This is a genomic window from uncultured Dubosiella sp., assembly GCF_964018005.1.
In the GTDB taxonomy this organism is placed as follows: Bacteria; Bacillota_I; Bacilli_A; order Erysipelotrichales; family Erysipelotrichaceae; genus Dubosiella; species Dubosiella muris.
In genome coordinates this window covers 6,626-64,296 of sequence record NZ_CAXHOA010000010.1, presented here as the reverse complement: position 1 = coordinate 64,296, position 57,671 = coordinate 6,626, and the positions used below count along the sequence as shown (strand labels likewise).

General features: G+C 51.4%; 56 protein-coding genes and 1 rRNA gene (1 of these 57 cut by a window edge). 19 read left to right on the top strand and 38 right to left on the bottom strand.

Annotation, left to right across the window (positions count from 1 at the left end; genetic code table 11):
- Window positions 1-1,693 carry the 5' portion of a PTS transporter subunit IIBC gene (locus ABNS49_RS08210; RefSeq protein ID WP_135979467.1) on the bottom strand. The gene continues 419 nt to the left of window position 1, outside the view, so 1,693 of the gene's 2,112 nt are visible here — the first part of the coding sequence; it begins with the start codon at window positions 1,691-1,693; the stop codon falls past the left edge of the window.
- Between the two features lie 242 nt (window positions 1,694-1,935).
- Here ABNS49_RS08210 and ABNS49_RS08205 point away from each other — a divergent pair, with 242 nt between their 5' ends.
- From ABNS49_RS08205 to ABNS49_RS08185, 5 genes are all read left to right on the top strand, one after another.
- Complete coding sequence (locus tag ABNS49_RS08205) at window positions 1,936-2,958, top strand: LacI family DNA-binding transcriptional regulator (protein WP_348688167.1); 1,023 nt, start codon at window positions 1,936-1,938, stop codon at window positions 2,956-2,958.
- 84 nt (window positions 2,959-3,042) lie between these two features.
- Window positions 3,043-3,714, top strand: a complete 672-nt coding sequence (locus tag ABNS49_RS08200; RefSeq protein ID WP_135979469.1) for a response regulator transcription factor — start codon at window positions 3,043-3,045, stop codon at window positions 3,712-3,714.
- Window positions 3,711-4,658 carry a sensor histidine kinase gene (locus ABNS49_RS08195; protein WP_348688166.1) on the top strand — a complete coding sequence of 316 codons (948 nt, stop codon included), beginning with the start codon at window positions 3,711-3,713 and terminating at the stop codon, window positions 4,656-4,658. Before ABNS49_RS08200 ends, ABNS49_RS08195 begins: the two co-directional genes overlap by 4 nt.
- A gap of 70 nt (window positions 4,659-4,728) precedes the next feature.
- On the top strand, window positions 4,729-5,487 hold the full coding sequence (locus ABNS49_RS08190) for an ABC transporter ATP-binding protein (protein ID WP_135979471.1): 759 nt from the start codon (window positions 4,729-4,731) through the stop codon (window positions 5,485-5,487).
- Window positions 5,484-7,304 (top strand): ABC transporter permease, encoded by a 1,821-nt coding sequence (locus ABNS49_RS08185; RefSeq protein WP_348688165.1) that lies wholly within the window; start codon window positions 5,484-5,486, stop codon window positions 7,302-7,304. The genes ABNS49_RS08190 and ABNS49_RS08185 overlap by 4 nt, the downstream gene beginning before the upstream one ends.
- 48 nt (window positions 7,305-7,352) lie before the next feature.
- On the opposite strand, the gene ABNS49_RS08180 is transcribed toward ABNS49_RS08185, so the two are convergent.
- From ABNS49_RS08180 to rdgB, 6 genes are all read right to left on the bottom strand, one after another.
- The gene (locus ABNS49_RS08180; RefSeq protein ID WP_289642034.1) at window positions 7,353-8,609 is read right to left on the bottom strand and encodes a pitrilysin family protein; all 1,257 of its coding nucleotides are present in this window, start codon (window positions 8,607-8,609) and stop codon (window positions 7,353-7,355) included.
- Window positions 8,590-9,693: an insulinase family protein gene (locus ABNS49_RS08175; RefSeq protein ID WP_289647324.1), complete on the bottom strand. Its 1,104-nt coding sequence runs from the start codon at window positions 9,691-9,693 to the stop codon at window positions 8,590-8,592. Before ABNS49_RS08175 ends, ABNS49_RS08180 begins: the two co-directional genes overlap by 20 nt.
- A 219-nt stretch (window positions 9,694-9,912) precedes the next feature.
- Window positions 9,913-11,121, bottom strand: a complete 1,209-nt coding sequence (locus ABNS49_RS08170; protein ID WP_288343288.1) for an NlpC/P60 family protein — start codon at window positions 11,119-11,121, stop codon at window positions 9,913-9,915.
- Between the two features lie 339 nt (window positions 11,122-11,460).
- The gene (locus tag ABNS49_RS08165; RefSeq protein WP_289197309.1) at window positions 11,461-12,006 is read right to left on the bottom strand and encodes a hypothetical protein; all 546 of its coding nucleotides are present in this window, start codon (window positions 12,004-12,006) and stop codon (window positions 11,461-11,463) included.
- Window positions 11,984-12,505, bottom strand: coding sequence for a tRNA (cytidine(34)-2'-O)-methyltransferase (locus ABNS49_RS08160; protein WP_288343285.1), 522 nt, complete (start codon window positions 12,503-12,505; stop codon window positions 11,984-11,986). The genes ABNS49_RS08165 and ABNS49_RS08160 overlap by 23 nt, the downstream gene beginning before the upstream one ends.
- The gene (gene rdgB / locus ABNS49_RS08155; RefSeq protein ID WP_135979478.1) at window positions 12,502-13,077 is read right to left on the bottom strand and encodes an RdgB/HAM1 family non-canonical purine NTP pyrophosphatase; all 576 of its coding nucleotides are present in this window, start codon (window positions 13,075-13,077) and stop codon (window positions 12,502-12,504) included. Before rdgB ends, ABNS49_RS08160 begins: the two co-directional genes overlap by 4 nt.
- Window positions 13,078-13,345: 268 nt before the next feature.
- Here rdgB and ilvB point away from each other — a divergent pair, with 268 nt between their 5' ends.
- Genes ilvB through ilvD form a run of 3 tightly spaced genes read left to right on the top strand, consistent with a single transcriptional unit; the run spans window position 13,346 to window position 17,213 of the window.
- Entirely contained in the window at window positions 13,346-15,010 is a 1,665-nt protein-coding gene (gene ilvB, locus ABNS49_RS08150) for a biosynthetic-type acetolactate synthase large subunit (protein WP_288343284.1), read from the top strand.
- A 17-nt stretch (window positions 15,011-15,027) separates the two neighbouring features.
- Complete coding sequence (gene ilvN / locus ABNS49_RS08145) at window positions 15,028-15,531, top strand: acetolactate synthase small subunit (RefSeq protein ID WP_135979480.1); 504 nt, start codon at window positions 15,028-15,030, stop codon at window positions 15,529-15,531.
- A 14-nt stretch (window positions 15,532-15,545) separates the two neighbouring features.
- Window positions 15,546-17,213: a dihydroxy-acid dehydratase gene (gene ilvD / locus ABNS49_RS08140; protein ID WP_290092510.1), complete on the top strand. Its 1,668-nt coding sequence runs from the start codon at window positions 15,546-15,548 to the stop codon at window positions 17,211-17,213.
- An 88-nt stretch (window positions 17,214-17,301) separates the two neighbouring features.
- On the opposite strand, the gene ABNS49_RS08135 is transcribed toward ilvD, so the two are convergent.
- The 4 genes from ABNS49_RS08135 to ABNS49_RS08120 all read right to left on the bottom strand — a co-directional run bounded on the left by ABNS49_RS08135 (window position 17,302) and on the right by ABNS49_RS08120 (window position 22,776).
- Window positions 17,302-18,759 carry a glycoside hydrolase family 1 protein gene (locus tag ABNS49_RS08135; RefSeq protein WP_288342963.1) on the bottom strand — a complete coding sequence of 486 codons (1,458 nt, stop codon included), beginning with the start codon at window positions 18,757-18,759 and terminating at the stop codon, window positions 17,302-17,304.
- Between the two features lie 2 nt (window positions 18,760-18,761).
- A complete protein-coding gene (locus ABNS49_RS08130; protein WP_290092507.1) occupies window positions 18,762-20,081 on the bottom strand; it encodes a PTS transporter subunit EIIC in 1,320 nt (439 codons plus the stop codon).
- A 109-nt stretch (window positions 20,082-20,190) separates the two neighbouring features.
- Window positions 20,191-21,306: a hypothetical protein gene (locus tag ABNS49_RS08125; protein ID WP_288342967.1), complete on the bottom strand. Its 1,116-nt coding sequence runs from the start codon at window positions 21,304-21,306 to the stop codon at window positions 20,191-20,193.
- Between the two features lie 282 nt (window positions 21,307-21,588).
- Entirely contained in the window at window positions 21,589-22,776 is a 1,188-nt protein-coding gene (locus ABNS49_RS08120; RefSeq protein WP_348688164.1) for an ATP-binding protein, read from the bottom strand.
- A gap of 78 nt (window positions 22,777-22,854) precedes the next feature.
- On the opposite strand from ABNS49_RS08120, the gene ilvA reads away from it, so the two are divergent.
- Window positions 22,855-24,060 carry a threonine ammonia-lyase gene (ilvA, locus tag ABNS49_RS08115; RefSeq protein ID WP_135979483.1) on the top strand — a complete coding sequence of 402 codons (1,206 nt, stop codon included), beginning with the start codon at window positions 22,855-22,857 and terminating at the stop codon, window positions 24,058-24,060.
- On the opposite strand, the gene ABNS49_RS08110 is transcribed toward ilvA, so the two are convergent.
- From ABNS49_RS08110 to ABNS49_RS08040, 15 genes are all read right to left on the bottom strand, one after another.
- Entirely contained in the window at window positions 24,061-25,362 is a 1,302-nt protein-coding gene (locus ABNS49_RS08110; protein ID WP_135979484.1) for a hypothetical protein, read from the bottom strand.
- Window positions 25,359-26,396 carry an ABC transporter permease subunit gene (locus ABNS49_RS08105; protein ID WP_135979485.1) on the bottom strand — a complete coding sequence of 346 codons (1,038 nt, stop codon included), beginning with the start codon at window positions 26,394-26,396 and terminating at the stop codon, window positions 25,359-25,361. The genes ABNS49_RS08110 and ABNS49_RS08105 overlap by 4 nt, the downstream gene beginning before the upstream one ends.
- A complete protein-coding gene (locus ABNS49_RS08100) occupies window positions 26,386-27,264 on the bottom strand; it encodes an ABC transporter ATP-binding protein (protein WP_168353519.1) in 879 nt (292 codons plus the stop codon). The genes ABNS49_RS08105 and ABNS49_RS08100 overlap by 11 nt, the downstream gene beginning before the upstream one ends.
- Before the next feature lie 197 nt (window positions 27,265-27,461).
- Window positions 27,462-27,737 carry a transposase gene (locus ABNS49_RS08095; RefSeq protein ID WP_348688163.1) on the bottom strand — a complete coding sequence of 92 codons (276 nt, stop codon included), beginning with the start codon at window positions 27,735-27,737 and terminating at the stop codon, window positions 27,462-27,464.
- A gap of 20 nt (window positions 27,738-27,757) precedes the next feature.
- The gene (locus tag ABNS49_RS08090) at window positions 27,758-27,931 is read right to left on the bottom strand and encodes a hypothetical protein (protein ID WP_348688162.1); all 174 of its coding nucleotides are present in this window, start codon (window positions 27,929-27,931) and stop codon (window positions 27,758-27,760) included.
- A 77-nt stretch (window positions 27,932-28,008) separates the two neighbouring features.
- Window positions 28,009-28,869, bottom strand: coding sequence for an IS3 family transposase (locus ABNS49_RS08085; RefSeq protein WP_168353674.1), 861 nt, complete (start codon window positions 28,867-28,869; stop codon window positions 28,009-28,011).
- Window positions 28,870-28,895: 26 nt separating this feature from the next.
- Entirely contained in the window at window positions 28,896-29,195 is a 300-nt protein-coding gene (locus tag ABNS49_RS08080; RefSeq protein WP_277820874.1) for a transposase, read from the bottom strand.
- Window positions 29,196-29,289: 94 nt separating this feature from the next.
- Window positions 29,290-30,159: a transposase gene (locus ABNS49_RS08075; protein ID WP_348688161.1), complete on the bottom strand. Its 870-nt coding sequence runs from the start codon at window positions 30,157-30,159 to the stop codon at window positions 29,290-29,292.
- Window positions 30,122-30,745: an IS607 family transposase gene (locus tag ABNS49_RS08070; protein WP_168353521.1), complete on the bottom strand. Its 624-nt coding sequence runs from the start codon at window positions 30,743-30,745 to the stop codon at window positions 30,122-30,124. Before ABNS49_RS08070 ends, ABNS49_RS08075 begins: the two co-directional genes overlap by 38 nt.
- A gap of 158 nt (window positions 30,746-30,903) precedes the next feature.
- Complete coding sequence (locus ABNS49_RS08065) at window positions 30,904-31,335, bottom strand: hypothetical protein (RefSeq protein WP_135979489.1); 432 nt, start codon at window positions 31,333-31,335, stop codon at window positions 30,904-30,906.
- A 120-nt stretch (window positions 31,336-31,455) separates the two neighbouring features.
- The gene (locus ABNS49_RS08060) at window positions 31,456-32,373 is read right to left on the bottom strand and encodes a hypothetical protein (protein ID WP_135979490.1); all 918 of its coding nucleotides are present in this window, start codon (window positions 32,371-32,373) and stop codon (window positions 31,456-31,458) included.
- A complete protein-coding gene (gene thrS / locus ABNS49_RS08055; RefSeq protein ID WP_135979491.1) occupies window positions 32,355-34,103 on the bottom strand; it encodes a threonine--tRNA ligase in 1,749 nt (582 codons plus the stop codon). The genes ABNS49_RS08060 and thrS overlap by 19 nt, the downstream gene beginning before the upstream one ends.
- 358 nt (window positions 34,104-34,461) lie before the next feature.
- The gene (locus tag ABNS49_RS08050; protein WP_135979492.1) at window positions 34,462-36,327 is read right to left on the bottom strand and encodes a heavy metal translocating P-type ATPase; all 1,866 of its coding nucleotides are present in this window, start codon (window positions 36,325-36,327) and stop codon (window positions 34,462-34,464) included.
- Window positions 36,328-36,336: 9 nt separating this feature from the next.
- Window positions 36,337-36,555, bottom strand: a complete 219-nt coding sequence (locus ABNS49_RS08045) for a cation transporter (protein WP_135979493.1) — start codon at window positions 36,553-36,555, stop codon at window positions 36,337-36,339.
- 52 nt (window positions 36,556-36,607) lie between these two features.
- Window positions 36,608-36,820, bottom strand: coding sequence for a hypothetical protein (locus ABNS49_RS08040; protein ID WP_348688160.1), 213 nt, complete (start codon window positions 36,818-36,820; stop codon window positions 36,608-36,610).
- A 44-nt stretch (window positions 36,821-36,864) separates the two neighbouring features.
- On the opposite strand from ABNS49_RS08040, the gene ABNS49_RS08035 reads away from it, so the two are divergent.
- Window positions 36,865-38,343, top strand: a complete 1,479-nt coding sequence (locus ABNS49_RS08035; protein ID WP_290148464.1) for a transposase — start codon at window positions 36,865-36,867, stop codon at window positions 38,341-38,343.
- Between the two features lie 173 nt (window positions 38,344-38,516).
- Here the strand turns inward: ABNS49_RS08035 and feoB are convergent, their stop codons facing one another.
- Window positions 38,517-40,538, bottom strand: coding sequence for a ferrous iron transport protein B (gene feoB, locus ABNS49_RS08030; RefSeq protein ID WP_135979494.1), 2,022 nt, complete (start codon window positions 40,536-40,538; stop codon window positions 38,517-38,519).
- The gene (locus ABNS49_RS08025) at window positions 40,535-40,756 is read right to left on the bottom strand and encodes a FeoA family protein (RefSeq protein ID WP_135979495.1); all 222 of its coding nucleotides are present in this window, start codon (window positions 40,754-40,756) and stop codon (window positions 40,535-40,537) included. Before ABNS49_RS08025 ends, feoB begins: the two co-directional genes overlap by 4 nt.
- A 121-nt stretch (window positions 40,757-40,877) precedes the next feature.
- On the opposite strand from ABNS49_RS08025, the gene ABNS49_RS08020 reads away from it, so the two are divergent.
- Window positions 40,878-41,249: a metalloregulator ArsR/SmtB family transcription factor gene (locus tag ABNS49_RS08020; RefSeq protein ID WP_135979496.1), complete on the top strand. Its 372-nt coding sequence runs from the start codon at window positions 40,878-40,880 to the stop codon at window positions 41,247-41,249.
- Between the two features lie 78 nt (window positions 41,250-41,327).
- Window positions 41,328-41,441 (top strand): 5S ribosomal RNA (rrf, locus tag ABNS49_RS08015).
- 97 nt (window positions 41,442-41,538) lie between these two features.
- Here the strand turns inward: rrf and ABNS49_RS08010 are convergent.
- From ABNS49_RS08010 to ABNS49_RS07995, 4 genes are all read right to left on the bottom strand, one after another.
- Window positions 41,539-42,597 (bottom strand): aromatic acid exporter family protein, encoded by a 1,059-nt coding sequence (locus ABNS49_RS08010; protein ID WP_168353520.1) that lies wholly within the window; start codon window positions 42,595-42,597, stop codon window positions 41,539-41,541.
- A 65-nt stretch (window positions 42,598-42,662) separates the two neighbouring features.
- Window positions 42,663-43,712 carry a M42 family metallopeptidase gene (locus tag ABNS49_RS08005; RefSeq protein ID WP_277820745.1) on the bottom strand — a complete coding sequence of 350 codons (1,050 nt, stop codon included), beginning with the start codon at window positions 43,710-43,712 and terminating at the stop codon, window positions 42,663-42,665.
- A 52-nt stretch (window positions 43,713-43,764) separates the two neighbouring features.
- Entirely contained in the window at window positions 43,765-44,238 is a 474-nt protein-coding gene (locus ABNS49_RS08000) for a YbaK/EbsC family protein (protein WP_135979498.1), read from the bottom strand.
- 14 nt (window positions 44,239-44,252) lie between these two features.
- Entirely contained in the window at window positions 44,253-44,651 is a 399-nt protein-coding gene (locus ABNS49_RS07995; protein WP_277820746.1) for a DUF5655 domain-containing protein, read from the bottom strand.
- Between the two features lie 269 nt (window positions 44,652-44,920).
- Here ABNS49_RS07995 and ABNS49_RS07990 point away from each other — a divergent pair, with 269 nt between their 5' ends.
- From ABNS49_RS07990 to ABNS49_RS07960, 7 genes are all read left to right on the top strand, one after another.
- Window positions 44,921-46,573, top strand: a complete 1,653-nt coding sequence (locus ABNS49_RS07990; RefSeq protein WP_135979499.1) for an ABC transporter ATP-binding protein — start codon at window positions 44,921-44,923, stop codon at window positions 46,571-46,573.
- Entirely contained in the window at window positions 46,566-48,212 is a 1,647-nt protein-coding gene (locus tag ABNS49_RS07985; protein ID WP_135979500.1) for an ABC transporter ATP-binding protein, read from the top strand. Before ABNS49_RS07990 ends, ABNS49_RS07985 begins: the two co-directional genes overlap by 8 nt.
- Window positions 48,213-48,285: 73 nt before the next feature.
- Window positions 48,286-49,128, top strand: coding sequence for a hypothetical protein (locus ABNS49_RS07980; protein WP_289116529.1), 843 nt, complete (start codon window positions 48,286-48,288; stop codon window positions 49,126-49,128).
- 70 nt (window positions 49,129-49,198) lie between these two features.
- On the top strand, window positions 49,199-49,483 hold the full coding sequence (locus ABNS49_RS07975; RefSeq protein WP_277820747.1) for a hypothetical protein: 285 nt from the start codon (window positions 49,199-49,201) through the stop codon (window positions 49,481-49,483).
- Window positions 49,484-49,596: 113 nt separating this feature from the next.
- Entirely contained in the window at window positions 49,597-50,307 is a 711-nt protein-coding gene (locus tag ABNS49_RS07970; RefSeq protein ID WP_135979502.1) for a YaaA family protein, read from the top strand.
- 97 nt (window positions 50,308-50,404) lie between these two features.
- Window positions 50,405-51,247 carry a helix-turn-helix domain-containing protein gene (locus tag ABNS49_RS07965; RefSeq protein WP_135979503.1) on the top strand — a complete coding sequence of 281 codons (843 nt, stop codon included), beginning with the start codon at window positions 50,405-50,407 and terminating at the stop codon, window positions 51,245-51,247.
- Window positions 51,240-52,571: an MATE family efflux transporter gene (locus ABNS49_RS07960; protein ID WP_135979504.1), complete on the top strand. Its 1,332-nt coding sequence runs from the start codon at window positions 51,240-51,242 to the stop codon at window positions 52,569-52,571. The genes ABNS49_RS07965 and ABNS49_RS07960 overlap by 8 nt, the downstream gene beginning before the upstream one ends.
- 156 nt (window positions 52,572-52,727) lie before the next feature.
- Here ABNS49_RS07960 and ABNS49_RS07955 read toward each other — a convergent pair whose 3' ends face one another.
- Genes ABNS49_RS07955 through ABNS49_RS07930 form a run of 6 tightly spaced genes read right to left on the bottom strand, consistent with a single transcriptional unit; the run spans window position 52,728 to window position 57,532 of the window.
- Window positions 52,728-53,681, bottom strand: coding sequence for a hypothetical protein (locus tag ABNS49_RS07955; protein ID WP_135979505.1), 954 nt, complete (start codon window positions 53,679-53,681; stop codon window positions 52,728-52,730).
- A 1-nt stretch (window position 53,682) separates the two neighbouring features.
- The gene (locus ABNS49_RS07950; protein WP_135979506.1) at window positions 53,683-54,414 is read right to left on the bottom strand and encodes a hypothetical protein; all 732 of its coding nucleotides are present in this window, start codon (window positions 54,412-54,414) and stop codon (window positions 53,683-53,685) included.
- A gap of 13 nt (window positions 54,415-54,427) precedes the next feature.
- Entirely contained in the window at window positions 54,428-55,132 is a 705-nt protein-coding gene (locus tag ABNS49_RS07945; RefSeq protein WP_135979507.1) for a hypothetical protein, read from the bottom strand.
- Window positions 55,133-55,146: 14 nt separating this feature from the next.
- A complete protein-coding gene (locus ABNS49_RS07940; protein ID WP_135979508.1) occupies window positions 55,147-55,638 on the bottom strand; it encodes a hypothetical protein in 492 nt (163 codons plus the stop codon).
- A 2-nt stretch (window positions 55,639-55,640) separates the two neighbouring features.
- Window positions 55,641-56,681: a DUF5979 domain-containing protein gene (locus ABNS49_RS07935; RefSeq protein ID WP_135979509.1), complete on the bottom strand. Its 1,041-nt coding sequence runs from the start codon at window positions 56,679-56,681 to the stop codon at window positions 55,641-55,643.
- Window positions 56,678-57,532 (bottom strand): class C sortase, encoded by an 855-nt coding sequence (locus ABNS49_RS07930; RefSeq protein WP_290092487.1) that lies wholly within the window; start codon window positions 57,530-57,532, stop codon window positions 56,678-56,680. Before ABNS49_RS07930 ends, ABNS49_RS07935 begins: the two co-directional genes overlap by 4 nt.
- Window positions 57,533-57,671: the final 139 nt, after the last annotated feature.

The window sequence follows — 57,671 nt, the reverse complement described above, 5'->3', positions numbered from 1 at the left end:
CGCCCAGACCGGCTTGCATCGACATCGGCACCCGTGTCAAAAACTCAAGATTTCCAAACGAGTGCAAACGCAGATCGACGACACCTGCCAGCGCGAACGCCAATCCTTGCAGCACCGCGTACACGATATACATCGGAATCGCGCAGAACATGAACATGAACTCCAGCGGTTCAGTCACGCCGGTCAGGAACACGGCGAGCACGATCGAAATGAACATCGAACGATATTGTTTTCTCTTGTCCGCGTCCACGTTGCGGTACATCGCCAGCGCGAAGCCCATCAGCAGACCTGTCGCGCCAATCATCTGTCCCACCTTGAAGCGGGCCGGCGTCACGTTGGCAAGCAAGTCGTTGTACGCCGCGAAATTGCCGGCATCTTTAAAGTTGATCAAATCCGTCACCCAGGCCAGCCATAGCGGATCCTGGCCGAAAACCTGTGTCCCCGCGGCCGCGCCGGTCATGATCGTGTACGTGCCGCCAAACGACGTGTAGTTCATCGGGATCGTGAGCATGTGGTGCAAGCCAAACGGCAATAGCAGACGCTCGAGCGTTCCGTAAATGAATGGAGCCAAAATCGGCGACGTCGTCGAAGAACCGGCGATCCACACGCCAAACGAGTTGATTCCCAGCTGCACAAACGGCCATACGACCGCCAGCACGAGGCTGACCACGATCGACCACGCGATCACGACAAGCGGAACGAACCGTTTTCCGTTAAAGAACGAGAGGGCTTCCGGAAGTTTACGGAAATTATAGTACTTGTTGTAAATGATGCCACCCATGAAACCGGCGATCATGCCGACAAACACACCCATGTTCAACGCCGGCGCGCCAAGCACCGACACGAAGTAGCCATCGACCGGCATCGGCTGTCCAAACAGCGTGTGCGTCATCGCTGCCGGATCGGCCAGCATCGCGTTGGTCACCCCGAAAATCTGTCCGGTGATGTTGTTGACAAGCACAAACGCGATCGCCGCCGCGAACGCGCCACCCGCGCGCTCCTTCGCCCACGATCCACCAATCGCGATCGCGAACAGCAGGTTCAAGTTGTTGATGACAGCCCAGCCGATGTTTTCCACGACGCTGCCAATCGTCGACAGCATCGCGATATCGCCCGCGCTCATGCCAATGAGCTTTCCAAGCGAGATCATCAAGCCGGCTGCCGGCATAACGGCGATCACAACCATGAGCACTTTTCCAAATTTTTGCAGGAAGTCGAAGTTGATTCCCATTTTCTTCTTTTCCGTCATGAGCTTCTTGCCGGCTTTCACTTTGCCTTTGGCAAACGACAGCGTCTTATCCTGCGCCCCTTTGCACACGATGACCGGCGTGATCGGATTGATGTTTTTCTTCTTCAGCAAATCCAAATCCACGACCGCTACCAGCTCGCCTTTTTTCACTTTTTGTCCGGCTTTCACTTTCACATCGAAGCCTTCCCCGTTCAAGCCAACCGTTTCCAGACCGACATGCACGAGGATTTCCTCGCCGTTTTTCCCTTTGAATCCAAAGGCGTGCTTTGTCGGCGCGACCATCGTGATCTCTCCATCCACCGGGCTGACGATTTCTCCGTTTTCCGGTACGATGGCGATGCCTTCTCCCATCATCTTTTGAGAGAAGATTGGATCCGGGACTTGCTCAAGCGCAACCGTCTGTCCGGATACCGGCGCGTAAATAATGAGTTTTTGTGCTTTCATTTTTTCTCCCTTTCTTGCAATTTTTATGCACTAATTTCACTTTCATTGTATATAAATTGCATAAAATTGCAAGATGTAATTCATAAAAATTTCAAAGAAATCCGAATGTAAGCGGATTCCGCAACAAAGATGCGTTCTTTTTGCATAGAAATTCGTTAAAATGCAAAAAATCAGGCATTTTCCGCTTTTCATTCATGCAAATTTCGGCTATTCTTAAAAGCAGAAAGAAAGGAAGGCTTTATATGGCAGTAACGATTAAAGAAGTGGCCGCGCTGGCTGGTGTGTCCCCGTCCACCGTCTCAAGAACATGCAACAACTCACCTCTGATTTCAAAAAAGACGCAGGAACGGGTACGCAAAGCGATGGAGGAGCTCGGCTACGAGCCTGTGGGTGGCGAAAATCCCGCCGAAAGCGGAAAATCCCTGGGAGCCATTGGCATTGTGTTGCCTTCCTATCAACAGGAAAACTTTGAAAACCCGTTTTATCTCGACGTCATCCGGGACATTTCCAAAACATGCAACCATTTGCAGTACGCGACTTGCGTGCTCAGCGGAAAAAACGAAAGCGAGCTGCTGGAATCCATCGATCTGTTACGCAAGTCTTCCAGCAAGATCACGTTCATTTTGCTGTATTCCCAGGAAAACGATCCCATCGCCGAGTATTTGTACGACGAAGGCTTGCGCTATGTTATGATTGGCGCTCCTTTGCAGCACGACACCGAAACCATCAGCGTCGACAACGACAACTTCTCGGCCGCCTACGACGCGTGCAAGTACTTGATCGAGCACGGGCACAAGCAAATCGGCTACATCGGTCTGGATTCCAGCCTCGCCTTTTCCGCCCGCCGCAAACAAGGCTATCAAATGGCGCTCCTTGAGCACGACCTCGCGCTGACGGCCGGACACTGCATGGAGTTCGATCCCACCGACGAGCAAAAAGTGCAAGCCCTTCAAGATATGCTCACGCAAAAAAACCGGCCCACCGCTCTGCTTGTCGTCGACGATTTGCTGGCGCTAGCCATCAACCAGCTCTGCCGCCAATTCGGACTCCATGTGCCGGAAGACATTTCTATCGTCTCCTTCAACAATTCCGTTTTCGCGAAGCTGTCGATTCCCAGCCTCACCTCGGTCGACATCCACGCGCGCCAGCTTGGTATCGAAGCCGCGCTGCAAGCGATCAATCATTTGGAAACGCCCGATTTGACACCTTCCAAAGTCATCGTACCGTACTCGCTCGTGGAACGAGACAGTGTAAAAACGCTTTAATCCAAAGCCGGCGCCGGTTCTCCCGGCGTTTTTTTCTGTCCATATTGTCAGGAAAAACCCGACGGAATCTGCTACGATAAAGACATGAAATGGAAAATTTTGATTATCGAGGACGATTTTTTGCTTTCCGGGCAAATCGCCGCCTCGTTGCAGCAAACGTACGAAGTTCGCTGCCTCCATCGTTTTGATCACGTCTTATCCGAGGTGGGTACCTACGAACCCGATCTCGTCCTGCTGGATATCAACCTTCCCGTCCACGACGGGTTTTACTGGTGCGAGCGGATCCGCTCAGTTTCCCACCTTCCGATCGTATTCATTACCTCGCGGGCGGAAACGGCTGACACCGTCAAAGCCATCCGGCTTGGCGGCGACGACTACATCGTCAAACCGTTTCGCCTCGAGCTGCTGGAAGCCAAGATCCAGGCCGCCCTTCGCCGCAACGAGGAATACCAAAAGCCGAAAATCGTCGAGCTCGCGCCCGGACTGACGTACAACATGGATTTGCAAAGCTTGCGCCTGCATGGAACCGCCATCGAGCTGACGCCAACCGAAAAAAAGCTGTTCCACGCGCTCGTTCGCAAAAAAGGCGCGCTTGTCAGCCGCACGGAATTGATGCTCGCTTTATGGGATACCGACCAATTCATCGAGGAAGGGACGCTAACGACTTCCGTTTCCCGGCTGCGCCACAAACTCAGCGCCCTGACCGGGCATTCCGTCATCGTGACTTCAAAAGGGAAAGGATACTATATCGAATGATTTTCGCTTTGCTTCTTCTGATCGCCTTCAATTTGTATTCAATCTTCCTGCTGCCGCAAATTGACTGGTTCGACTTGTTTTATTTCGACCTTCTCGTCATCGTGGTATGGCTTGCCTGCGTGCTGTCTGCCCGGTTTCGCCGGCACCGGCGTGAACAGGAAATTAAAAAGCGGCTTGGCGACAAAGATCTTGCCGCGCCCGCTTTTTTTCCTTTTGTCAACGAGGAACTGTACCGCCACGACGTCGGGATTTTGGAAGCGGAACGAAAGCAGGCGCTTTCCGACAACGACGAGCTAAAAGACATGGTCGACCGCATCGTCCACGAGTTGAAAGCCAATATCAACACGATTTCTCTTTGCAACGAGACGCTGCAAAACGAAGTCATCCAACTCGCCGCGGAAAGGATGAACCGCCAGCTCAGCCAGCTGCTTTTGCTTGCGAAGCTCGAAACGAACACGATGTCCCTCCACTATGAAAAGGCCGATGTGCGCGACTTGCTTTGCCGTTCCATCAAAAACAACAAGTACTTTCTCATTCACGAGCGCTTCTCGATCCATCTCGATTGCGAGTCGGCCATCGTCTATACCGACGCCGACTGGCTCGTGTACGTTTTCGACCAGCTTCTTGTCAACGCCATCAAATACAAGCGGGATCCAAAAATCGAAATCGCGGTTCGCCAAAACGAGTCGGTGACGACGATTCAAATGACCGATTACGGCATTGGCATTCCCGCCTTTGACTTGCCCAGCGTTTTTGAAAAAGGAGCAGTTGGCAGCCACGTGCATGCCGGCGCCTACAAATCGACCGGGATGGGGTTGTATTTCGCGAAAAAGGCGCTGGACCACCTTTCCGGAACGATCGAAGTGCAATCCGAGTCCGGGCAGTCCACCACGTTCACGATTCGCCTCTACAACAATGAAAAAATCGACTTGCTTCGATCTTGACGAGCTTTGTAATCTAGATGTAAGGATGGATCCAAGTCGATTTTTTACAATAGAGTCGGAGGTACAACCAATGAAAAAAGAAATTTTAAAAGTGGAACATTTACAAAAGATATACGGAAACCGCGGCTATGGCCAGCCGGTGCTGGACGATATCAGCTTTACCGTTTACCAAAAAGACTTTGTCGCCATCATGGGGCCGAGCGGATCCGGCAAGACCACGCTGCTGAACTTGATTTCCTCGATCGACCGGCCGACACGCGGCCATGTGGTTTTGAACGGAAGCGACCTCACAAGCCTTTCGTCCAAACAACTCGCTAAACTGCGAAAAGATTCCATTGGCTTCATCTTCCAGGACTACTCCCTTTTGGACTCGATGCCGCTGCTCGACAACATCGTGCTGCCGCTTTCGCTCAATGGCGAAAAAGCGGCTGTCGCGCTCCAAAAAGGAAAAAAGCTCGCCCGGCTTTTCGGGCTGGCGAACCATCTCGACAAATATCCATATCAGCTTTCGGGCGGTCAGAAACAACGGGGCGCGACTTGCCGGGCGCTGATCATGAATCCGTCGATCGTTTTCGCCGACGAGCCAACCGGCGCGCTCGACTCCAAATCGTCGAAAGATTTGCTGGAGTGCTTCGCCCAAATCAACAGCCAGGACCAGACGACGATCGTCATGGTCACGCATGACGCCTTCGCGGCCTCGTACGCCAAGGAAGTGTACGTGCTCAAAGACGGACGAATCGAAATGCACATCCATCGGGGCGAAAGCCAAAAGGAGTTTTTCAACCGGATCCTTGACATTCAAGCGACGATGGGAAGTGATCTGCAATGAGTTTGTTTCAACTCGCCTGGCAAAACTTCGTCCAGCACGCCCGCCGGTACAGCGCCTTGATTTTCTCGCTGTCCTTTACCGTTTTTGTGTATTTCAACTTTGAAAACATCCGGTATTCCAGCGCCCTGGGCGGACTGGATGCAGTCAATCTGGAACGCATCGCCACACTGCTTAACGTCGTCAAAGTCGTTCTCGTGTGCTTCATGATCTCGTTTAGTTGGTACGCGTCCAACGTCTTTTTGAAAAACCAGAAAAAAGAAATCGGCATCTACGTGTTTCTTGGCTTGACCAACACCCGGATCGGCATGCTGTATGCCATAGAGAACTTGCTCGTCGGCCTCGTTTCCATTGTGGCAGGCATCGTGCTCGGCACCTTGTTCTCGTATTTGTTCACGATGGTTTTCGTGCGGATGTCCGCTCTGGGCGTCGCGCCCCAGTTCTCGATTTCCGTCCAGGCCATCGCGCAAACGGCTTTGCTTTTTTCGCTCATTTATGGACTCGTCACACTCAAAGGGATGTGGGAGATCCGACGCAGCACGGTTCTCCATTTGATTTCCGCGGCGCGCCAAAACGAAAAGGTGGCGCGTCGCAGCGGATTTCTGCTCGCCAAGGCCTTACTTGGCTGCGCCACGCTTGGCATAGGCTACGCGTTCGCCATCAAAGACGGCGGCATGGATGTGCTGGCCAACGCGATGATCGCGACGGTTTGCGTCATTGTGGGGACATATTGGCTCTTTGGCGGCTTTCTCCCCTTTCTCTTTCAGTCCCTGCAAAAAAACAAGCGGTTTCTTTATGGCGGCCGGCGCGTCTTGTGGATCAACAACCTCGTCTTCCGCATGAAACAAAACTACCGCTCGTACGCGATGGTATGCATTTTGCTCATTTGCGCCGTGACCGCTCTTGGATGCGGATTCACGTTAAACAATCGAATCCAGGCGATGCGTGAGTACTCGATGCAGTACGACTACCAGCTAATCAGCGCTTCTCCAAACCAGCAGGAACATTTCGACGCGCTCTTTCAAGACGTCGTCGACCGTTCGACACTCCAAATCGGACAAAGCGAAGAGCAGCTGTTCATCCCGTACTCGAATCTGGCGGACTTTGACATTCCCAAGCCGGAGCCGGATCAATGCGTCAAGCTCGCCAAGAAAATGATGCTTTCGCTTTATACCGATCCCTCCCGCTTTTCAACGACGCTCGACGGGAAACCACTGGAATGCGTCGGGGAGGTGCGGCGGGCCGTTGCCGGATTCATGCAGGATAAAATGGAAGTGCCGATTTATGTCATTGACGACGCGTTGTTCAACGCGACCTTTCCTGAAGAACAACGGCTTTCCCTGTACAATTATAAGCTGGCGGATTCCCATCCCGACTACGCGCAGACGCTGCAAGACGATCCATGGGTCGAAGGAGTGTATATCGCGGATAAAAACGCGCAAAGCGACGAGTGGCTTTCCACGATTTTCACCTTTTGCGTTTTCTTGTTTCTCGTGTTCCTCATCGCGGCGTGCTCGATTTTATTTATCAAGCAGTACAACGACTCGTTCGAGGACATCGCACCATACGCCATTTTGCAAAAACTCGGCGTGGACAGAAACGTTCTGAAACGCTCCATCGCGAAAGAATGCTCGCTCCAGTTTGGCTTGGATTTTGTGATCATGAGCCTTTCCTCCTTCTTTTCGCTTTTGGCGCTTTCCAAAATCGCAGGCGATCCGATGGAAGTGGTTTTCTTTGTCAGCAACGCGATCATTCTCGTATTCATCGTGTTGTGCGACCTGCTTTGCATTCGTTTTGTCCAGCAAAACGTGCTCTCCTGATCTCGTAAAAAAAGACGGTTCACCGTCTTTTTTCGTCTTCATTTGTTTTTAATCCCGCAACGGGTCGATGCGCACTTCGCAAACATTGGAAAAATCCAGGGACTTCACGATGTCCAGCACCTCGTCCAGCGTCAACTCTTCCACTAGATCCAGCCATTCCAAATAGTCGTAGCCATCCAGTTCGGCCCGCATCATTTCGATCGCGAGGCTCTCAAAATGGTCCAGCGAGCGTATGTTGCGCGCCAAAGCCTGGATTTTCAAGCTTTCAAAGCCTTCCGGGTCGATTTCCTGTTCTCCGCGTGCGATCGACTCCACCACCTGGCGGAACGCGTCGACTTTTTCGGTTTGCGCGTAAAACAAAATATAGCCATGGTCTTTGTGGAAATCCGCCTCGGCTCCCCACATTTGCGAAATGACCTGATGGTCGAGCCACGTCTGGTATTGCGGATTGACCGGTCCGAGAACGCAGTCGAGCCACAGCGAAACCGCCGTGTCGACCTTCAAGGATTGCTCCAGCGTTTCATAGCCGTGAAGCTTGTACGCGAAGCCGACAAAGGGCGCCGAAACGTCCATTTCCATGGAATAAAACGCCCGCGCGACTTGCACCGGCTCTTCCGGAAAAAAGCGGACCGCCTTGCTTTCGATGCGGGAAGGATATTTTTCTTCCTGCTCTTCAATGTGTTTGAATACAGGATCCAGCTCCTGTCCGGTAATGCCGACAATCACCATGCGGGAAGGATCGTAGTTGCGGGCGTAAAACGCCTTCAAATCAGCCACGCTCATCTGCTCGATGTCATGTTCGGTTCCTAAAATATCGTATTTCAGCGGATGGCGGCCATACATGGAAGCGTACAGTTCTTTTACCAGACGAAAATCCGGATTTTGATCGTACATCGCGTATTCGCTTAAGATGATTCCTTTTTCTTTCTCGACGGTTTTCTCGGTAATGTCAAGGCCTTGCACAAAATCCAGCAGCAGCGAAAGCGGCCGCTCGATATCGGCCGTCGTTGAAAAATAGTAGGCCGTTTCCGTATACGACGTAAAAGCGTTGGTTTGCGCCTGCATTTTTGCGAACAGGTCGCTCACATCCTCGTCGTGGTAGTGAAACATTTGATGCTCTAAAAAATGAGCGCAGCCGGTGCGGTTTTGAATCGTTTCGCCCGCGATCCGCTCGCGGACATTAAAGCCCCCGGTGCCAAATCCGCAAAGGAAGAACGACTGCACATAGTCCGGTTTGCGAATCAGGATGACGGTGGCTCCGTTTTTCAGCGTTTTTTTTCGAATCTCAGTTTTCCATGGTTCCATCGAAATCCTCCTTTACGATCGCCATTGAAACAAGCGCGAGCCGACTAGCGACTTCGCAAACCTGGTCCCGCTCAATGGTTCGAATCGTTTCCACGCGTTGCGCCAGCGACTCCGAGCGCTCAAGCATCGAGTCGAGAAAGCGCTGCTCGATCATGGCCCACGGCCGGTCCTGCTGACGCCGGAACATGTCTATCAAATCCATCTTGGCGATTTCCAGCTGTTCATCGGAAAACTGCCCGTCGGCGCATTTCTGAATTTGCGCCTGGATCAGCCGCAAACAGCGGGCGATGGAGTCCGCGGAAGTGCCGGTGCTAATGAGCAGGGCGCCGTCAAAGCGGACAAGAGAAGAAGAAATCGAATAGCACAAGCTGTTCTTTTCTCGCACTTCCTCAAAGAGCAGCGACATGGGACCTTGGCCTAAAATCGAGTTCAGTACAAGAAGCGGGTAATAGCGGGATGAATCAATGGGAGTCGACGTGGCCCATACTTGCACGATGGAAGTTTGAGCGATATTTTTCTCAAGCACCTGGAACGAAGGACTCGTCCTGGGAATCAGCGCCATGCGTAAAGACGGTTTTTCGAATTGAGGAATGGCATTCAAAAACGCCTCCATAACCGGTTCGAGCGTTCCGCAGCAGGAAACGAAACGAGGAAGGGCTCTCCACGATTCGTACAGCGCCACGACCTCTTCGTAGGACAGGGCCTCGATGTCTTCCAAAGCGCCTTGAATCGGGATCGCGATATCGTGGTCCTCGGCGGCCAGCGCGAACGCCGTTTTGAGCGCGAGAGAATCCGGGTCGTCGTTTTGCCGGCGCAGCCGGCTGGCAAGCAAGTATTTCGCTTCTTCAAAGGATTTTTGATCAAAGAGCGCGTGATGGAGAATCTGATCCATCATATGCACGACTTCATGGATATAACCGGGATCCTTGACGCGCTCGGGCCGAATGTATTGAAAGCGGATGTCGAGCGCCACCTGCCGGCCATAGCCGGTCAATCCGTAGGAAACTTTCATTCCGTACGCGTGGTTGAGGGCGATCGATAACTTTTGCTTCGAGTCGAAATCGGCCGTTTTCGACTTCAGCATAAAAACTAAAAGGTTGTAAGCGGTAATCGTACGGCGTTCCAAAGGCAGGAGCGAACGAACAAGAACACTTACATCACTAAATTTTTCAGTTTGAATCTGTTGCAAATTTCTTTCCTCCTTTTTCTTCACCTTGTATTTTATTATAGCATGATTCGTCGGTATGAAGTCCAGAGGGTGTCACAAAAAAAAGCCTCCAAATGGAGACTTCTTCTTTCCGATTTATGCGACGTGGATAAATCCAATCAGCGCGCGTTCGCAGTCGATTCCTGCAACGACAGTCTGGCTTCCGAGCCATCCGCCGTGAACGGCTTGTCCGTTTCCAATGTAAACGGCGATATGTCCGGAATAGATGATCAAGTCACCGGCTACCGGGCTGCTCGTCCAAGAACCAAGCGCCGCGTAGTCTTCCGGCCATCCGTGGAAGTTGATTCCCACAGCCGCCAAAGCGTTTGTCGCCAGCATCGTGCAGTCCTGCGTCATGCCGACTTGAGCAAGCGCCGCGTTGGCGATTGCCTGTCCTTTTCCAGTGTCTACGACTGGTGGCTGTTCCGGAACTACCGGCTCCACCGGTGCTTCCACTGGAGGTTGTTCTGGCTGAACAGGCTCCACTGGTGTTTCCACTGGCTGTTGTTCTTCCGGTTGTACCGGCGTTTCGACTGGCTGCTCAACCTCTGGTGTTTCCACCGGTTGTTCAACTTCCGGTATTTCCACTGGCTGCGACACTTCCGGCTGCGTTGGAGTTTCCTGTGGTGTTGTAGTTTCTGTAGTTGTTTCTGCAGGAACTTCCGTATCTTCAACTGCCGGCGCATCCGTAACGACACCGTTTCCGTCGATTGTATAGCCATCTTTCGATGTATTTTGCATTAAGTTTCCGTTTTCGTCGAATGCGTAGTTCGTACCTTCGATCGCATGGAATGTATCTTTTACCTGGTTTCCGCTTTCATCGAAATATTGTTTCGATCCATTCGCTTCCTGCCAGCCTGTGCGGAAGACGCCGTCGTCTCCTGTCACATACGTTTTGCCATCCACTTCAAACGTTCCCGTGACCATTGCTCCGTTTTCACCGAAGTAATAGCGGTTTCCGTCAATGTCCACCCAACCAGTCACGGCGTTGCCGTTTTCGTCAAAGTAATACTTAACTCCGTCATGGTCGATCCATTGTTTTGCCACTTTGAATCCCTGGTCGTCATAATAGCTTTTGCCATCTTCCGACCATCCCTGCACAAGTCCGCCTTGCGACTGGAAGTTGTAAGTAGTACCTTGAATGGTTGTTTCGCCCGTTTCCGCAGAACCGTCTTTTCCAAAGTAATACGTTGCGTTGGAAACGTTCTGCCATCCGAACTGCATTTCTCCTTGCCCATTAAAGTAATAGACTTCGCCATCAATTTCTGTCAGGCCGGTCGCACGCTGGCGATTCGACTCCAACACATAATAACGATCTGCATCCTCACCATGCCATCCCGGCTGGGTTTCATATGCATGTACGGTAGAAAGAACTGGACCTGAAGCACATAAGCATAAGGCTACTGCCAATAATTTACTGTGTTTTTCAATAAAATTCATTTCTTATACCTCTTCGCTACAACACGGATAGGTTAACATGAAATTTCATTTCTTGCAAAATTCGATTTGCACCATTTGGCTTTCCTCCCGCGAATATTCAATTTATTTTGTAATGAATTCCTTTATCTAAAGTTGATTTTTCTTAAATATGGATAAATATGTGATTTTTAATAAAATTATCGAAATTCACAAATTGTCTACGAATCATGAACAATTTTCGCTTTTGTTTGTCATATTTCCAATCGTATTTATCAGTATTACAAGCTGAAACAGCCCTAAAATCACAAAACCGGCGCAAAAAAGGATACCGCCCGTAGACAAAATAGAAAGCGTTTTCAAAACCGCTGTAATCGTAACACATTGCAGTCCGACGACCATCCACCCCGCGATCCATCCCAACAGCCCCGCGACAAGTCCCGCAAGGAAATATCCCGCCTTTTTTCGAAGCGCCACAACCAGTCCCAGTGACAAAACCAGCAAAAACAGTTCACCAGGCGTAAACGCCGACGCGATCTTTTTCGCGTTCATCGCCGCGAAGGCGATCCGGGGAAACAATCCAGCCGAATACCGGTTCATGGATTCGTAAAACTCAAACAGCGCGTCCACGTCGCGCACCCGCCACAAATCGACCATCATGAAGCCAAGCCAGACAAACTGCCAAAGCCACCATCCTAAAACGCCGGTTTCCACCCACGCCAGCCGCTGCTCAAACGAAGCGAAGAAGCTGTCAATCGCCCGAATAATTTTCAAGGAAGTCTTCCCCTTTGAGCTGCTCGTGACCGCTCAAGCCCGGATAGCCAAGCTGACGAAGCACCTCGTACACGACGATCGCGGTGCAGTTGGAAAGATTCAAGGAGCGGGCGTTGGCGATCATCGGCAGCCGCATGCAAGTTTCAAGGTGCCCCTTCAAAATCGACTTGTCGATTCCCGTGCTTTCTTTTCCAAGCACTAAATAAATATCGCCCGGCTCTTTTGTGAAATCAAAATCGGATGGCGCTTTCTTTCCGTAACGCGTCATAAAATACATGGAGGCGTCCGGATTTTCCTGTAAAAAGGCGTCCCAGTTTGGATGGATATGAATGTCCGCGTCGCGAATGTAGTCCATACCACTGCGACGCAAATGCTTTTCATCCAGCGAAAATCCAAGCGGCTCGATCAAATGAAGCCGGCTTCCTGTCGCCATGCAGGTGCGGATGATGTTTCCCGTGTTGCCCGGAATTTCAGGCTCGTACAATACAACGTGGATCATTGGTTCTGGTCCTCCAAGAAGCGACGCAACGCGATGCCCCGGTGCGAGATCGCGTGCTTTTTCTCATCGCTGACGTTGGCCAGCGTCGTCTGATAAGGCGGGTAGTAAAAAATCGGATCGTAGCCAAAGCCGTTGGATCCAATCGGCTTCTCGCTGATTTCCCCTTCCACTTCCCCGCGGTACACGCGCTCTTCGCTTCCGTCCACATACGCGATGGCGCATACGTAGCGGGCCGTCCGCGTTTTTCCTTCGACTTGCCGCAAGATGAAATCGTTTTTTATAGCATACGACGTGTCTTCGCCCATAAAGCGGGCGGAGTACACTCCCGGCGCTTTGTCCATCGCATCCACTTCCAAACCGGAGTCGTCGGCAAAAACCGGTTCGTGCACGCGTTCATACAGCGCTCTGGCTTTGATGAGCGCGTTTTCCTCAAATGTCTTTCCATCTTCCACGATGTCGATCGGCTCCTTCAAATCTTTAAAACTTTTGATTTCGACATCCGCGCCTAGCATTTCCTGAAACTCTTCCAGCTTATGCGCGTTGCTTGTCGCGATCCATACTTTCTTTTCCATGCTTTACCTCCGTGAAGCCAACACCAGCCATCTTTCTCCTATATTATATAGGACATGCCAGCCTTTTGTGGTTTCCAACAGCGTCAGTATACCACATCCTGCGCGTCTGCCACGCTTTGATTGGCTGAAAGGTCGATTCCTGTCCGGATGAAACAATGAAAATTCATGAAACAAAGATTGTTTCGTTTTCAAGAATATATTATAATTTCTTTTAAGATCATTGGATCATTTGAGAAAGGAGAGAAGAGCGAAAGCTCCAACATCAGTTATGAAATTAAATGGATCACAAATCATTATGGAAATTTTACGTGAGCACGGTGTCGACACGATTTTTGGCTATCCGGGCGGCACGGCCCTCAACGTTTACGATTCCATCTACGATTATCAGGATAAAATTCACCATGTGCTCACCGCGCACGAGCAAGGGGCCAGCCACGCGGCCGACGGCTACGCCCGGGCGACTGGAAAAACGGGCGTCGTGTTCGCGACCAGCGGTCCGGGGGCGACCAATCTGGTGACGGGCATCGCGACGGCTTTTTTGGACAGCGTGCCGATGGTCGCCATCACATGCAACGTCAACGACGAAGCCATTGGCCGGGACGCCTTCCAGGAAGTGAGCATCACCGGCGTCACGCTGCCGATTACCAAGCACAATTTTTTTGTCAATAAAATCGAAAATCTGGCCGACTCGCTGCGCAACGCGTTCCGCATCGCCAACGAAGGAAGAAAGGGTCCCGTTCTCGTCGACATTACCAAAGATGTCACGGCGCCGAACAATTTGTATGAATACACCCCGCAGCCGCCTTTGCCTAAAAAGCCCCATCCCACTTTGGATGAAAAAAAGCTGGGTGAAATCGCCGAAGCCATCGCTTTGTCGAAACGTCCGGTTGTTTACTTTGGCGGCGGCGTGGCGTCCAGTCAAGCCAAGGAGGAGCTGAACGCGTTCATCGAGCGCATCGACGCGGTCGCCACGTACACCTTGATGGGCGCCGGCGTTCTCAAGCACGACGATCCCCGCAACCTTGGCTTGATTGGAATGCACGGCAGCATGGCGGCCAACCAGGCGATCGACCAGGCAGATTTGGTCATCGCGCTGGGCACCCGCTTTTCGGATCGCGTCGCGTTGAATCCAAATCGTTTCGCCCAGCGCGCGGCCATCGTCCATGTCGATATCGACGAATCGGAAATCAACAAAAACGTCCTGATCAATTTCGATGTCGTGGCCGACGTGAAAGACTTTTTGACTGCCCTGCTGCCAAAGCTTGAGCAAAAACGCAACGACGCCTGGATCAAACACGTGTCGTCCTTCCGGAAATTCGTCGAAACCGATGTCAAAGAGGCGACGATCCGTCCAAAAGACATCATCGAGGCAGCGTGCGACTTGACCGACAAGGAAACGATTTACGTGACCGATGTCGGCCAGCATCAAATGTGGGCGGCACAATATTTAAAGCATGAAAAAGCCGAAAACTTCCTGACAAGCGGCGGTCTGGGCACGATGGGATACGGCTATGGCGCCGCGATTGGGGCCCAGTTTGGAAAGCCGGAAAAGCGCGTCATCCACTTTACGGGCGATGGCAGCTTCCATATGAACTTGAACGAGGCGTGCACCGCTGTCAGCAACCGCCTGCCGATTATCACGATCATCTTCGACAACAAAGTGCTGGGCATGGTGTATCAATGGCAAACGGTTTTCTACAACAAACACTACTCCCAGACGATTTTGCAGCGGCAAACCGACTACGTCCAGCTCGCCAAAGGATTTGGCGCCAAAGGATTTGAAGTGAACACGATCGAGCAGTTTAAGGACGCGTTCACACAAGCGCTCAAGGAAGACGGCCCGGTTTGGATCGCCTGCAACATCGCCAAGGAAGAGCGCGTCCTGCCGATGATTCCAAATGGCGGAACCATCGAGGACATGATCACGAACTGAGAGAGGAAGAAAGACGTATGAAAAGAGAAGTTATCAGTATATTTGTCGACAACAGCGCCAACGTGCTGACCCGCGTCGCCTCTTTGTTTGGACGCCGCGGATTCAATATCGAATCGCTTACCGTTTCCACGACAAGCGACCCGGCGATTTCCAGAATCACGGCGGTTTTCAACGGCAACGAGCAATCGCTCCATCAAATTTTGACGCAGACGCGCAAGCTCGAAGTCGTGCGCGACATCTTCACATTGGAGAAAGGACGCTCGCTGTTTCGCGAGCTGCTGCTTGTCAAAGTGGCGTGCGACAAGACAAACCGCGCGGCGATCCGCGAAATCGTGGACATTTACCGAGGCAAGATCATTTCGCTTTCCAAAACGTGCATGATCGTGGAGCTCACCGGCGCGAGCGAGAAAATCGACGGCTTTTTGGATATGTTGTCCTGCTACGACGTGCTGGAAGTTTGCCGCACCGGCGTGACCGGCATTTCGCGGGATGCCAATACGGAAGTCGAAGACGAGGAATAAGAAAGGAGTCGACTATGAACAAACACAAAAGCAAAGCGGTCACGGAGGGAATTGAAAAAGCGCCGATGCGCTCCCTCTTTTACGCGATGGGCTATACGAAAGAGGAACTGGACCGCCCGCTGATCGGGATCGTGAGCGCCCACAGCGACATCGTGCCGGGCCACTTCCATCTCGACAAAATCGTCGAAGCCGTGAAAGCCGGCGTACGCATGGCGGGAGGAACCCCCATCATGGTGCCTTCGATTGGCGTATGCGACGGTATCGCGATGGGCCATGTCGGCATGAAGTACTCCCTGCCAAGCCGGGAGCTGATCGCCGATTCCGTGGAAACGATGGCGCAGGCGCACGCCTTTGACGGCCTTGTCCTCGTGCCCAACTGCGACAAAATCGTGCCGGGCATGGTCATGGGCGCCTTACGACTGAACCTGCCGACCGTCGTGGTCAGCGGCGGTCCGATGATGTCGGGCTGCGTGGACAACGAGGACACGTCGCTGTCCAAGATGTTTGAAGCTGTCGGCGCCCGGAAAGCGAACTTGATCGACGACGAGAAGCTCATGGAGTTCGAAACGAACACGTGTCCGGGATGCGGAAGCTGCTCGGGCATGTACACCGCCAACTCGATGAACTGCCTGTGCGAGGCACTTGGCATCGCGCTGCCGGGCAACGGAACGATTCCGGCTGTCCAGGCTCGAAGACTCCAGCTCGCGAAAAAAGCCGGCATGGCGATCATGGATCTTGTCGAAAAAGACATCAAGATCAAGGACATCCTTCATGAACGATCCATCCGCAACGCGCTGACGTGCGACATGGCGCTTGGCTGCTCGAGCAATTCCGTGCTCCACCTGCTCGCCATTTCCAACGAGGCCGGCTGCCCGCTTTCGCTCAACACGTTCAACGAGTTCAGCGAAAAGGTACCCAACCTTTGCCATCTCGCTCCAGCCGGAAAAACCCATATGCACGACTTGGACAAAGCCGGTGGACTGCAAGCGGTTTACCACGAGCTGAACAAAATGGGATTGATCGACACGTCGCTGTTGACCGTCAACGGCAAAACCGTTGGTGAAAATATCGAATTCGCCTTTAACAAAGATCCGGACACGATTCGCCCGGTCGAAACGCCGTATTCGAAAACGGGCGGAATCGCTGTTTTATTTGGCAATATCGCCCCGAATGGCTGCGTCGTCAAACGCAGTGCCGTCGATGAAAGCATGATGAAGCACACCGGTCCGGCCCGCGTATTCAACTCGGAGGAAGAGGCGATCGAGACGATTTACGCGGGGGGCATTCACGATGGCGACGTCGTCGTGATTCGCTACGAAGGCCCGAAAGGCGGTCCCGGCATGCGCGAAATGCTCAATCCGACCAGCGCGCTGGCGGGCATGAAGCTCGACAAGACCGTGGCGCTCATCACGGATGGACGCTTCTCGGGCGCCTCCCGGGGCGCTTCGATCGGCCATGTGGCACCGGAGGCGGCCGCGGGCGGAACGATCGGACTGCTTGAGGAAGGCGACTTGATCACAATCGACATTCCAAACTACGCCATCCACGCGCACGTAGACGACGAAACGTTCGAAGAGCGCAGAAAGAGTCAAAAACCATTTGAATCCACATTCAAATCGGGATGGCTTTCCCGCTACCAGCGTATGGTGCAAGGCGCCGACAAGGGAGCCGTTTTAAAATAATAAAGAAAAACAGCCGTAATCAAATCTGGCTGTTTTTCTTTATTACGTCTTCTGCAAAAGACCTAAGTAAGATGAGTGATTTCGTCATTTAATGTTTCGCGATCCAGTCCCGGTACCAGTAAAACGAATCTTTCGGTCGCCGTATCAGTGAACCATTCCCTTGTTCATCACATTCTACATGGATCATTCCGTAACGTTTGATGAATTCTCCTGTGGAAGCCGAGACAAGATCAATGATCCCCCAGACTAAATATCCCAACACCTCCACACCATCGTCATCAATGGCTTTTTCAATTTCCTCGACATGACGGCGGATATATTCAATTCGATACTCATCGTGAATCGTTCCATCTTTTTCAAGCACATCTTTGGCGCCTAGCCCGTTTTCCACGATAAAGAGCGGCAGACCATAACGTTCATATAAATTAGACAATGTGATTCTCAATCCAACCGGGTCGATTTGCCATCCCCATTCGGAACGTTGTAAATATGGATTTTTCACGCTTTGACTCATATTTCCACTCGTCGTCTCCAGCTCGTTCGAACTTGCCACGACATTGCTCGTATAGTACGAAAACCCGATATAGTCCACAGTTCCTTTTTTTATTTTTTCCAAATCACCTTCCTGGATCGGAAGTTTGATTCCCTTCCTTTCATACTCTTTTTTCTTGTAGGACGGATAGCTCCCCCTGCACATCACATCCGTATAAAAATAAGTAGACTGATTTCCTTTTGTGTACACAAGCATGTCCTGCGGATGGCAGCTGTATGGATAGAGACATGGATAGGTGATCATACAGCCAATCATCGCGTCTTTTCGCATTTCATGCGCCAACGAAACGGTCATCGCCGAAGCTAGAAACTGATGATAGGCGGCAAACGCTAAATCGCGCTCGTCATACCCTAGCACACCCGCCTCCATGTACGGATAGTATTCAAGCACATTGATTTCATTGAACGTCAGCCAGTATTTCACTTTTGGCAAAAACCGTTCAAAGCAAACCCAGACATAGCGGATAAACAAATCCACCATTTCGCGGCTCGTCCATCCGTTGTATCGCTGGCACAACGCGACGGGCGTCTCATAATGGGAAAGCGTAATCATCGGCTCGATATCATGCTTTCTCATTTCGTCGATCAACCGCTCATAATAACGCAGTCCTTCCTCGTTCGGCATCTCTTCCTCTCCCGTAGGAAAGATCCGGCTCCATGCGATGGAAATTCGTAAGCAACGAATGCCCATTTGCGCTAACAACGCGATATCCTCCGGATACCGATGGTAAAAATCAATTCCCTGATGATTCGGATAATCCCGGGTTTTCAAACATGCTAGCGACTCGTTTTCCTTTAAACGGCGCGTGTCACCCATCGGAAATTCGAAACACTCCCCATCTTCGTTCATACCGGTGATCATGCGCGGATCCCGGTTGTTTCCCCGACTCAGCACATCCATGATCGACAACCCTTTGCCGTCCTGATCATATGCTCCTTCCAACTGATTCGCGGCAGTCGCGCCACCCCATAAAAATCCTTTTGGAAACGCCATTCCTACTCTCCTTCTTGCGCCAAAACGAGTTCTTTTTCCTCTTCGGCAATTCCCATCGCCTGCTCTTCCTGGAAGGCTCTCGCATCGTCCATTTTAAAGAATGGAAGGTAAAGAAGGAACATGGCCGCAAGACATACCAGCCAGATGATCATAAAGCCGATCCCACCCTGCAAAAACGCCTGAATAAAGCCCGGCATGATCCATGGTGTCTGCGCGGCCGGATTCAACGTGTAAGGAACGATATACGCCAAGATCCATCCGATTCCTCCGGATACGACACTTGAAAGTACCATGGGAACAAAATAGATTGGATTCAGCATCACAGGAAATCCGAAAATAATCGGCTCGTTGATGTTGAAAATATTTGGCGGAATGCACAATTTGCGAAGCTCCTTGTATTTTTGCGACTTTGCGAACAGGCTCGCCAGACAGAGGCCAAGCGTGTTTCCGGTTCCTCCAATATAGCAGCACGCATAAACGACAGGCCAGATTGGATCGGGCAAAGGCTGTCCCGTCAAAAACGCTTCCATATTTTTCATTCCTAAAACGGTCAATACCGGTACATACGCGTTAAGCAGCGGGCTTGGATGGATTCCAAAAAACCAGCATAAATTACATAAAGTATACAAACCGATGAACGCGATCGGAGAAGCACCAAATTTTAAAATCGGCGTCACAATGATCTGTGTGATCATATCAAACAAGTTGCCAAATCCTGTCAGAGTAAATGCGTATTTGATGGCAAGCACGATCGTAAAGATAATCATCGCCGCAAAGGTTGGCGCCAGTGAACGGGTGACCATCGGCGGAACGCTTGCGGGTAATTTTAAAACAAGATTTTTTGACATCAGCCAGCAGTACAGCGATGAAATCAACAGTCCGACTAGCAGCGCCGCGAAAATCCCGTTGCTTCCAAAATACGCCGCGTTAAACATGGACGCCCAGTTGTTTTCGCCAAGTTCGACATATTGAAGCGGAACAAGCGCCACGTACGCCGCAAGGCAAATGACAAGTCCAACAACCGGATCCTGGCCTTTGGATTTTGTCAGCGAATAGGCGATCGTTCCTACCACATACAGCCCTAATAGATTGCTTGTCGCGGAAATAAACTGCTGGATAACCGTATACAACCCAATTTGATTCAAAAAATCCGTCCAGGGCTGGATTGGCAGGTTTCCGACAATCGCGAAAATACAGCATCCTAAAATAATAGGCATCGTGTTCATGAAGCCTTCCGTGATGGCTTTTAAATAAATGTTTTCTCCGGCCCAAGTCGCGACCGACCCCATGACCGATTCAAATTTTTCCCGTATTTGATTCATTTCTTCCTCTCTCTTTCTTTATGCAGCTGCGATTTGTTTTACAACTGCATCATAAAAGAAAAGTCCATGACTATCCATGTCACGGACTTGACGCTTTTTGTCAACCAAGTCAAATCAAGATTCGAAGCGAACGTTCCAGAAAACCGACAACATCCTCATTTGACTGTGTTTCTTCGCGATTCAATAAATAAAAAACCGAAAATAAAACGTTAAGCGCCTGCCGGTTCCGGCTGTATACGATTTCATCGCAATCCGCCGGCGTCATAAACAGGCAATCTTCGTTCACAAAAATACTGGAGAAAAAGTCATCGGCTTGAAGAACCGGTCCGTGATCGGGTAAGATTCGCACCTGCAAATTCGGATCGACGCGAATTTGCTCAATCAAATGTTCAAGATGGCGTTTCCGTTGTTCGGACGTCAAGTGAACCGGATGATTGCCCATCATGATTTTTCCATCAACCAAATAGCGCATCAGCACCGATCGAAAAATATAAATACGCCGTTGAATATTTGGATTTTCATACATTTCATCGAGCAGCACCTCATCATAAGGCAACCCGTATATCTCGATTAGTTCCATCCGCTGCTGGCGGGTCATAAAAACCGGAAACATATCCACATACACGGCGAAATAGCGTTCATACAATAAAAAAGCGTAAAAAAAGCGCAAACGGACCAGCTCTTGTTTGGCAGTCCGCAAAAACACCGGCTCCAGGCCGCCAATGCGTGTTTCGATGATTTTCTGCCACCGGAACAAAGGCTCTTCGTCCTGCACGACCAATGTATGCTGAGTGGACACGAACGGAACGCGCAAACGAATGGACGCCAACCGGTTTCGCACCAAAAAGAACGATGAAGAAAACTCCTCGGCGAAGGAATCGAAATAGATTTGCCCAAAATAATTCGATGGATCCGATTTCGTGTAATACAGAAAAAAGCGAAATAGCTGAAGGGGATCGTCATAGCGTTGCGGATCCACCACAAAAGTCTGACGCAAAACGACCGGAGCGATCGAAAAAGCGAGCCGTTCGATCAAATCGTCTTCCTTGCCATAGTCTAAATCCGCCAAAGACGGAATCGTGTACAAAACCACATCACCCTTTTCCGCTTGTTCCTTGACTACGCTCGCGATTCGCGATTTTGCCCACTCATAATCGCTATCCAGATCGACCAGGGTACAGTTCTTTATGAAGCCGGCTGCGGGTTTCGAACCAATTTGGTTCAAGATGGATTGATGAATTTGTGAAGCATCACTCTCCACATCGATTTTCAGCATTTGACATAGGGCGCGACGATGCGATATATCGCTATGCAACACGAAAAAATCCGCGATTTGATTCGGCAGCGCAGGATTGTTTTTAAAAGATGGTTTCTTGGTGCCGGATATCCAGTGGCTCACATACGAGACATCGTATCCAATCTCATCCGCCAATGCACTTTTTTTCAAAGCTGTTATTTCGAAAAGCTGCTTCAGTGCTTTAGAAAAGTCCATCGTCCTCCCCTTTCTTTATTTTAATGTTTCCAAGATCTTCTCGTGCTCCACGAACTGGCGCGCCGTTCTTGGCGAGCGTCCGTTGTTGCGCAGCGCGAACGCTTCCGCCTTGATGAACAACTCATTTTCGTCCAGCCCGAGTCCATACTGTTTGGCATAGCCTTTGACGATTTCCAAATAAAGGTCTTTGGCCGGTTTGGAAAACGTGATCGTCAAACCGAACCGGGCGGCGAGCGACGCCGTCTCCTGGATCGCGTCATTACGGTGCACTTCGGACCCGTTTCGCTCTTCGAAGCTTTCCTTCACCAAATGGCGCCGGTTGCTGGTGGCGTACACGACGACATTGTGGTTGGATGCCACGCTGCCGCCCTCCAAAATATTTTTCAAAGCGACAAACTCGTCGTCACCGGTCTGAAAGCTTAAATCGTCGATAAAAAGGATGAATTTCAGCGGATTGTCCGCCAGCGATTCAATGAGCGAGGGCAAAAGCGCGATTTGGCTTTTCTTGATTTCCACAAGCCGCAAGCCATCCGGATGGTATTCGTTGACGATGGCCTTGATCGTCGAGCTTTTCCCTGTTCCGGCGTCGCCATACAACAGGGCGTTGTTCGCCTTCATCCCCTGCAAAAACGCGAGCGTGTTTTTTAAAAGCAGACTTCGCTCCCGCTCGTAGCCGGTCAGCTGCGACAACAGCTGGCCATCGGGATGCTGAATTGGAAACAAGCCGTTCTCGTCCATGCCAAACATATGGTAGCGCGCGAACATGCCATATCCTTTTTTCGAAAGCTCCCCGATCCGCTTCCTGTATTCCGCTTTCAAATCGCGGGGCGTGTTGTCCCATTTCGCCAGCTCGATCGTCGGTGAAAACGCCTCGAGCAAATCGTCGCTTTTCAAATCGTGTATTTGCTGCAAAAGATCCAGCTCGCGAACGAGCGAGTCTTCCATCGACAAGCTAACCGCTTCCCCGCTTCCTTTTTTCAGCACGTAAAAGTTCTCGTCGTTGACGACCAAATCGTATACGAGATCGGAGAGATTCGCCCCCTGCGCGTAAATCAAGGCGCAAAGACGGCTGTACCGGCAAACGAACTCGTCCTCCGTCCCGCTTTGCAGGCACAAAAGAAGCGTTTTGAAGAGCGGCTGCTCGTAAAACGAATGAAAGACGACCAAAGAATGTAATTTTCTTTCAAAAATTTGCAAATTCATTTTCATTCCCTTTCTTTTCGATTGTTTTGTGCTATAATTTTACCATTCATTTGAGTGAAGGAAAGAGGTTTTTTACGAATGTTGACGATCGACAAAGTATACCACGCAAGCAGCGTATTGAAAAAAGTGATCCGTCGGACGGATTTGATCGAAGCCCAAAATATCCACTGCAACAACCACTTGTATTTAAAAACGGAGAACCTGCAAGTGACCGGCAGCTTCAAGATTCGAGGATCCTACTATAAAATCAGCAAGCTGACCGAAGAGGAGAAAGCCAACGGCATCATCGCCAGCTCGGCGGGCAACCACGCCCAGGGTGTCGCCTTGTCAGCGCAGCACGCGGGCATTCCGTGCACGATTTGCATGCCGGACAGCGCGCCGCTTTCCAAAGTGGAAGCCACGAAAAACTATGGCGCCGACGTCTGCCTTGTCGAAGGCGCCTACGACGACTCCTACACAAAAGCCGCCGAGCTTTGCCAGGAACGAGGCTTGACATTCATCCATCCTTACGACGACGAGGATGTCATCGCGGGCCAGGGAACGATCGCGCTGGAAATTCTCGACCAGCTGGACGACATTGACGCCATCGTCGTCCCGATTGGCGGCGGCGGACTCATTTCCGGCATCGCGTTCACCATCAAAAGCCTGAACCCGAACATCAAAGTGTATGGCGTGCAGGCCGCCAACGCCGCCAGCATGTACGAATCGTTCAAGAGCGGCGAGCAGCGCACGCTGGATGCCGTCAACACGTTTGCCGACGGCATCGCCGTCAAGCACCCGGGCGACAACACGTTCGACATCGTCAGTCGCTACGTTGACGACATCATCACAGTGTCCGAAGACGAGATCGCGGCCGCCATCCTGACGCTGATGGAAAAACAAAAGCTCGTCACGGAAGGCGCCGGCGCCGTTTCAGTAGCCGCCGCCATGTTCAACAAGCTGCCGATCGAAGGCAAGAACGTCGTCTGCGTGTTGTCGGGCGGCAACATCGACGTCAACATCATCGACCGCGTCATGACGCGCGGCCTGCTGCTGAGCGGACGCAAAACAAGCTTCACGATCGCTTTGACTGACAAGCCCGGCCAGCTGCTTGGCGTTTCGAAAATCATCTCGGAAAACGGCGGCAACGTCGTCACGGTCGACTACGACAACGCCGACCCGGACATGGACATCAACGCCTGCTTTTTGAAAGTCACCGTCGAAACGCGCAACCACGCCCACATCGAAAAAATAAAGCACGACCTCGAAGCCAAAGGATTCAAGATCGTGCAGGAACGTGTCTGATCATCGGACACGTTTTTTTGTGAGCCCCCGATTCAACAGCCAAAACAGCGCCGTATAGCCAAACAAGACGCAAAGCCCCGCTCCGTACGAGGCACCCGCGTAGCCGGTTAAAACAGACACCGGATCCATATAGCGCATCGGATTCCACACCCCGCCCTGCGCCGCCATGAGCAGACCAATCGAGATAAAATACACGACAATCGCCAGAAACGACGTGGGAAACACTTTCTCCAAAAACAGCTCGTACTCCACTAAAAACAACACAAACAAACCACCCAAAAGCAAAGCGAGTCCCGTCACCTGCGCACACGTCATCAGCTCCATCGCCGGCTCCACATACGTGTCGCCGTTTAAAATCGTCAAACCGATGGGAATCGACATCATCCCGTCTTGCGTTTGCGCCAGCGGCGTGGCAAACGACGTCAACCCCGGCGCGAACACGAACACCGGCGTATGCCACGACGACCAGCCTTGCGTCATTCCAAAGAATACGCTCATAAGCGCGATCGGAACGACGAGCCAGAAACCGATCCAGCCCGCTCTCGCCACGCTTTCATAACGCACGAGCCGCCTTCTCAAATACGGCACCGTCAACAGCATGCTTTCGGCCCGCCGCTCTTTTTTCGTCTGCCAAAACAAACATCCCGTCAAAAGAACGGCCGCCAGCGGAAGCACGGAGCGCGCCAGCTGCAAAAACACCGTCCCCGCGCTTACATCGTACACCGAAGCCGGGACGAGGTGATTTTCAACGAGCGCGTCAAAATAGCGAACGTATTTCTCGTACACCGGATAGGAGGAATGTCCCATTGGCAAGTTGGCGATGGACGCGTAGCGGCCAAGATCGGGCGCATCGTACTGGCGGTACAACGCCTCGATTTGTTTTTGGTGAATAAAATCCTGCTCGTGAAAGCTGGTCGCCTCGCTGATTTCCTCCAGCCGCGCCAGCATCAAAAAATTGACGATCGACGCTTTCAAAAACGGCTGCCATTCCTCGTGCTGCTTGGCCAGATCCGCCTTTTCCAAATTCGCCCGCAAAAAATCCATGTCCTTCTCGCTTTGTTCGATGAGAGCGTACGCCTCCTGCTTCTTTTGCTCGGAAAGCATGGAAAGCTGCTCCCTCGTCTTCAATGGCCGGATCCAAATCGTTTCCGGATCCGTCATCGGCACCGGATCGGTATAGCGATCCATTTGCATCATCATCCGCAGCGTCAGCAGCTCGACACAAACGAGCAGGACGAGCAGCACGACGTTTTTCTTCGAATGCATCCAGCGCTTCCATTCGAACCATCCATACGCTTTCATGTTCCCAGCTCCTTTCGCTCTAACCGCCGCAGAGCGAGTCCGGCCATCCCGACACCCGCCAGCGCGAACGCGCCACCGCCAAGCCGCCATACGGGCAACGTCAGCACAAGCTCCATTCGCCAGGCGCCAAGCCACAGCAAGCCAGCCAAAACGAGCAAGCACGCGCAAAACGCGTCCATCGGCTTCAGACGCCACGAGAACACCCACAAAAACATCCCAAGCAAGCCAACAACCACGCATCCGCTCCACGCCACACCCAGGCCCAGTAGCGACGCGCCCGACACAATACGCTGATGGACGATGTACGGATAGTCCAGCGTCCCGATTCCGTAAACCAGGCCGACGCCGCCAAGCACGAGCCCGACCGTCAGGCAAAGCGCGCCGGCCACAAGCAGCGACACGAGAATTTTCGACCAAAAAATCGTTTTGCGCGGCGTCAGCGACGTGAACACGAGCTTAAAGGTTCCATTGTCCATTTCAGCGCCAATCGTGTCCATCCACAACACGAGACAAAACAACGCTACCGCGAGCCATCCGCCCCGCAACGTCCATTGCGCGTTCAAATTCACGGCGTCCGGCTGCCAGTCTGAAGCCAGCAGACCGATATTTCGCTTTAAGCAGGCTTCAGACTGTTGTAAATACGCTGTTGTCTCGATGGTAGAGTCGTAGCCAAAATCCGCGTACGGATAGCCGTTTTTATCGGCTTTGGCGACGAGCTCGTCCCAGCTTTGGCGCAGGACTACAAATCCCGGCGTCGTGTTTTCTCCGTTTTCGTACGCTTTGGAAATCGCCCTGGCGACATCGTGCGCCTCGTACAAAAATTCGCTTTCCCCGGGCATCAGCGGCCTGGACAAGTCGTGAAGCCGCTTGTTGGCCGTATACGCCATGTACGAATACCGGTTGGCGGCGTATCGGATGGACTGGCCGTTTTCTACAAGCGCGAGCCCCCAAAACAAAAGCAGCCCCGCCACAAAAAACGAATACACGATCCACGCGCGCGGATTGCGAACGAGCTTGCGCAACTCATACGTCATAACCCGCCTCCTGGAACTCGTTGTACACGGCTTCCAAATCGTGACGCGATGGCTCGATACCGACGACGCGGACTCGATGCGTCCGTTCGATTGCCGCGAGCCGGTCCGTCAGATTGCCACCATCCAAATCGAAACGATACGTCCCGGATTCGAGCGTCGTCAAGCCTTCCGGGTTCGCGATTGGACGATTCGTGCGAATGACATACGACGTCGTTTTTCCTTCCAACGGCAAATCGTAAATTCTTCCTTCCTTGAGACCGACGATGCGGTCGCACATCTTCTCGATTTCCGCCAGCTGGTGGCTCGACACGAGAATCGCCATCTTTTCCTTGCGGGCAAGCGCCTTGAGCTCGGCGCGAAGCGCCTGCACGCCCTGGGCGTCCAATCCATTCATTGGCTCGTCCAGCAAAAGCACCCGCGGCTTTTTCAACAGCGCGATGGCCAAGGCGAGCCGCTGCTTCATCCCCATGGAATACGTTTCCACCCGGCATTTCAAAGCGCCTTGGAGGCCGGAAAACGCCTCCATGTTGGCGATCCGGGACTTTTCGACGTGGTTGAGCGCGGCAAACAGCCGCAAGTTGTCGCGGCCGCTCATCGTTTCAAACAGCGCGGGATCCTCGATTTGCGCAGCGATGCGTCGCAAAGCCGCTTCCCGTTGGGTGACGATGTTTTTGACGTCGACCTCGATCGTTCCGCCTTGGGGCTGAAGCAAGCCGACCACGCATTTCATCGTCGTCGATTTTCCGGCGCCGTTGCGGCCGACAAAGCCCACGATTTCCCCTTCTTTCAGCGAAAACGACACGTCGGACAAAATTTCCCTGTGTTTAAACGCCTTGCGCAAATGCGATACTTTCAAAACAGTTTTCATGCGTTTTCTGCTACTCAAAATGTGTCTAAACATACTCAAACACATCGAGAATTGAAATCCTCACGGATATTTCTTACTGCTTCTTCGTGTATGCTTTTATGTTCCGTAAGCGGCAACACTACTCACAAGTTCTTGTACACTCCACAGTCGTAAATTCCCGAATCAGCCTTCGGTACATACCTACATTTGCTTGTTCGTTATGCAATGGTGTAGGTTGTTGCATCTCTTAAATTAAGACTTGCATTGAGATCTCTGTTTTCAACATAACCACATTGGCAGCGGAACACTCGATCTGAAAGTTTTAAATCTTTCTTGATACTTCCGCAGCAGTGGCACATTTTCGATGATGGATACCACCTGTCAGCGATCCTCAATTCAATGCCTCTTTCTTTGCATTTCGCTTCCAGTTTGACTCTAAACTCATAAAACTTTTGGGAAGCAACTGCTTTTGATAAATGCTTGTTCTTCATCATCCCGGTTACATTTAAATCTTCTACAGTGGTCCTATGTCAAGAAAACGGATAAAATAAATAGATTTTTTTATTTCCTGACTGCGCGCTTGGTAGTCTGACTCGAAAAATTTCTTCCGCTTCCTCTCTTGACACCGGGTCCCTTTTTCCCCTGAACCACTTTCTTTGCCATCACCCAATTTCTTGATCGTATACATTGGGTTCGATGGCCTCCCTAGCTTATCAGGGGAAAGCCCGCTGTAAAGAGTGCTTCAGAATTTTTTCTCTTTTCACGCTACTTCTTACGTTCTTGCTTGTGCCATTCCATTTCATAGTCATTGGGCGATTGGTATTCGCAATGACTGTGGATCCGGATCGTGTTGTACCAGCCTTCGATGTATTCCCACACGAGACGGGACGCATGCCGATAGTTTTGGATCTCGCATCGTCCTAGCCATTCTCGCTTGATCAATGAATGAAACGACTCGATACACGCGTTGTCGTACGGCGTGCCTTTTTGCGAATAACTCCGCTTCATCCCCCTGGTCATTTGTTGATACAATTCGCATGTATAGTGGATCCCGCGGTCTGTATGGATGATGAGCGGCTGGTCGATGTGACGTACAGTTTTCGCCATTTCGATGCATTCCAGCACTTCGGTCACTTCCAACGTTTTTGACAATTTCCACGCGATGATCTTCCGGGAATAGAGATCCATGACGCATGTCAGATACACGAATCCGGACAATCTCGTTCGGATGTAGGTGATGTCGCTACACCATACCGCATTCGGCTTTTCTGGTGAGAATTGTCTCTGCAATTCGTTTTTCAACTCGGTATGGAAACAGCTGTCCACGGTTGTTTTTACGCCTTTTTTGACCCATTGAGCCTGTATGTCCATCTCGCGCATATACAGCCCGACAGTACGCGGTGAGATCACGATCCCTTGTTTTTCGAGAACTTTTGCAATCTTGGGTGCTCCATAGTTCTGGTGACTCTCTTCATAAATATCTTTGATCTGTTTTTTCACTTCTTCTTTATGAAGCGCCTGTTGGCTTGGTTCTCTTTTTAGAAAATCGTAATACCCGGAGGTGGAGAGCTTTAAAAGATGCAGCACTCTGGACACGGAGAAGCGAACTCCGGCGTTGTGTTCCAGTGTGACAAGTTCATAGATGACTTGTGTTAATTTCCCAGAATGCTGATGGCTTTTTTTAGGATTTTCAAAGCCTCCTGCGTGTCACGCAATTCTCTTTGAAGCCGTATGTTTTCTTTTTCGGCTTCTGAAGAATAATGACCGGATCCTACAAATGGAACTTCGTGGTTTGGGTTGGCTTTGGCTTCGCGTTTCCAACGGGCCAAGGTGCTTTTTCCGACTTCCAAATGATCGGCGCATTGCTGGACGGTCATGTCAGGATGCGCGTAGACATAATCCACCGCGTTCTGTTTAAATTCGGCTGTAAATTGTTTTTTCTTGTTTGCCATAGATCTTTGCTTCCTTTCGTAGATAGTATAGTTCCATGACATAGGTTTGGTAAGTTAGACTCTCTATTCGGATTATCCTATTTATATTCTAACTTCAAGTAATATAAGATGGCTTGGTTTTCACGATCTCTGATACTGTCTTATTGATGTAATCCGTACGGATATTGTCCATCCTTTGATGAAGCTTTTGTACCTTGAGCTTTTGTTTTTGGATATTTTTTTGAGTAGACTCTCCTTTCTTTGTATTTTCTAACTTGCGTGAAAGACTTCTTTGCTCTCTCCGCAGTCGGTTTTCAAGTTTTTTTATTTTTGCTGATTTATTGATGTTTTTATAGGCCTTGCCATCGGAAACAATCGCAAGATCCTTCAATCCTAGATCAATTCCGATGCCTTCATTTTCGTTGTTTTTAACCGAAGGAGAGTCAGGTATTTCTACCACCACCGAGGCATAATATCTTCCTGCCTTCATGGAAACGGTGCCGCTTTTGATCACCATTCCTGATTTTGTGGTAGGAAGATACCCTTTTTCTTTCAGTCTTACCCATCCTAAAGTCGGGATCTTGATCCTGTGACGTTCGCAATAGATGACGGCCTTGGCATCCGTCTTAACAAAGTACATCTTTACATCGGATGTCCCTTTTTTCTTGAATTTAGGAAAACTGGTTTGATGTTTGAAAAAGCTTCGGAACGCTTTATCGGCATTCATGATACTCTGTTTGACGGATTTAGAACTAACATCCTTGATCCATGAAAATTCAGGATGCTCTTTCAAATAAACATTGTTGAGCCATTTTTGAAAATCCATGCCGGAGGCAAATTTCTTTTCTGCTTCATAGACTTCTTTGTTATGTGAAAGATAAAAGTTATAAACGAATCGGCATGTTCCGATCGTTTGATGGATCTTTTGTTTCTGTTCCAAAGTCGGATCAATTTCCGTTTTGAAGCTCTTTAACAATGTCATCATCCTCCCTGATCTGTTTCTTATACTTTCGAAGACCATATAACCTGTAAGTGAATACATCTAAGATTGAAACGATATCCTGCACAAGTTCTTCACTTGGCGAAAATGTTTCGCTGTTGACAACGATTATTTTTGTGTTGAATTTTTCGCAAAATCGTTCGAACCAGTCATAGCCAAACCGAACAAATCTGTCTTTATTCGAAATCACTATTGTTCTGATTTTGTTTTCCATGACTTCTTCAAGCAGTCTGTTCCATTTATTGCGATCATAATTTAATCCGCTTCCGAAATCTTCAATACATTGATTTCCAATAACACCTTTAGCATTACAGAATTGTTTTAAAAATTCTACTTGATTATGTAAATCATCTTTTTGATTTCTTGTAGAAACCCTTGCGTAAATGACAACATCTCTAACATCATTTTCTGTTTGTATTCCTTTGAATTGTAGATACTGGTCGTAAGTATAATATCTTCTATCAGTAGGAGTTCGATGAGCTTTCAATATTTCTTCTCTGTCCCATCTCTGCAATGTCTTGACTGATACACCCAATAACTCAGCAAAATCTTTGGGTTTATAGTTTGTGATATTCTTTGTGTTCATAAATACAACCCTTTCTATATGAACACACTATACCCATATTTATACACTTTTTTCTATTTTTTATAACTTAATATATCCTCCTTTTTATTTCATTCTATCAGCAATAAAAAAGAGAAACCATCAAAGATTTCTCCAAATTCGCTTTACTCCGCTTTTTCCTCGATCCGATCGACCAGCTCTTTGAGCTCGGCGCCGTTTTTCATCGCGTAGTCGTATTTTTGCTGCACCTCGTACAACGTCTTCAAAATATTGACCTTCATATCCTTGAACACGTTGGCGGAGGAAATGATTCCATTGGTGCTCATTTCCATGCCGTCCGCCTTGTATTTGAGCGTCCAGTCGTAATTCGTCGGGTTTTCCAAATCCACGTCGTCGCTGCTCGTCAAAAACGGCTTGACGTTTTCCTGAAACTGGCGCAATCCTTCCAAAGGCAGCTCGAAGTCGATCGTGAAGGGCTCCCCCTCGTCGCTCAACCCCTCCACCCGGATGATTTCTCCGTCCGAAACCACTTTGACGCGGGATGTGGGATCCGCTTCGCATCCCATTGTAAAGCTTAGTACTTTTCCATTTTTCATCACAATACCTCCACTCTCCTGATTCCTGTTTTCTATTATACCGAAGTTCTAGCATTTAATCAACTTAAGTGCTAAAGCGTGTAAAAAAAGAAAGAAGGCTGCCCTTCTTTCCAATGTTGTTTATTGTGTAATCAACGTTTCCGGCATTTCAATCGCAAACAACTGTAAAAACTGTTCCACCTGCTCTTTCGCGTTCGGCCCCGTCACGTAGCGGATATTTTGCGCGTCCCACGTCTTGGCGGCGATTTGCGCGTTTGGCAAACCCAGATTTTCCGCGCCAGCCGCTTCGACCGCCTCGACGATCGTCTCCTCGCTGGCGTCCTCGTCGAACGTCTGGATTCCGCTCAACAAGGCGTCGATGTTTTTGTCGCTGTCCTTTTTCACGAAGATGCCCGCCTGCGGATACCCGGTCGTGTCGTTGCCCATCTTGACCTTCCACATCTCCTGAAGGTTGCCAATGACTTTCAGCTCTTTGCCGTTTTCTTTCGCCTTGGCAATCGTGGCCGCGGCCGCAGGCTGCGCCAGCAAGGCGACGTCCGCTTTGCCTGCCAAAAGCGCCTGCTGCGCGTCCGACACCGCGTTGTACCACGTCGTTTGCGCTTTCACCTGGTCGGCCAGCACGTCGTTGTACACGAGTCCAGGCACCGCATTTTCGCCAAAAAGCGCCATTGTGTTGTCCGGGTTTTCCCAAGCCTTGTCCTCGCTACCAACAACGTATAAGTTGCCCCAGGTGATGACCGCGGCCAGCTGATACGCTTCCGCTTGGCCATACACTTTGGCTCCCACGTTGACCGGCGCCACGATTACATCGTACTCTCCGTCTTTTTTGGACAGTTCCGCCATGAGCGGATCGGTTCCTTCCACGCGGGTGATCGTCGTGTTTTCCACGTTTTCAGCGCCCAGAGTCGCCAGCGCCGGCGCGCCTGTCGGGCAAAGCAGCGAATACGACTGCGGTTCCTGGCTGGCTGAAGAGCACGCCGCCAGACCGAGCGCGAGCCCGGCCGCCAGCAGTCCTTTTCCTAGTTTTCGAATAAACATTTTGTTTCCACCTCATTTTTAAAGCGTTCCACCGCCTCGTCAAGCGGCATCGTCACGCTGTCTTTCTTTCCGTTTTGACGGATCGTGACCGTCGCGTTTTCCGACTCGCCCTGGCCGACGACGATTTGATACGGAATCTTTTTGATTTGCGCCTCGCGCACACGGTATCCAAGCTTCTCGTTGCGGGCGTCGACCTTCACGCGCATGCCCGCTTTTTCGAGCGTGTCGCGCACTTCGTTGGCGTACGCCAAATGCTTTTCGTGGTGCACCGGAATGATGACGAACTGCTGTGGAGCGAGCCAGAGCGGGAAGTGGCCGCCAAAGTGCTCGATCAAAATGCCGATAAACCGTTCGATGGATCCGTACACGACGCGGTGCAGCATGAGCGGCGTCTTTTTCGAACCGTCCCGGTCCACATACGTGCAGCCAAACCGTTCCGGCAGGTTCATATCGAGCTGGATCGTTCCGCATTGCCAGTCGCGTCCCAGCGAGTCCTTAATATGGATGTCGAGCTTCGGTCCGTAAAACGCGCCGTCGCCCGGATTGACTTCGTATTCCTTGCCGGCGTGGACGCACGCGTTAGCAAGCGCCTGTTCCGATTGCTCCCAGATTTCCTCGCTGCCGATGTAGCCTGTTTCCGGCCGCGTCGACAATTCGATCGAATATGGCAAACCGAAGACGCCATACATCTCGTCGATGAGCGACAGGACGTTTTTCACTTCCGACTCAATTTGATCCGGCGTCACGAACAAGTGCGCGTCATCCTGCGTGAACGTGCGCACCCGGAACAATCCGTTGAGCGCGCCGCTCGCCTCGTGACGGTGCACCTGGCCCAGCTCGGCGATGCGTAGCGGCAAATCCTTGTAAGAGTGCAGCTCCGTATTGTACACGAGCAAGGCGCCCGGGCAGTTCATCGGCTTGATGGCAAAATCGCGCTCGTCGACTTTGGTCGTGTACATGTTTTCGCGGTAGTGGTCCCAGTGTCCGGACGTTTCCCACAGCTCGCGCGACATGATGATTGGCGTTTTGATGAACTGGTAGTTGTCTTTCGTGTGGACTTCGTACCAGTAGTTTTCCAGCAGGTTGCGCAAAATCATGCCGTTTGGCAAAAAGATCGGCATGCCCGGCGCGTATTCGGAAACGGTGAACAAGCCCATTTCGCGGCCAAGTTTTTTGTGATCGCGCTTTTTCGCCTCTTCCAAAGCGGCCAAATGGTTTTCGAGCTGCTCTTTCGTGTCGAACGCGATGCCGTACACGCGCTGGAGCATCTTGTTGTTGGCGTCCCCTTTCCAGTAGGCGCCCGAGTGCTTAAGCAGCTTGAAGTTTTTCAACTCCTTCACGCTGTCGACGTGCGGTCCGCGACAAAGGTCGGTGAACTCGCCTTGCGAATACACGGTAATCGTCCCATCCTCAAGGTCTTTGATCAAGTCTTCTTTGTACAAGTCGTCTTTGAACATTTCGATCGCCTCGTCTTTGGTTACTTCGCGGCGCACGATCCGTTTGCCGTCTTTGGCGATCTTTTTCATTTCCTTTTCGATGCGGGCCAGATCGTCTTCGTTCAAGCTGACATCGCCAAGATCCATGTCGTAGTAAAACCCTTCCGCGATGACCGGACCGACCCAGAACTTCGCTTGCGGATACAAGCGCTTGACGGCTTGCGCCATCATGTGGGCGGCGGAATGGTTCAAAGTTTTCAAATGCTCATCTTCCAATACGTTGATTAGTTCCATACTCGTTTCTCCTTTTTTCCATAATAAAAGCGACAGACCTCAAAGGACGTCTGTCGCACGCGGTACCACCTTTGTTTACGAAAACCAAACGGTTTTCGTACACCTCAAACTCTCTTAACGCAAGATTACGGCACACTTTTTCAAGGGCGATTCAAAGGGAGTAGCTTGGAGCTCTTCGAAAGGCTTTCACCAGCCGCCTTTCTCTCTACATCCGGGGAATCCTCGCCATGTCCTTCTCGTTATCGTTGGTTTGAGTATAAAATAGAAACAACCATCTGTCAATTCCTGAACCCGTTTGGATGCGTGGCCTTGCCCAAAAACAAAGGAAATACCCGCCCGGGATATTTCCTTGTGTGCATTATTTGATTTTGTCGACACGCAGCGCGCGCATCGCGTTTAAAATCGCCAGAAAGCTGACCCCGACATCCGCGAACACGGCTGCCCACATATTTGTGATACCCAGCGCCGCCAGCACGAGGATGACGACCTTGATCGCCAGGGCGAAGACGATGTTCTCGTATACGATGCGCAGCGTTTTCTTGCTGATTTGCATCGCGACGACGATTTGCGAAAGCTGGTCTTCCATCAGCACGATGTCCGCCGCCTCAATGGCCGCGTCGCTGCCCAAGCCGCCCATCGCGATGCCGACGTCGGCCTGCGTCAAAACCGGCGCGTCGTTGATGCCATCGCCAACAAACGCCACTTTGTCCTTGCCTTCTTTTTGCGCAAGAATCTGGTCCAGGAGCGCGACTTTCTGATCCGGGAGCAGCTGGGCGTGCACCTCGTCGATGCCGACTTTGCCAGCCACTTTTTTCGCCACTTGCTCGCTGTCGCCTGTCAGCATCACGAATTTGCGCACGCCATAGTGCCGCAGCAAGTCGATGGCCGTTTTCGAGTCTTCCTTGATTTCGTCGGCGATCTCGATCATTCCGGCGTAGCGTCCATCGACGCTCACATACACGCACGTGCCAAACCCGTTGCCTTCCGGCAGCGCGTCGATGCCTTGCTGCGCCATGAGCTTTTGGTTGCCAATGCATACCGTCTGCTTGCCAACGATCGCTTTCACGCCGTGGCCGGCCACTTCCTGAATGTCGTGCACATCCGCCAGTGAAAGATCGGGCGCGGCCGCCTTTTGGATGGAAAGCGCGATCGGATGCGTCGAATGCGACTCAGCTTTGGCCGCCAAATCAAGCAGCGCCTCGCGCGACATGCCAACGGCCTGCACTTCGGTCACCTGGAAGTTTCCTTTGGTGATCGTGCCGGTTTTGTCAAAAACGATCGTTTTTACTTCCGACAACAGCTGAAGATAGTTGCTTCCTTTGACGAGGATGCCTTTGCGGCTCGCCCCGCCAATGCCGCCAAAAAACGAGAGCGGCACCGAGATGACCAGCGCGCAAGGACACGAAGTTACCAGAAACGACAGTGACCGATACACCCAGACGCTCCATTGTCCATCGACCAGCGAAGGAATGACGGCCAGCGCCAAGGCGAGAAACACCACGACCGGCGTATAGATGCGGGCGAATTTCGTAATAAACTGCTCCGACTTCGACTTCTTGTTCGTCGCGTTTTCCACCAGGTCGAGAATTTTGGCGACGGTCGAATCCTCGTATGGCTTGGAAACTTTGACATACAGCACGCCCGCCTGGTTGATGCAGCCGGAAATGACTTCGCTGCCGGCCCGCACGCTGCGTGGTACCGACTCGCCGGTCAGCGCGGACGTATCAAGCGAGGACTGCCCTTTTTCCACCGTTCCGTCCAGTGGAACACGCTCGCCGGGATTGATGACAATCGTCTGTCCGACGCGCACTTCTTCCGGATCGACTTGCTCGATTTTTCCATCCACTTCGATGTTGGCGTATTCGGGACGTATGTCCATGAGCGCGGCGATCGACTTGCGCGATTTGTTGACCGCGTACGACTGGAACCACTCGCCGATTTGGTAAAACAGCATGACGGCGACCGCCTCGCTGTACTCGCCCAGCACAAGAGCGCCAATCGAAGCGAGCGCCATCAAAAAGTTCTCGTCAAACACTTGCCCGTTTTGAATGTTTTTTACCGACTTGATCAACACGTCATACGAAATCAAAACGTATGGAATCAAAAAAGCGGCGAACAACGCTTCGGATGGAAGCGTTGTCGCGTGTTTGAGGATGACCGCCACCGCGTATAAAATCGAGGTGGCGATGATCCGCTTCAACATTTTCTTTTGTTTTTTTGTCATACGCGCGCCTTAACAATCAATTTCGGCGTCGCTGTCGACTTTGCGGGCGCACCGTTTCGCCTCTTTCATAATCGCGGCGTGGTCGGCGGCATCCGCGGTGTCAATCGTCAGTTTTTGCGTCATGAAATTGACGCGGGCGCTGTTGACCCCTTCGATTTTCGAAATCGCGTCTTCGATTTTGGCCGCGCAGTTGGCGCAATCCACTTCCACTTTGTACGTCTTTTTCATTTTGTCCCTCCTCGATTGAACAGTTGAATAATCGTTCAATCATCATCTGGTTTCAGTATACCAGACTTTGCTTAAAACGCAACGGAAAAGAAAAAAAGGGGCTGTAACGGGTAAGTAAAAAAATATCCGGCTCCCGAAATAAAAAAAGGACCGAGTTGATATCAAAATGATCATCAACCCGGCCTTTTTTGGTATTATTTATGTGTGCCAAAATACCTAGTCCATAGTAACGCACTTCAGCCATCTTTTCAATTCCCTTTGTCATTTGTTTATGATGATTCCATCCCTCGGGATGATATCTCCAGAACCGTGAAGGAAGTCGTAGAGGGAGTCAACGTGTTTAAATATATCGACTTCTCTTCCCGTCATGACTGCGGTTACGATGGTTTGAAATTGCTCCAATGTATCCTTCTAGCTTATACCCTCAAAGGCTACGCTTCTCTTCGCGATCTTGAGGATCTGTGTAAATTCGATATTCGTTTTCAATTCATCATGGATGGCCTCACCCCTTCTTTTATGGCTTTTCAACGCTTCATCGCCAACAATCTTCGGATGTCTTTAGAAGATCTTTTTGTCGAGTTCAATCGTTATTTTGAAGCCCATGACGACATCCATACCGACATCCTTTATATCGACGGCACCAAATTTGAGGCCAACGCCAACAAGATGACTTTCGTATGGATGCGCTCAACGAAGAAGTATCGTCAAAAGCGCTGGGTGAAGATTATGGAACGCATCAAAGCTTTCAATGCATACTGCCAGAAAGAAGCAGTCCCCGTCAAACTTTCGGTATTGAAGGAATTTTCTTTCGAATATCTTGTCGAGATCGTCGACACGATCAAGGGACTCATGAATCAGAGGAAAATCGAGTCAAAACATGGCAAAGGACAAAGAAAACATCCTTTCCAGCGTTTTAAGGAAGGCTTTGAAGAAGACGCGGATAAGATTCTGAAATACTCGATCTACTATCGGCTGGCCGATGGAAGAAACAGTTTTTCCAAAACGGATCCAGGCGCTACGTTCATGCACATGAAATACGATTACTACAATCACACCAATGTGTTCAAGCCCGGATACAATGTCCAGATGGGAAGCAGCAACCGCTATATCCGCCATATCTATGTGTCTAGCGACGCCAATGACCTGAACACCTATATCCCGTTCATGGAAGGATACAATATAGCCTATGGCGACTATCCAACGAAAACACCGGCCGATGCCGGCTATGGAAGCTACGACAATTATTCGTATTGTAAAGAACACCATATCGAGCTTTTCATGAAGTACAACACATATCGAAAAGAGCAGGAAAAGGTCACAGATAAAAACCGGTTCAAAAGCTATCAGATGAAACCGGATGAACAAGGAGAAGTCCTTTGTCCAGCCGGCCACACCTTTACATTCATCAAGGAAACCACGGATAAAAGAGGACGATATGAACGAAAGACCAAACACTATCAAAATGCGCATTGTCCGGATTGTCCGTTAAAAGCGAAATGTACGAAAGCCAAAAAAGGGCGTACTTTGAAAATCACTGAAAAACTGATCGAGTATCAGGAAGAAGTCAAAGCGAACCTGGCTAAGGACGAAGGAAAAGAGCTGATGACGCAACGAAGTGTCCAGGCGGAGGGGATCTTCGGAGAGATCAAGCAGGATTATCAATACGACCGATTCCGCCGTCGAGGAGAAACCGGCGTCAAATTGGAGCTTCTACTTGTATCAATCGGTCATAATCTGCGCCGATATCACAGGAGCAAGTTTCCAAAGAAGAAACAGTGCGAAGCCTGAAACCATAAAATCAATCGAAAAAAGCAGAAAAAGTGATATTTCTTTTTAAGTGCGCCAAAAAATGAGGCGCGCTTTTCTTTTTGGCATAGATTCTGTCATTTTCGAAAGAAGCAAAGAAAAAAAGAGCTGCAACGCTCTAGTGATTTCTAAAAATCACTGATTCGTTACAGCCCCTACAATCCGATCCAGGTACCGGTTTGATAGACGGCAAACGTAATCACCCAGGCGACCAAAAGCTGGAAGCCGGCCGCCTTCCACATGTACGCCCGCGATCCCGATTCCTTCTTGATCGTCGCCAGCGTCGCGAAGCATGGAATGTACAGCAGGCAAAACAGCATCATACAGTAGGCGTTCAAGGCGCCAAAGCCCATCGAGGACAAAATCGCCTGCAAGCTGCTCGCGCCGGCCGCCGAGTTGAGATTGCTCATGCCAAAGAGCACGCCCATGCTCGATACAACAACTTCCTTGGCCGAAATACCGGCCAGCAAGGCGACGGCGATTTGCCAAAAGCCAAGTCCTAGCGGCACGAGCAACGGCACGAGCAGCCGTCCTAAACCGGCCGCAAACGACGTCGACACGTTTTCGGTAAATCCCTGGAAGCCGAAGTTGAGCAAAAGCCACAACACGATGGAGGCGATAAAAATCGTCGTTCCCGCCTTGGACAGGAAGTCTTTCACCTTTTCCCATACGTACACGTACACGGTGTACAAGCTTGGCAGCTTGTAGATGGGCAGCTCGATAAGCAGCGGCTTCATCTCGCTCGTCTTGTCCAGTTTCGACGTGATCCACGCGATGACGAGCGCGACCACGATCCCTACCAAATACAACGAATACGCCACCCACATCGCGTGTCTGGAAAAGAACATGCCGGAAAACAAAATGTAGGCGGGCAGCTTGGCGGAACACGACATAAACGGCGTGACGAGCATGACGCGGCGGCGGTCCCGTTCCGATTCGAGCGAGCGCGACGCCATGATGGCCGGCACGGTGCAGCCAAAGCCGAGCACCATCGGAATGAAGGCGCGTCCCGACAAGCCAAGCCGGCCCATGATGTCGTCCATGACATAGGCGACGCGCGCCATGTACCCGGAGTCTTCCAAAAACGCGAGCGCGATAAACAAGATCGTGATGTTTGGCAAGAAGGTCAAAATGCCGCCAACACCCGAAATAATGCCTTCGGTTACGAGCCGGACGAGCCACGGGGATACGTGGAGGGCGTTCATGCCGTTTGTGACCGCCTGGCTGAACCATTCGATGGCCGTTTCCAAATAGCCGCTGATCCAGTCGCCGATTGTGAACGTCAGCATAAAGACGACCGCCATAATGAGGAAGAAAAAGACGATGCCCCAAAATGGATGCGTCAAAACGCGGTCGATTCGATCGGTGAGATCTTCTTTGCTTTCGCGCCCCAGCAGCACCTCGTGCATGATTTCCTCGATAAAATCGTATTTTTCATTGACGATCCGGTCGGCGATTTTATCGCCGGCCAGCGACCCAAGATCGACAGGAACTTGTTTTTTAACGGCTTCGTCGTCCTCAAGCAGCTTGATGGCAGTCCAGCGCGGATCGCGAATGTCCTGAGGCAGCTTGTTTTCCACCTGCCCGATGCGCTCTTCGATATCGGTCGTATAAATCATCGCGTGGGAGCGGGTCTTTTCGCTGTGGATCTCCATTGGCTGGTGGTTGATGGCATTGGCGTCCTCGGCTTGATGGAGGGCGGCGTGCATGAGCGCCTTCAAACCTTTTTTCTTGCGGGCCGTGACCGGAACGCAAGGGACGCCCAAAATTTCCGAAAGCCGGTGCAAATCCAGGTCGATGCCCCGCTTTTCAACGATGTCCATCATGTTCATCGCCAGCACGAGCGGCTTGTTGAGCTCCAGCAGCTGGAGCGTCAAGTAAAGGGAGCGTTCCAGCGAGGAGGCGTCCACGACGTCCACGATGACGTCGACTTGATCGGAAACGATAAACTCGCGGGACACCCGTTCCTCCATCGTATATGACGACAGCGAGTACGTGCCTGGCAAATCGACAAGGTGAATCGTCGATCCATGCTCCTGGATCGCCCCTTCCATGCGCTCGACCGTGACGCCCGGCCAGTTGGCGACTTTCAAATTCGCCCCGGTGTACGCGTTGAACAAGGTCGTTTTTCCACAATTCGGATTGCCGATAAACGCAATCGTGACTTCTTTTTTCATACGGTTTCCACCTCGATTCGCCGGGTGATTTCTTTGCCGAGCGCAAACCGGGTTCCTCGCAAATTGATGACGAGCGTCCCGTTGCGCTTGCGCTGGACGACTTTGACAATCGTGCCTTCCAGCATGCCCAGTGCCCGCAGCCGATGCAGTGTCTGCGAGCTCAGCTCGATCTTTTTGACCATGGCTTCCTGCCCGATCTGGATTGTATTCAAACTCATAGCTTCTCCTTGGAAATTAATCGAAACTAACTTTTCCACTCCCTATTTTAGTCGCAGCTAACCCATTTGACAATCAAAAAAACCATCAATTATAATGGGAGCGACAAGCGAGGTAATGTGAATGGAGAAAAATCAATTTCCATATGAAGTGTACGACGAGGAAAAAGTGGCTTGCGCTTTGCGGCATCTGCCTTGCGAAACACACATCGAATCTTTATCGACTTTTTACAAAATCATGGGCGATCCTACCCGGCTGATGCTTTTAATGGCGCTCGAGGCGGGCGAGCTTTGCGCCAGCGACCTGGCCAACGTCACCAACATGTCCAGAAGCGCCGTTAGCCACCAGCTGAAAACGCTGCGGCAGGCCAAGCTTGTGAAATCCAGACGGGATGGCAAGATCATTTTTTACGAACTGGACGACGAGCACATTCATTCCGTGCTGAAAGTGGCGCTGGAGCACATTAAAGAAGACCGCCACGACTCGCAATCCTAGCCGGCCAGCGCATGTCTGATTTCTTTTTTGAAAAAAAAGCTTGCGTTTTAGTTTGGTTTCGTGTAAATTAATAGAGGATTTAGTGATGATAGCGAAGAGGAAATACCTGTTCTCGTACCGAACACAGAAGTCAAGCTCTTCTGCGCCGACGATAGTTGGCTTCGCGCCTGCGAAAATAGGACGTTGCTAAGTCTTTTTTTTATGCTTGAAACCGATGCCTTCGGGCATCTTTTTTTTCGGAAACCTGCAAAAAAAGCCCCTTCCTTTCAAAAGGGGCCGCCGTTCTCTTTTAAAACACCGCTTTTGTCATCGCCTCTTCGACAGGGATGACCTGCTTTGTCGTGTCCGAGCGGTACAGCGCCAGCGCTTTGGGATCCAGACTGGCGATAAATTGTTCCTTCGCGTTCAAAACATCTTCGAGGTCCATTAAAATGTGGTACAGCAGCGCCCGGCTTTCAAATTCCTCCCGGGTTTCGGGCATGGGCTCCCGTTTCATCACAGCAAAAATCTCGGATAAAATTTCCATTTGCAGCCTGGGCTTTTCGTGCTCGAACACTTTCATGCAGCACACTTCCAAAAACTCCTGAATGATCGCCGCCTGGGCGGGCATCGTCCGGATTTTGCGAATTTCATAATGCAGCGCGTGAAGCACATGGTATTGACGGATCCGCATTTGGAAATACTCGACAAAATACTGGGGATGGCTTGAAAACGTGTTGTCCTGAAACTCGATGGCTTCCCGTAAAAAGTCTTGCAGCTCGTTTTCAAGACTGGCGAGATCTTTCCATAAATGCGTATGCGTCTTTTGCGATTTCATATAGTCGACGATTTGCGCGAGCAGTTCGAGCGTTTTCGTGTCGGTGTCCCGCACCTTTTGGACGAGATCGACCGTCGTGGCCCGGTAGTCGTTGAACATGTTGAACACGATGGCGATAGTGATTCCAAGCAAAAGCAACGCGGTTTCGTTCCACAAAAACGCCGCGTCGTATGTCGTGGTCGTAAAGAAGTGCATGGCGATGAGCGCGTTGACGGACAAAGTCGCCTGCGTGTTCGTAAATTCCGTGACGAGCACGAGAAAAAAGATGACGACGCCAAACGCGACGAAGTCGGAATGGAGAAGCGGATAAATTAGCGAGCACAAAAGGACGGTGACCACAAAGGTCGCCAGACGCTGCGCTGTCAGTTTGATCGTCCCGCGTTTTGTCGTCAGCAGCGTGAGCAGCGTAATGGTACCGGCGCCCATCGCGTTTTGCAGCGAAAACAGATGGGCCAGAAAGATAGCCAGCGCGCTGCCCGCGCCGATTTTCAAAGCGAGGATCCATTTCTTTTTCAGTTTTTTTCGATTCATTTCTCTTCCCCTTTTTTCCATCGTATCAAAAAAGGATAAAGCGGAAAACCGCTTTATCCAAAAAATCACGCTTCGTTCATCAAATACGCCAGCGTCAAGGCGCACGTTCCTTTGATGGCGTCGATGTGGGTGCGCTCATAGCCGTGGCTGTTCATGCACCCCATGCCGTACACGGCCGCTTTCAAATCGTGGCCGGCTCTAAGCGCGCTGGTGGCGTCGCTGCCAAAGCGGTAGTACACGTCCAGACACGCGTTGATGCCATACGCCTTGGCCAGGTCGTACAGCCTGGTCGTCAGTTCCCAGTCGTAGGGCGAAAAATTGTCGGCCGCGCCGATGCATACGCTCTTTTCGGTGCCATGGTAGTGCGGGCCGATCAGCCCGATGTCCAGCGCGATGTATTCGTCCACGACGTCCGGGACGTACGCTCCGCCATGGCCGATTTCCTCGTAGATCGGAAACGCGAACCACGTGTTGTACGCCGGCGTGATGCCTTCCTCTTTCAAAAGGCGCATCGCCTCGATGAGGGCGGCGACGCACGCCTTGTCGTCGATGTGCCGGGATTTGATGAAGCCCGCTGGCGTCACGACGCATTTGGGATCGACGGATATCAAATCGCCGTGGTCGATGCCCAGATCGTACACGTCTTGGGCCGACTGGACATCCTCGTCGAGCAGGATTCGCATCGTTTCTATGTCGCGCGGCGCTTCCCTGGCGTCGTCGAAGACGTGGACGGAATGCGATTTGTGGATGACCATGCCGGTATAGGTTTTTCCCGAACGCGTATGGATATACACGTTTTCTCCTTCCAATGAATGAAAATTAACGCCGCCTAGCGTGCGGACTTCGATCCAGCCGTTCGGTTCCACATGGCGGACGATCATGCCGATCGTGTCCAGATGCGCCCCGAAACAAATCGTTTTCGAATGGTCGGCTCCCGGCACTTTGACGTACAGCGTATGTTTGTGGTCGTACGTGACGTCGTAACCCATCCTTGCGAAAATTTTCTCGAGCTTTTTGTCGATTTCCGGATAGTACGCCACGACGCTTGGCACGTTGACGAGCGTTTCAAACAAATCCACGAGTCTCTTCTCGTCGATGTCTGGCATTTTTCTCATAAACTTCCTCTCCTTGTTTCTTGTATCCGTCTTTCATTATACGCTTTCCGCCTTATTCGCACCATCCTTTTCCGATGTCGACCCAGCCGGCTGACGGCACGCAATCCAAAAATTCTTCCAGCGAAAGATCGACCGCGCTGTGGTCGTTTCCGGCCGCCGGATAGACGCGTTCAAACCGGCGCAGCGACACATCGAAATAGACGGGCACGCCTTCCTTCGCCCCGAACGGGCACACGCCGCCCGGCTCGTGGCCGACAAGCGACTCCACCAGCTCGCCCGGGATCATCTTCGCTTTTTGTTGAAAGGTATTCTTGTATTTTTTATTGTCGACACGAGCGTCTCCCGCCATGACGACAAGGATCGGTTCATCCTGGACGAGAAACGACATCGTCTTCGCGATTTGCCGGGGCTCGCATCCGAGCGCGTCGGCCGCCTCCTGCACGGTGGCGCTGGACTGGTCGAGGACGAGGATCCGCTCCCCGAGTCCTTTCGCTTCCAAATCTTGTTTTGCCTGTTCAAATGCCATCGGTTTTTCCTCCTTTATTTTTCCGCTGAAAGCCGATACGCCTCGTCGATCCACGACAGCAGTTCCGCGTTGATTTGTTCCTTTTGCTCCACGAGCACGTGATGCGTCCACCGGCAAGGATAAGGCTCGCTTGCCATCGCGACGCGCGGCGAATCCAGCCGGTGCGCCAAGCCAAACGACACTAGCATGAACTGCCGGGGCCAATCTTTTTTGCGTCGCCACGGACCGGAAGCCATGGCGAACATGTGCCGGTTGTAAAATGAAATTTGCGTTTTGGACACTTTGATGCGCAAATCGGGATACCGCTCGACGAGCGCGTCCCGCAACGTTTCGTACAAGGGCAGCAGCGCGGGCCATGGCTGCCAGAACTCGATTTCGTCCACGCGCAAGTCTTTCCACTCTATCTTTTCCATACTATTCTCCTGTTTCTTTTTTTGTTATATCACAGGATGAAAACATTGAAAATACATTTCCTATTTTCATCCCATCATTTTCATGCTATAGTTACGTTGTAACCCGTCTTTCGACGGTTCCTGATTCCAAGGATAGAAAGGAGGCTCCTATGAAACTGAACAGCACAAACCGGTTCAATGCGTTCATGGCGTCTCCTTCTTTCTTTTCGTAAGATTTTTTCGTCATGACGCATTGACCTTCCCCATTCAAATAGAAAGGTCAAAAAGGAATGAAACTCTCAAAACAAATTCAATCATTTTTTCAAAACATCGTCACGCTTTTTGACGTGCTGGCTCGTTTACGCGTTCAAAAGGCGCTCATCGGCATGACAGTGTTGTCGGTGCTCATCGCGCTTGGCGGTATTGGCTGCTCTGTGTTCTACGCGGATGCGATCGACCGGGTCTTGATCCATGCAGGTCTTTCCGCTTTCCTTGGCTCGATCGGCTTACTTGTCCTTCTCAAGATTGGCGCCATCGCTTTGCGGACAGCGCTCGACTGGCTTGGATCGAGGACGCGCAATACGATGATCGCCCGCCTGCGTTCTTTGGTGCTGGCTGCGCTCATGGACATGGATCTCGAGTACTTCCATGCGTTATCGTATGGCGAACTCGTCGACAAGATCCAGGGCTCGACGTTCGATCTGGCCGACAATCTCGGCTTGTTTTTGCCGGAACTGCTTCGCCGGTTGTTTGTCGGCTCGATCACGCTGCTTTTTTCCGTCTGGCTTTCCCCCTCCCTCACTTTCTTGTTTTGCGGCTTGTGCGCGCTCATGCTCTGGCTGCAAATATGGGGCGGAAACCAGTGCGGCGCTTTCATGGACGACATGATCGAGGCGCGCAATTCGCGCGACGCCTGCGTCCACGAGCTTCTCGACACGACGAGGACGATTCAAATCTTTAGCCTGGAAAAAGCGACGAAGCGCTGGTTCGTGGACGCTTCCAACTTTTTTATCCGCGCCTTCTCAACGGCTATGGAAAAGCTCGCACTCTTCTTTAGTCCGGGACGGATCGTCAACGATCTGGCGATCCTGCTGCCGTGCGCTCTTGGCGTCCTGCAAGTGCGGTTGGATCAGCTACCACTCGAAACATTCGTCACGCTGTTGTTCGTGTGGTCGATCAGCGCGCAGGAATTCAAAGGACTGGACGGGATTTTGGGCAACCTGCCGACGATCATCGCCAACGCGCATGATCTGGACACGTTATGGAGCGCCCCGGCCGATCCGGCGCAAACCGAGGATTTTCAATCGCGGACGCCGGCGCTCGACATCCAAAATGCGCATTATTCTTTCATCCATGGAAATCCCGGTTTTCATATCGAGGATTTGACGATCCAGCCTGGTGAGAAGGTCGCGATCGTTGGCGGCAACGGCAGTGGCAAGACGACGTTTTTGCGAACACTGGCCGGTTTGTATCCGCGTTATACAGGAACCATCCGGTGGTTTGAAACCGAAGCGCGCGATCTAAAGCCAAACAAGATCGGCTATGTGAGTCAGCATCCGGCTTTGTTTGACGACACGCTGCGTAACAACGTCGATCCCCGTCATCAAAAAACCGATGAACAAATCCGTACCATGCTCAACGAACTCGGTTTGAGCGCGTTGTGTGCGAAGCTGAACGACCCTTTGGAGAAAAACTTGTCAGGTGGCGAGAAACAGCGGCTCGCGCTCGTCAGGACGCTGCTGGAAGGAACGAACGTCCTTTTGCTGGACGAGGCGACAAGCGCGCTCGATCGAAAGACGGCCGCCAAGATCCATCGCACGCTCACGTCCAAACGCGACCTCACCCTTCTTACCATTCTTCACGATGTGGAATGGCTGTCCTTGTATGACCGGGTGCTCGTCTTTGAAAACGGAATGCTAAAGGAGGATTCGGATCATGCGTAAGTCCTTGTTCATTCTTCGTTCTCTTCTTCGCGAAAGTCCGAAATGGTGGTGGCGCTCGGTATGGGGCGCGACGATCACGTCCCTGCCCTGGTTTTTATCGACTTTGCTTGTTTCCGGGTTTACTTCGATGGCGATCGACGAGGCGTTAAACAAATCGTGGCCTCCACTCGCCATTTGCGCAGGAATCCTTTTCGCGCTCGTCCTGCTGCGCCTCCCGGTCGTCGCTGGATATCGCTTGAACGCTTTGGCAAGCGAAAAGCTTTCGGCCCACCTGCAATGGAAGTTGATCGAGGCGTGGAACCGTCGCGATCCAAACGAGAAAAAATGCAGGAAGGAAGATGTATTGACGCGCATCGTCAGCGACTGCGCCCAAAATCTTTCGGAATTTTTCTTTCAAGGCTTTGGCCTGAAGATTCTCGAACCGGTGTTGACGGGTTTGGCTGCCCTGCTCGTTTTGGCGCGTTTGGAATGGCGCGTTCTTGTCGTTTCCATCGTCCTTGGCTTTGGACTGTCGGGAATCACGACACGCTTCACAAAGAAGATTCGAACGCTTCATGCCGCGTTACAGCACGACAACGATGTTTTGAACGGCTTGTTTTTGGATGTCGTCCGGAACATGGAAACGGTGAAAAAAATTGACTTGAAAAAAGACAAGCGAAAAGGATTCGACCAGCGCAATCAAATTATTGAAGAAACTTCCAATCAACTGGCCTGGCTGGAAACCGGACTGCGGATTTTGCCCATGACAGGCGAGTTGTTCCTGCTTATAACGACCCTCATTCTGGCGTGGCGGCTTCCGTCCTTTCCGGTCGGATCGGTCGTTCTGGTGGGAGCCTTGCAGCCGTTTGTCAACAACTTGTTCGCCAATCTGGGCACGATGCGCAACGAGCTGGAAAAGGCGGCGGTGCACGGAAAGCGGGTGCTCGATACGGTCGAAGACCTTCACTCCATCGCGTGGATCGAAGATCTTCCCGGTGAAAAAGAAAGCAAAATCCGGTATCTTGAACTGCGTCGTGTTGGATTTGTGGTTGGCAATCATCGAATTTTGCGCAATGTGAATATCCGCGCAAAACAAGGTGAGCTGATCGGAATTCAGGCGCCCTCCGGTTCGGGAAAATCGACTTTGCTCACCTTGATTCAAGGCCTGCGCGAGCCAGACGAAGGGCAAATCCTTTTTGATGGCGTTTCGGCACATGCGCTTCCATTTGCTTTGCGAAGACAGCGTGTTCGGCTGTTTCCTCAACAGCCGGTGCTCTTTCGCAAAACGATTCAAGAAAACGTCGAGATCGTCGCGAACCGCGCGCTTTCCAATGCGGAGCTGCGCCAATTAGCCACCCAAGTCGGATGGGACGATGTCGATTTTGGCAAGATGCTGGAAGAAGGCGGTTCCAACTTGTCGGGTGGCGAGCGTCAAAAAGTCGCTTTTATGCAGGCTCTTGTTTGCGACGCGCAAGTGCTGCTGCTTGACGAGCCGACGTCGGCTATGGATTCGCGCAGCGAAGCGATCGTATGGGAAGGTCTGCAAAAGCGCAAACACGAAAAAATCATTGTATGTGTGTCGCATCGTACGGCTTTGTTGCAGGCTGTGGATCGTCTTTACGGATGGGATGAAAAAGCCGGATTTTTCCAAAAGATGTGAAAATTTATTTTTTTCAATTTTTTTGTCCTCTTTTCCCTTTTCCAAACGTATATAAAAGGTAGGAGGTAAAAATTTGACAAACACAACCAACATCCAGTATTTGTCCATGCTTGAGCGCTTCACCTTGTTTAGCGACTTTTTCATGCACGCCGTCTTTTCGCATAGTCGAAAAGCCGTGCAGCTTCTTGCGCGCATCGTGACCGGGAAAAAAGATTTGATCGTCGTTGAATGGGGTCTGGAAGTCAAAAAGGGATTTCCGTTTTTTCGAAACGACCGCTATGATTTGTTCATCATCGACCAGTATGGTAATGTCTACAACATCGAAATAGAGAACACGCTTCAATCCATTGGCAAGCGCGCGTTTCACAATTTGAGCGTGCTCGTCGCCCAGGGCTTGAAGCCGGGACAAAAACACAAAAAACTGCAAGAGAACTGGGTCGTCTTTTTGACAAGGAAAGACTTTCTCAAGCAAAACGAGCCATTTTACAACTATCAGTGGCGTGAGGACAGGAGCAGGCAAAAGCTGAAGACGGGTGGTCACATCCGCATCGTCAACGGGCAGTATCAGGGAAAGGACGCATTGGGAAAGCTGATGCATGATTTCCACTGTACAAACCCGGATGACATGTTTTATGATGAGCTTAGAGAAGCCGTATCGTATTTTAAAAAGGAACCGGAAGGAGTGAATACCATGTGTGAGATCATGAGAGAATTTGAAAGAAAATCCAAGAACGAAGGACGCAGAGAAGGACGTGCAGAAGGACGGGCCCAGGAACGTCAAAAGGCAAAGAAGTGCACCGAAGCCATTATGCGCAATTTGCGCGAAGAAGGCATGTCCTACGAAAGGATTGCGCGAATCACCAATCAATCGCTATCAAAAGTAAAATTGTTTTTTAAGACGCAACAAACCGCGTAACAAGCAGGCATCATGGCATACGTCATGATGCTTTTTGATGAAAATCTTCTAGTGTACAAACCCGGATGACATGTTTTATGATGAGCTTAGAGAAGCCGTATCGTATTTTAAAAAGGAACCGGAAGGAGTGAATGCCATGTGTGAGATCATGAGAGAATTTGAAAGAAAATCCGAGAACAAGGGACGTAGACAAGGGCGCGCCGAAGGACGGGCAGAGGGCCGAGCAGAAGGTCGGACAGAAGAACGGGAAACCATCATGCGCAATTTATATGCCAAGGGCATGGATTGTCCTTCCATCGCCGAAGTCACGGGACAAACCAGCGCCCAGGTTGAAGCCTTTTTCAAAGCCCGATAGCAGGACCCGCAAACATCGCGATCACCCGGTCGCGATGTTTTTCACAAGATAAATCGCTTAGCCAAAATCCGCAAAACCCATTTTCCATCGAAAGAATATGGTACAATACGTCTATGAAAATTATTGTTTCTCCTACAAAACAAATGAAGTTTAAAGACGACTTCTATATTCCTTACACTACGCCCGCTTTTTTAAAGGAAAGCGAACTTTTACGCGAAAAACTAAGCGCGCTTGATTTTGACACCTTGAAAAAAACAATGAAGGTCAGCGATAAAATGGCCGGAAAAGTTTACGACTTGTTCCATACCGGCCATTCCGCGCGCGGATGTGCCCTTCTCTCTTATTCAGGCATCGCCTTCCAATACATGGCGCCTGGCGTCTTCACCGATCGGGAAATCGAATATGTGGAAAACCACCTGCGCATCCTTTCCGGCTTGTATGGCGTTTTGCGCCCCCTTGATCAAATCGAAGGGTACCGGCTTGAAATGCAAACCAAGCTCCCCTTCTTTCCATTCTCGCTTTATGATTTTTGGAAAGACGCGCTGGCCCAAGCGCTGGACGACGAAATCATCCTCAATTTAGCCAGCGAGGAATACGCCAAATGCATCCGCCCCTACAAACCGCTCATCGACGTCCGTTTTCTTGACGTGGACGGCAAGGAAAAAGGCGTCTACGTCAAAATGGCGCGCGGGGAAATGGTTCGCTACATGGCGGAAAAAAACATCGAGCGCGTCGAGGACATCCGCCATTTCGACCGGCAAAATTTCGCTTTTTGCCCGGAACGTTCCAATTCGCGTCTTTACGTCTTTCAAAAAACAAAATAAATCGCAGGAAATCGGTGGATTTCCTTTTTTACTTTTCGCAACATGCATGAAAAAAAGAAAGCGCCAATTTGCGACAATAGAAAAAAAGGAGGTTCTTATGAATAGTTATCAAATCCAGACGATGCAGACGGTCATCAACGCCATGGAAAGCCACCTTGACAAACGGCTTGATTTAGAAACGCTCGCCCAAACGGCCGGCTATTCAAAACACCATTTCCATCATGTGTTCACCTCGTTGACCGGCTTGCCGATTCACGACTACATTTTACGAAGACGGCTGACCCAAGCCGCCCAACAGCTTGTCCACACCCAAAAACCGATTTTGGAAATCGCTCTGGAGGCCGGCTATCAAAGCCAGCAGGCGTTTACTTCCGCTTTCAAAGGCATGTATAAACAAACGCCCCGCGCCTTTCGGAAAAACAACGCGTTTTATCCGCTCCAATGGAAATTCACAGGCGTCATCCTTCCACAGCCCGCCAATCTCTCCCTTGCCTGGGCGAGTTTGACCGACCTGGATGACTGGATGGCGCTTAGCGCCCAAACGGTCAGCGGATTTCCTGGTTTGGAGGAAAACAGCCATCGAAAACAAATCCAAGTCGCGATTCGGCAACATCGCGCGATCGTGATCCGCGACCAGACCCATCTCATCGGCGCGCTTGTTTTTTCTCAACCAGCCGCGACCATCGAGTTTCTTGCCATCCACCCCCAGTATTCCTATCGTCAAATCGCCGCGATCTTTCTCGACTTTTTGATTCGAAACCGCGTGCTTGGCCCAACCATTAAAATTTCCACGTTTCGCGCCAACGACAAGGCGGATCCAGGCCAACGGAAAGCGTATGAGCAGCTTGGATTTACCGCCTCAGAGCTTCTCGTCGAATTTGGTTATCCAACCCAGCGCATGCTTCTTCAAGTCGCGCCCACGGAGTCAAAAAATGGCTGAGAATCCATTTGAGCGAAACTGGACGGCGTCCGCCTTGCTCCGATTCGCCTTTCCGACAATCATCATGATGCTCTCGATGGGATTGTACACTTTAGCCGATACGATCTTTGTCGCCCGCTTCGTCAATACGGACGCGTTGTCCGCCATCAACATCGTCTGCCCGGTTGTGAATCTAACCGTAGGGCTTGGGACAATGATCGCGACCGGCGCCAACGCCATCGTATCGCGAAACCTGGGAGCCGGCCAGGAAAGAGCGGCCAGAGAAAACTTCACCTTGCTCGTGCTGTACGGCGCCCTGCTTGGTCTTGCGCTTTTCGGAGCCGGCCTTGTATGGATCGACTCGATTGTGACTTTTCTGGGCGCGAGCCAACGCCTTTTTCCATACGCCAAAGCGTATTTGGAAATCGTTTTCCTGTTCGTTCCCGCCCAGCTGCTGCAAACCATCTTTTCCAATTTGTTTGTGACCGCCGGAAAGCCCGGCCTCGGATTCGGCCTGTCGGTTTTCGCCGGACTCGCCAATCTGGTTTTGGATGTTTTATTCATGACGCGCTTCCATATGGGAATTCAAGGCGCGGCACTCGGCACAGGCATCGGCTATTCGATTGGCACAATCGGCGGTCTTGTCTTTTTTTCCAAAAAGCGCGGCCCGCTCTTTTTTACTCGGCCAGCATGGAACGTGCGCGTCGTCATCCAGAGCTTATGGAACGGCTCTTCCGAAATGGTTTCGCAAGTTTCCAGCGCCGTGACGACCTTTTTGTTCAACCGCGCTATGCTCATTTTCGCAAACGAGGAGGGTGTCGCCGCCATCACGATCCTGATCTATTCGCAGTTTTTGCTCAACACCGTTTTTATCGGCTATTCGATTGGCGTCGCGCCCATCATTGGCTACAATTTGGGCGAGAAAAACACCCGCCAGCAAAAACGGGTGTTCGCGTTGAGTGTACGTTTCATCGCATGGACGTCCATCGCGATTTTCGTTCTCGCCCGCTGGAAAGGCGCGGATTTGATTGGACTCTTCGCTCCTTCGACGTCTTCTGTATATCAAATCACAAAACAAGGCTTTCCGATTTTCGCGATCAGCTTTCTGTTTTGCGGCTTCAACCTTTTCGTTTCGTCCATGTTTACCGCCTTGTCCAACGGCGCCATTTCCGCCTTTCTCTCTTTTTTGCGCACCTTCGTCTTTCTTGCCGGCGCGATCGTGCTTTTGCCAGAAATTTTGGGAATCAACGGAATCTGGTCCGCCCTGCCGCTCGCGGAAGGGGCCGCTTTTATTCTCTCGAGCGCTTGCTGCTTTCTCTTTAGAAAACGATACGGCTACGCTTGACAAAAAAAAACAGCAACTCTCTCGTGCTGTCTTTTTTGGGTATCCAAATTATTTAGGGGTCTAGACTTCTTTTTTTACGAAAGTGGCTTAGACCCCAAAATTGCCCCCAAAATTTCTTGGGAAACCCCTAAAGATTTTGGTTGCCCCTTTTTTTCCTTACGCTTCTTTTTTCTTTTTCATCACGCCATACACAATGCCGCCAATCAGCAACAGCGCCAAAGCGCCCATTCCCAACAGGGCCGGCATCGACAAGAACGACTTCGAAGCGTCGCCATTTTCGTTTTCTTCCGGTCCGGCCAACGGCACGTTGTCATCCTCAATGTCCACGATATCCTGCGGTCCGGTCGGGTTGTCCGTTTCATCGCCTGCCGGCGGAGTCGTCGCGTCCTCGCCGCCCGGTGTTGGCGCTGGCGTTGGACCTTCCTCCGTGCCTGGCGTCGTTTCTGGCGTCGTGGCCGGGGTCGTACCCGGTTCTGTCACAGTTTCCGTTTCCGTGTCGGTCACCGTTGTCGTATTGCCTGGAATCGTGCCCGGCGCCTCGATTGGCTCGTACCAGAAGTTGAAGTTGTGGCTTTTTCCTTCTTCCAGCGTGAACCGCGCGTTTCTCGCTTGCGGGGAATATCCTTCAATGTACGGAAACGACATGACGACCTGCTCGTTCAAGTTGCCCGTATACTTTGAGGGCTCCATTCCCGCGATTGGCTGTCTTGTTCGCGTATCCATGTAGTTGATCGTGTACTCCACTGGATCCAAAAGCAAGTTGTATGTGACCACGTAGTCCTGATCGGCCGTCACCGGACTGCCACCCAAATACACGGTGTCGCTCAACAAATCCTCGCCGCTCACCTTGATCGTGCCCGGAATGTACGGCTTCCCGCTCTCCCCGCTAGTCGCGATCAAATCCTGCGCGTTCAAGGAAGGAAGCGCCTCTCCATAGCCAAGTTCCAGCTCCATGTATTCCTGGTTCGGATCGTCTTTAAAATACCCATGGTTGCCCCGGTAAATGCGAATCGTATACGAATACGGCTCTTCGTTTTCTTCCGCCACGATCGGGCTGGCCATCATTCCAAAAGAAAGCAGAAGCGCGCCAAAAAGTTTCCTCTTTTTCATGCTAGTCCTCCTCCTTCTTTCTCTCTTTGATGCCAAACAAGGCGAGAATCAGCAAGAGCGCGCCGCTGATGCCGCTCACCAAAAGCCACGGCAGCCGGTTCGTCAACGTCGACGTGTTTACGATCCGGTTTTTCTTCGTCGTGTGGATCACCCGGTCCGCTTCCCGCTTCGGTTCCGTATCGCTCACCTCGGTCGCGAACTGCATCGCCACTTCCGCCATCGTTTCCTGGTAGTCGTTTCCTTGCGTCTCGCCATCCAAAGCGATTTCCAGCGACACGACCCCAGACTGGTTGTTGTTGAGGGTATCCAGGAACACATAGTCCTCCAGCCCTTCGGCCGCTTCCATCAGGCCGGCCTGTCCCTGCCCGCCCAACGACTTGCTTTCATACAACGTCCGCGAGCCGGTCGGTCCTTCGTACGTCAGACGGTATTCATAGCCGCCGCCCAGTGTCCGTTCCGCGTCCGCCTCCTGCAAAGACTGCACGACCTCGTTGCTCAAATACCAGTTGGTCGGCTTGGAAAAGTCGTTCACCACCCGCATCTGGATCGTGGTCGAGTCGCCCGGCTGCATGTCGGCGATATTTCCCAGCAGTTTCTTATCCGGATCGTTGTAGTCCATTTCCTCGTTCTTTGTGAACGTGACCGTTCCGCTCAAATCTTTCGCCATCACCGGAAGCGTCAAGGAAGAAACGAGTCCGGCCATCAAAAGCAGATTTCCTATCTTTTTCTTCATCCCTTTCTCCTTCCTAGTCGAGCGCGATCGTGTTCTCGTCGCCCGACACGCTCACGCCCCAGGCGCTCTTGATCGCCTCTTCGGCGTGCCGGTTTTGCACCGCGTCCACTTTCGCTTCCAAATGGAACTTCAAATCGTCGTAGTCGTACGCCGTGTCGCTTTTGTGCTTCATCACATCCGGATGGATCCGAATGGTTTCCGTCAAATTGGTCGTCGAAACATTGGGCGCAAGCACGCTCGAATAGTAATACACTTCCCGCTCTGGCGTCGAGGCGTCCGGGTCTTTCATCCATCCAGCGCCCAAGCCTTCCAGCTCGATGTATTCCGGTTTCAAATCCACCCGTTTTCCTTGTTCGTCTGTCCAGTATTTCGTAATCGTCACCCGCACGAATTGCGGAATCGAGCCGATGTTTCGCACCGCGATTTGTTCCGGATAGGCGTAGCCTAGCTTCAGCTTCTTGTCCGCCTTCACGGCCGGCAGTTTCAATTCACCTTCTGGCGAATTATTATTGTAGCCATTCTCCGCCACCGGATTTTTGTTTTCCAGCAGCGCCACGTCGATGCTCGACACGTTCATCGTCGCGTGGAACGGCGAGGACGTTTCGTTCAAAACGGCTCGCGTCCCTTCGATTCCCGTGCCTAGAAGCAGGCCGAGCGCCATGACAAACAGCAGCGCGATCACGATTGGTCTCGATAAAAATTGTTTGAACTTCTTCATCTTCGATTCCCTCTCTAAGCCCACGCGTTTGGATCCGGCACGACTTGTCCGTTTTCATCGTAAATGACCGGCGCCGATTCCGCGACGACGATCACGTTGAACGAATCCGCCTCGAAATCTCCCTTGACCTGGATCGAGGCGCGTAGTGTCGTGGTCGACTCGCCCGGCTCCACGATGGGCGTGTAGTAGTAAAAGCCATCCGCGCGGGCCGGCACTTCCCAGCCGTCCTCGCCTTCCACGAACACTTGCGAAACCGGCGAGCCGCCCTCGTCAGGGTAAAACAGCTTGACCCGTACGAACACCGCTTGCGAATTCTCGTTGTTGCGCACCGCGATCGACTTTGTCAAATCGTCCACGTCTTCGGTAATGTCGGTGTCGTTGCCTAGTTCAATGCCGTATTCGCCATCCGCACGCGCGTTGGTCGTAAAGTAGGCGTAGGCCGTTCCCACGCTCGAAGCGCCAAGCAAGGCGAGCGCCAGAGAAAAGATCATCCATTTCTTCTTCATACTCATTCACCCTCCCGGCTGTACCGCTGGTTCACGTCCCAGCTTTCGCCGTTTCTCGTAAACGTGTTGTTCACGCTTGTGCCATGGTTGTTGTTGGGAACCAGGGCGTTCACAAAGTCAAACGTCAGTTCCACATCGCCATCCGCCAGCTCTTGCGAAGGGCTTCCGGAAACGAGCGTGTAGGAAGCGCCGGTATACACTTCCTCGACCGTCACGACGGAGCCGACTGGAATGTTGTCCACTTCGATTGTTCCCGACGTCGTATCGGTCAGCACGAGCTGTTCGACACCCGAGTACACGACTTCCCCATCGTACTCGGCGGTGATTTCAAAGACGAACATGGCCGGGGCGAAGCCGCCCAGCGCGTCCACCTGCTTGTGGATGACAATACGGCCGTCCTCGCGCGGTTCCTGGGACGCTTTGAGCGTCATTGTAAAGTCATACTGCCAATCCGTTCCGTTGACCGTGTTGTTTTCTCCATTCTCGTCCATGCGCGATGGCAAAGCCACCAGCGAAGGGTTGAACGTGTATTTGTACTGGCTCGTATTTACAAACGAAAGGACTTTTTCCGTTCCGTCTGTCGAGCCGACCATCGTCTGTTCGAGCGAGTCGGCCAGCGTCATATCGGCGCGTCGCGGCATTGTTAAATACAGGCCCGGTTCCAAGCGGGCTTTGTCCAAAACCGAAACGGTCGCGACGGGTTCCGGTTTTGACTGCGCTACGATTTGGCCGGCTTGCTGCGACAAGGCCGTGTAGTCGACTGCCGCCAGGTTTTTCAACGCGGGCGCCAGCGCTTCAAACGTTTCGGTCGCCTCGAACGAATACGAGTCGACGCCCGGATCCTCGATGGCCGAAGCGACTTTGAACACGTCCACTACCACGTCGGCGGATTCCAGATCGTCCGCGTATTCGGGTAGCGGCGAAAACGACAGTGAACACGTTTCCTTCAAGTCCACGGCGAGCGTTCGCGAGATGGCGGGCAGCCCGAGCGCGAACACAAGCGCCACCAAACCAATGATCCAGCCTAATTTCTTCCTTTTCATACTCCTTTATCCTTTCTTTCCACTCTCTTTTTCACGATATTTTTCACGATCCATCCTATGCCCAGCGCCACAAAGAGGAGCACCCCGACAAAGATGGCGACCACGTTGCGGTTCAGTAAAACCGCTTCCGACCGGGCGTTTACGAAGTCGTCCGGCAAATTGTCGACACGATGGCCGCGCACAAGCAGACGATGGGTGTTGATTCCATAGGGCGTGCACGTTTGCAGCGTCGCCAGATCCTTCCCCTCTTCGATCTGCAAATACGTGAAATCGTTGGGTTCCACGATTTTGATCTGATCCACCTGATACGTGTACGTATCGTCCAACACGACAAACATGAAGTAGTCCCCCACTTCCATCTGGTCCAGATCGGTAAACAGCTTGGCCGAGGGCAAGCCCCGGTGCCCGGATACAATGGTATGGGTACTTTCACCGCCAATGGGCAGCGAAGACCCTTCGATATGGCCGATGGCGTCCTGCAACGTCGACTCCTCCACCCCATGGTAGATGGGAAGATTCACCCGCAAGGAGGGAATCTTGACAACGCCCATGATGCCGTCCCCGGCCACATCTAGTACCGATTCATATTCGGCATGCAAAGCGTCCGAAGGATGGAACCGGTTGGGTTCGGACAACAGCGACGTATTGTAGGCACGCGCGTCGGAAAGATACTTTTCATATTCTTCATCCGACATCGTCGCCACCGCTTCCGAATAGGAGTCGATGGCGCGAGTGGCATGAAACTGATTCCACCAGTCCGCTACCGTTGGATACAACAGCAGGGACAGCCCTACCGTGAACATCATGACAAGCAGAACTGTGGACCAATTCTTTTTCATAAATTTTTTCATGTAGAGCTCTCCCTGCCGCTGAATCAGTGATTCAGCAGCATTCTTTCTTTTTTCAATGAGCAAAGCTCAATCTAAGAGTTGTTTCTTTCTCTTATTCGTGTTTCATTCTCTTGTTCGTTACGAAGATGACTGCGGCACC

Coding starts and splice junctions, on each gene's coding strand:
- ABNS49_RS07975 (WP_277820747.1), top strand. CDS start 49,199: ATGTTTTATGATGAGCTTAGAGAAGCCGTATCGTATTTTAAAAAGGAA.
- ilvN (WP_135979480.1), top strand. CDS start 15,028: ATGAAAAGAGAAGTTATCAGTATATTTGTCGACAACAGCGCCAACGTG.
- ilvD (WP_290092510.1), top strand. CDS start 15,546: ATGAACAAACACAAAAGCAAAGCGGTCACGGAGGGAATTGAAAAAGCG.
- ABNS49_RS08090 (WP_348688162.1), bottom strand. CDS start 27,931: ATGTATACGATCAAGAAATTGGGTGATGGCAAAGAAAGTGGTTCAGGG.
- ABNS49_RS08025 (WP_135979495.1), bottom strand. CDS start 40,756: ATGAGTTTGAATACAATCCAGATCGGGCAGGAAGCCATGGTCAAAAAG.
- ABNS49_RS08200 (WP_135979469.1), top strand. CDS start 3,043: ATGAAATGGAAAATTTTGATTATCGAGGACGATTTTTTGCTTTCCGGG.
- ABNS49_RS08205 (WP_348688167.1), top strand. CDS start 1,936: ATGGCAGTAACGATTAAAGAAGTGGCCGCGCTGGCTGGTGTGTCCCCG.
- ABNS49_RS08065 (WP_135979489.1), bottom strand. CDS start 31,335: ATGAAAAATGGAAAAGTACTAAGCTTTACAATGGGATGCGAAGCGGAT.
- ABNS49_RS07960 (WP_135979504.1), top strand. CDS start 51,240: ATGGCTGAGAATCCATTTGAGCGAAACTGGACGGCGTCCGCCTTGCTC.
- ABNS49_RS07935 (WP_135979509.1), bottom strand. CDS start 56,681: ATGAAAAGGAAGAAATTAGGCTGGATCATTGGTTTGGTGGCGCTTGTG.
- ABNS49_RS08135 (WP_288342963.1), bottom strand. CDS start 18,759: ATGGCGTTTCCAAAAGGATTTTTATGGGGTGGCGCGACTGCCGCGAAT.
- thrS (WP_135979491.1), bottom strand. CDS start 34,103: ATGGAACTAATCAACGTATTGGAAGATGAGCATTTGAAAACTTTGAAC.
- ABNS49_RS08195 (WP_348688166.1), top strand. CDS start 3,711: ATGATTTTCGCTTTGCTTCTTCTGATCGCCTTCAATTTGTATTCAATC.
- ABNS49_RS07965 (WP_135979503.1), top strand. CDS start 50,405: ATGAATAGTTATCAAATCCAGACGATGCAGACGGTCATCAACGCCATG.
- rdgB (WP_135979478.1), bottom strand. CDS start 13,077: ATGGAAAAGAAAGTATGGATCGCGACAAGCAACGCGCATAAGCTGGAA.
- ABNS49_RS07955 (WP_135979505.1), bottom strand. CDS start 53,681: ATGAAAAAGAGGAAACTTTTTGGCGCGCTTCTGCTTTCTTTTGGAATG.
- ABNS49_RS07930 (WP_290092487.1), bottom strand. CDS start 57,532: ATGAAAAAATTTATGAAAAAGAATTGGTCCACAGTTCTGCTTGTCATG.
- ABNS49_RS07985 (WP_135979500.1), top strand. CDS start 46,566: ATGCGTAAGTCCTTGTTCATTCTTCGTTCTCTTCTTCGCGAAAGTCCG.
- ABNS49_RS08040 (WP_348688160.1), bottom strand. CDS start 36,820: ATGACAAAGGGAATTGAAAAGATGGCTGAAGTGCGTTACTATGGACTA.
- ABNS49_RS08100 (WP_168353519.1), bottom strand. CDS start 27,264: ATGAAAACTGTTTTGAAAGTATCGCATTTGCGCAAGGCGTTTAAACAC.
- ABNS49_RS08105 (WP_135979485.1), bottom strand. CDS start 26,396: ATGACGTATGAGTTGCGCAAGCTCGTTCGCAATCCGCGCGCGTGGATC.
- ABNS49_RS08010 (WP_168353520.1), bottom strand. CDS start 42,597: ATGAATCGAAAAAAACTGAAAAAGAAATGGATCCTCGCTTTGAAAATC.
- feoB (WP_135979494.1), bottom strand. CDS start 40,538: ATGAAAAAAGAAGTCACGATTGCGTTTATCGGCAATCCGAATTGTGGA.
- ABNS49_RS08000 (WP_135979498.1), bottom strand. CDS start 44,238: ATGGCATTTGAACAGGCAAAACAAGATTTGGAAGCGAAAGGACTCGGG.
- ABNS49_RS07950 (WP_135979506.1), bottom strand. CDS start 54,414: ATGAAGAAAAAGATAGGAAATCTGCTTTTGATGGCCGGACTCGTTTCT.
- ilvA (WP_135979483.1), top strand. CDS start 22,855: ATGTTGACGATCGACAAAGTATACCACGCAAGCAGCGTATTGAAAAAA.
- ABNS49_RS08120 (WP_348688164.1), bottom strand. CDS start 22,776: ATGAATTTGCAAATTTTTGAAAGAAAATTACATTCTTTGGTCGTCTTT.
- ABNS49_RS08175 (WP_289647324.1), bottom strand. CDS start 9,693: ATGCTGAAGTCGAAAACGGCCGATTTCGACTCGAAGCAAAAGTTATCG.
- ABNS49_RS07945 (WP_135979507.1), bottom strand. CDS start 55,132: ATGAAGAAGTTCAAACAATTTTTATCGAGACCAATCGTGATCGCGCTG.
- ABNS49_RS07940 (WP_135979508.1), bottom strand. CDS start 55,638: ATGAAGAAGAAATGGATGATCTTTTCTCTGGCGCTCGCCTTGCTTGGC.
- ABNS49_RS08050 (WP_135979492.1), bottom strand. CDS start 36,327: ATGACAAAAAAACAAAAGAAAATGTTGAAGCGGATCATCGCCACCTCG.
- ABNS49_RS07970 (WP_135979502.1), top strand. CDS start 49,597: ATGAAAATTATTGTTTCTCCTACAAAACAAATGAAGTTTAAAGACGAC.
- ABNS49_RS08020 (WP_135979496.1), top strand. CDS start 40,878: ATGGAGAAAAATCAATTTCCATATGAAGTGTACGACGAGGAAAAAGTG.
- ABNS49_RS08080 (WP_277820874.1), bottom strand. CDS start 29,195: ATGGCAAACAAGAAAAAACAATTTACAGCCGAATTTAAACAGAACGCG.
- ABNS49_RS07990 (WP_135979499.1), top strand. CDS start 44,921: ATGAAACTCTCAAAACAAATTCAATCATTTTTTCAAAACATCGTCACG.
- ABNS49_RS07995 (WP_277820746.1), bottom strand. CDS start 44,651: ATGGAAAAGATAGAGTGGAAAGACTTGCGCGTGGACGAAATCGAGTTC.
- ABNS49_RS08190 (WP_135979471.1), top strand. CDS start 4,729: ATGAAAAAAGAAATTTTAAAAGTGGAACATTTACAAAAGATATACGGA.
- ABNS49_RS08075 (WP_348688161.1), bottom strand. CDS start 30,159: ATGATGACATTGTTAAAGAGCTTCAAAACGGAAATTGATCCGACTTTG.
- ABNS49_RS08110 (WP_135979484.1), bottom strand. CDS start 25,362: ATGAAAGCGTATGGATGGTTCGAATGGAAGCGCTGGATGCATTCGAAG.
- ABNS49_RS08060 (WP_135979490.1), bottom strand. CDS start 32,373: ATGTTTATTCGAAAACTAGGAAAAGGACTGCTGGCGGCCGGGCTCGCG.
- ABNS49_RS08045 (WP_135979493.1), bottom strand. CDS start 36,555: ATGAAAAAGACGTACAAAGTGGAAGTGGATTGCGCCAACTGCGCGGCC.
- ABNS49_RS08130 (WP_290092507.1), bottom strand. CDS start 20,081: ATGAATCAAATACGGGAAAAATTTGAATCGGTCATGGGGTCGGTCGCG.
- ABNS49_RS08095 (WP_348688163.1), bottom strand. CDS start 27,737: ATGATGAAGAACAAGCATTTATCAAAAGCAGTTGCTTCCCAAAAGTTT.
- ABNS49_RS08160 (WP_288343285.1), bottom strand. CDS start 12,505: ATGATCCACGTTGTATTGTACGAGCCTGAAATTCCGGGCAACACGGGA.
- ABNS49_RS08005 (WP_277820745.1), bottom strand. CDS start 43,712: ATGAGAAAAATGCCAGACATCGACGAGAAGAGACTCGTGGATTTGTTT.
- ABNS49_RS08180 (WP_289642034.1), bottom strand. CDS start 8,609: ATGGAACCATGGAAAACTGAGATTCGAAAAAAAACGCTGAAAAACGGA.
- ABNS49_RS08185 (WP_348688165.1), top strand. CDS start 5,484: ATGAGTTTGTTTCAACTCGCCTGGCAAAACTTCGTCCAGCACGCCCGC.
- ilvB (WP_288343284.1), top strand. CDS start 13,346: ATGAAATTAAATGGATCACAAATCATTATGGAAATTTTACGTGAGCAC.